Genomic DNA, 56009 nt, shown 5'->3' on the forward strand with positions numbered 1-56009 from the left:
CCACGCAAAACGCTCGGCTGGGAAACCCCAGCCGAGCGTCTCACCAAGCTCCTGGCACTCGCCAGTTGATCAATCAGTGTTGCGACGACCCCTTGACTTCACCCCGCCATGCGGGGCTTTTCCATGTCCCAGACCCCGCCGGGCGGCGCGTAAAGGACGGGGAAAGCGGCCGAGGCACGCTCGCGAGGGTCATCACGGCGACAAAGTGGACCCACTGCGGCGCGTCAACCAAGCGATGGTTGGGAAAGATTGAGAAAATCGCATCTGTGACGGCCATTCTCGACCAGTTGCGCACCGCCCCCAAGTCGGTGCTCGGCAAGCTCCCCGGCGTCTCGACCGACGACGACGAGACGAGGCGGCCGCTACCCGTGTCGGGCATGCTGGCCGCCGCCTGCACGCTCGGCGTCGGTCTGGCCGTGCTCACCACCCTCACCCTCGTGGGCTGGATCGCCGCGCCGCGCGGCACGCTCGGCGCGGGCCTGCCGGGCGTGTTCCGCGCGGCGGCGCAGCTCTGGCTGGCCGCGCACCACGCGGGGTTCGCCATGCCCGGCGGCCGGGTCGGGCTGCTGCCGCTCGGGCTGATGATCCTGCCCGCGTTCCTGCTCTACCGCGCCGGCCGGTGGATGGCCCGCGACGCCGACCTGCGGCTGCGGCTGCCCGCCCGGCTGCCCAAGAACAGCCCGCGCGAGCAGGCCAACGCCCGCCGCCGCGCGCAGCTCGTCCTGGTCGGCCAGGCCGGTGTTTCACTGGCGGCCCCCTACGCGCTGCTGGCCGGGCTGATCGCGCTGGTGGCCGGCAACGACCTCACCCAGCCGTTCATCGGCGAGGCGCTGCTCAGCCACTTCACGCTGGCCTTCCTGGCCGGCTCGCTGGCCACCGCGCGCATGATCGGCCCGTGGCGGATCATGCTCAAGCTGCTGCCCGAACGCCTGCGGGCCGTCACGGTCGGCACGGCCGTCGCCACGACGGGGCTGCTGGCGGCCGGGCTGGTGCTGGTGCTGGTCGCGGTCGTACTGAACTTCGGGGAGGTCAGGGAGCTGTCGAACGTGCTCGCGCCGGGGTTCGTCGGCGGCGTGCTGCTGTTGCTGCTCCAGCTCCTCTACCTGCTGAACGCCGTGATCTGGGCCTCCTCCTACATCGCCGGTCCCGGCTTCGCCATCGGCACGGACACGCTGGTCGCCCCGACCGGCGTCGAGCTCGGCACGGTGCCGAGCCTGCCGATGCTGGGCGCGCTGCCCGACAGCGGTCCCGTGCCCGCGTGGATGATGGCCGTGATCGCGTTGCCGTTCGCGGCGGGCGCGGTGGCGGGCGTCTTCGTGGCCCGGATCTCACCCTCTCCGTCGTACGAGGCCGCGCCCCTGTGGGGTTTCCTGACCGGTGTCTCCACCGGCCTGGTCGCGGGCCTGCTGGCCGCGCTGTCCGGCGGCCCGATCGGCGGCGGCCGGCTGTCGGCGATCGGCCCGTCCCCGTGGGAGGTGGCCCTGTCGGTGGCCCTGGAGGTGGGCGTGGCCGCCGGCATCTCGGCGGGCGTGGCCAACCTGCTGCTGCTCAACAAGAAGGCCCGCGCGCCGCTCGACAAGGCCGCCGTACCGGTGCGCAAGGCGGGCGCGGCCATCGCCAAGGCGGCCAGCAAGGTGGGTCTGGCGGAGTCGGACCCGCGCCCGCTGCCCGGCCACTGGATGGACGCCACCGAGGCCGACACCCAGGAGATCCCGGTCATCAGGGACGACTGGCAGGACGAGCACGCGTCGGCCGAGGCCGAGACGCTGGCCCAGGCCCGCCCGCGCCCCGCCGAACCCCCCGCCCCGGTACGCCCGCCGCGCAAGGACATCGTGGACGAGTCCGACGACCGCGGCGGCCACGTCATCTACGTCGACCCGTACGCCTGGGACCGCGACTAGCTAGGGCTGCATCGTCCCGAGCAGCCGGAGCACGTCGGGCGGCAGTTTGCGCTGGGCGGCGTCCCTGAACTGGGTGAAGCACTCGCCCTGGGCCGAGACCGTGCCGGCGCCCTTCATGCACTCCTGGTAGGCGGAGTACTCGTCCATGAGGTAGAGCTGCATCCCCGTGGCCATCGCCGACAGGGCGAGCGCGATCGAGGAGATGGTGATGCCGCCGATCGCAGTGCCCGTGGGCCGGTGGGCGCTCTTGAGCCGCGGCAGCGCGCGGATGCCCGCCATGAGCGCGAACAGGGCCATGACCAGGCCGGCGAGCGGCAACATGAACGTCATGGCCAGCGCGGCGATGGACAACCAGATCGCACGGCGACCCGCTGAATCGGCGGGCTGCTGGCCCGCCGGTGCCTGCACCGGTGTCGACACCTGACCTCCTCTGCGTCGCCGGGCGAGGAACAGATACCCTGTCAGCCCCACCCTGTTTCCATTCTTTGGAGTGTGCGTGTCAAAGGCTGGGCGGCTCGTCGTCCTCGTCTCCGGCTCTGGGACCAACCTACAGGCCCTTCTGGACGCTTCCGCCGACCCGTCGTACGGTGCGCGCGTGGTGGCGGTGGGCGCGGACCGGGACGGCATAGAAGGTCTGGCCAGGGCCGCCAAGGTAGATGTCCCGACATTTGTCGAAAAAGTGGGTGATCATGCGACTCGGGCGGACTGGGATGCCGCCCTCGCCGCCAAGATCGCATCGTACGAGCCCGACCTGGTCGTGTCGGCGGGCTTCATGAAAATTTTGGGTGCGCCCACGCTCGACGCGTTCCCCGTGCTCAACACCCATCCGGCGCTGCTGCCGTCCTTCCCCGGCGCCCACGGCGTGCGCGACGCGCTGGCGCACGGGGTGAAGGTGACCGGCTGCACCGTGATGCTGGCCGACGCGGGGATCGACACGGGGCCGATCGTCGCCCAGGAGGCGGTGCCCGTGCTGCCCGAGGACGACGAGGCGGTCCTGCACGAGCGCATCAAGACCGTCGAGCGCCGCCTGCTCGTCGACATCGTCGGCCGGATGGCCCGCGAGGGCTGGACGGTCAGCGGACGTACCGTCCGCATCGGCAACCAATCAGGAGGGGAAAGCACGTGACTCGCATCGCCATCCGGCGCGCGCTGATCGCTGTCTACGACAAGTCCGGGCTCGAAGAGCTGGCCAGGGCTCTCGACGGCGCCGGCGTGGAGATCGTGTCGACAGGCGGCACGGCCGCCGCGATCGCGTCCCACGGGATCCCGGTGACCAAGGTGGAGCAGCTCACCGGGTTCCCCGAGTGCCTCGACGGCCGGGTCAAGACGCTGCACCCGCGCGTGCACGCCGGGCTGCTGGCCGACCTCACCAAGCCCCACCACGTGGCGCAGCTCGACGAGCTGGAGATCGACCCGTTCCAGCTCGTGGTGGTCAACCTCTACCCGTTCCAGCAGACGGTGGCCTCCGGGGCCTCCGACGAGGAGTGCGTCGAGCAGATCGACATCGGCGGGCCCGCGATGATCAGGGGCGCGGCCAAGAACCACGCCACCTGCGCGGTCGTGGTCGACCCCGCCGCCTACGGCGACGTGCTCACCGCGCTGGACGAGGGCGGTTTCACGCTGCACGAGCGCCGCCGCCTGGCCGGCACCGCGTACGCGCACACCGCCGCGTACGACGTGGCCGTGGCGAGCTGGTTCGCCGGCCCGTACGCGGGCGGGGAGGAGTTCCCCGAGTTCACCGGCGCCACGTACGAGCGCAAGGCGACCCTGCGCTACGGCGAGAACCCGCACCAGCGCGCCGCCCTCTACACCGGTGGCTCGGGCGGCCTGGCCAACGCCGAGCAGCTCCACGGCAAGGAGATGTCCTACAACAACTACCTCGACTCCGACGCCGCCTGGCGGGCGGCCTGGGACTTCGCCGAGCCCTGCGTGGCCGTCATCAAGCACCAGAACCCGTGCGGCATCGCCGTCGGCGCCGACGTGGCCGAGGCCCACCGCAAGGCGCACGCCTGCGACCCCGTCTCGGCGTACGGCGGCGTGATCGCGGTCAACGGTGAGGTCACGGTGGAGCTGGCCCGGCAGATCGCCGAGGTGTTCACCGAGGTCGTCGTCGCCCCCGACTTCAGTGCCGAGGCGCTTGAGGTGCTGCGGGCCAAGAAGAGCCTGCGCCTGCTGCGCTGCCCGGAGCGGCCGTCCCAGCCGCTGGAGTTCCGCAGGATCGACGGCGGCCTGCTGCTGCAGTCGGTCGACAGGATCGACGCCGCCGGGGACGACCCGGCGACGTGGGAGCTCAAGACCGGCCCGGCCGCCTCGCCCGAGCTGCTGGCCGACCTGGCCTTCGCCTGGCGCGCCTCCCGTTCGGTGAAGTCGAACGCCATCCTGCTGGCCGCCGACGGCGCCACGGTGGGCGTGGGCATGGGCCAGGTCAACCGGGTCGACTCCTGCCGTCTCGCGGTCAGCAGGGCGGGGGAGCGGGCCGCCGGCTCGGTCGCCGCCTCCGATGCGTTCTTCCCGTTCCCCGACGGGCCGCAGGTGCTGATCGAGGCCGGGGTCAGGGCGATCGTCGAGCCGGGCGGCTCGATCAGGGACCAGGAAGTGATCGACGCCTGCGAGAAGGCCGGCGTCACCCTCTACTTCACCGGCACCCGCCACTTCTTCCACTGATCAACGATTGATCACCATAAAGGGCGACAAGAGATCACTTGTCGCCCTTTATCCGTTTTGGCGGCGAGCAGTGGCCGGGTCCGGTTACCCTGATTGCCGCCCTGCTGTGCTCATACCCCCGGAGTCCCCATGCTCGACACGACCCTGCACGCCTTCGTGACCATGAACGGCCTCGCGACCAGCCCCTTCGTCCTCCTGGTCCTCGCCTTCATCGGTGCGTACCTGGGCGGCCGCGTCGTGGAGGTCATCCCGTTCACACGCAGGATCATCGAGCGCCGCGAGGCCCGCTTCGCCGAGCGCGACTAGCCGATCGGGCCCGCCCCCACGACGGGAGGCGGGCCTTCGCCGGCCATGGCCGGGTCGGGCGGCGGCGGCGCTCCCGGGCCGGACAGGCGCCAGGCGAGCCGGGCGGCCCCGGCCAGCCCGGCGCGTACGCCCAGCGTGGTCGGCCGCACCCGGACCGCCCTGACGAACGCCAGCCCCGCCACGTCGTCGAGCGCGCGCTCCAGAGGGCCGAACAGCACCTCGCCGGCCGCCGACACACCGCCGCCGATGACCACGGTGTCGAGCTCGACCGCGGCCGCCGCGGAGGCGATCATGCCGGCCAACGCCCGCGCGCCCCGCTCGAAGGCCGCCACCGCCACCGGATGCCCGGCCGCCGCGTCGGCCGCCAGCGCCCTGGCGTCGCGCTCGCCGGCGGGGGCCCAGCCGTTCTCCAGCGCCCAGCGGGCCAGGTTGGGGCCACTGGAGTAACGCTCGACGCAGCCCCGGCCGCCGCACTCGCAGCGCTCGCCGCCGGGATCGACGCTCATGTGGCCCACGTGCCCGGCGTTGCCCGCCGGGCCCAGGACCGGCGCGCCGCCGATCACCAGGCCGCCGCCGATGCCGGTGGACACGACGACGCCGAGCAGCGAGGTGCTGCCCTGGCCGGCACCCAGCCAGTGTTCGCCGAGTGCCATGCACTGGGCGTCGCCGGCCAGCACCACGGGCAGGCCGGTCAGCCGTCGCAGCTCCTCCCGCAGGGGGAAACCGCGCCAGCTCGGCATGTTGACCGGGCTCACGGCGCCGGTGGTGAGGTCGAGGGGGCCCGCGCAGCCGACGCCGACGGCGTGCGGAGGCGGGCCGTCGGCGGTCACCTCGGCGACGAGGGCCGCCAGGGCGGACATCACGTCGGCGCGCGGCGTGGGCCGGGTGGCGGAACGCAGGAGGGCGCCGCCCTCGTCGACCAGGGCGGCGGCGAGCTTGGTGCCCCCGATGTCGACGGCGAGTACGCAGGTCATCCGAGTGCGGGCCGGCAGGACGTGACGCGGGACGGGGACGTCGCGAGGGAACGGGCGGGCAAGGGGAACCTCCGTCGGCATGGTGTCGGCGACGGTCACGATATGCCTTTCCGGGATCGATGACAACGATGTCATCGATCTCCTGTGGACAACCGGAGCCGCCTGCCTCCCATCTGTGGAAAAACTGTGGACGACTTCACACCCAAGACTGCGGTCGACGGGTGGCCGGTGACCGGGAACGGGGGAGTCGTGGAAGGATTGGCGGCATGAGCGCAGTGAAACTCGACGGCAAGGCGACCGCCGCCAGGATCAAGGCAGACCTCGCGACCCGGGTGGCCGCGCTCAAGGACCGCGGCATCACGCCCGGCCTGGGCACCGTCCTGGTCGGCGACGACCCCGGCAGCCAGATCTACGTCGCGGGCAAACACCGCGACTGCGCCGAGGTCGGCATCGCCTCCATCCGCGTCGACCTCCCGGCCACCGCCACCCAGAAGGACGTCGAGGCGGCCATCGACGAGCTCAACTCCTCCCCGGCCTGCACCGGCTACATCGTCCAGCTCCCGCTGCCCAAGCACCTCGACACGATGGCGCTGCTGGAGCAGATGGACCCGGCCAAGGACGCCGACGGCCTCCACCCGGTCAACCTCGGCCGCCTCGTCCACATGGTCGACGCCCCCCTCCCGTGCACGCCCCACGGCATCGTGCTGCTGCTCCAGGAGTACGACGTGCCGATCAAGGGCGCCGACGTGGTCGTGGTCGGCCGCGGCATCACCGTCGGCCGCTCGCTCGGCCTCCTGCTGACCCGCCGCAGCGAGAACGCCACGGTGACCCTCTGCCACACCGGCACCCAAGACCTGGCCGCCCACGTACGCCGCGCCGACATCGTCGTGGCCGCGGCGGGCGTGCCCGAGCTGATCACGCGCGACATGGTCAAGCCCGGCGCGGCCGTCCTCGACGTGGGCGTCTCCAGGATCAACGGCAAGATCGCCGGTGACGTGGCGCCCGACGTGGAGGAGGTCGCCGGCTTCCTCACCCCCAACCCGGGCGGGGTGGGCCCGATGACCCGCGCGCTGCTGCTGTCCAACGTGGTGGAGGCCGCCGAGCGTGCCTGAGGGGTGGGGATGAACCCCTGATGGGGGGAATGGGAAGAAGACCGAGCCCAACCCCCCTCACGGAAGGCCGATTCATGGACACCCCGCTCATCGCTGTCGAGGGCACCTACGAGGAGATGGGGGCCGAGGTCGGTCACCGTACCGCCGACCTGGTCGCGCGCAGCGTCGAGACCTACCTGCGGCGCTTCCGCGACAAGTCCGGCCTCTCCCCGGCGGACGTGCGGCGCTGGGGCCTGACCTTCCTCGACGTGGCCAGGACCTACGACGCCGGCATCGCCGCCATGCTGGAGGGGCTCGCGGCGGGCGCGGGCCAGCCGGTCGAGCACATCGCCGCGCTCAACGCCCGTACCGAGCTGCTCGACGGCACCGGCTACGACGAGGGTTGCACCTCGGTCGCCGTGCTGCCGAAGTACACCCGCGACGGCCACACCCTGCTCGCCCAGAACTGGGACTGGCATCCCGAGCAGGGCGCGGTCACGTTCCTGCTGGCCACCCGCGACACCGAGGGGTTCGCGGTGCTCACGCTGGCCGAGGCGGGCATGCTGGCCAAGTCGGGGCTCAACTCGGCGGGGCTCGGCGTGTGCGCCAACCGCCTGCAGTCCGACCGCGACCGGGCCGGGGCGGGGGTGCCGTACCACTTCCTGCTGCGCGGGGTGCTTCAGTCCGAACGGATGAGCCGCGCCCACCGCAAGGTGCTCGACGTGCCGCGCGTCTCCTCGGGCAACCTGCTCATCGCCGACGCCGGAGGCGAGGCGATCGACCTGGAGGTGGCTCCCGACGTCTTCGGCGCGCTGCTGCCGCGCGACGGCCTGCTCACCCACTCCAACCACTTCCAGGCCGAGCTGCCGCTGGAGGACCGGAAGGCGGCCAGCTCCGGCCTGACCCTGCTGCGCCATGAACGGCTGCGCCACCTGCTGGAGGACACCGCCGCCGACCGCGCCATCGGGCTGGAACACGTCGTCGCCGCCCTGCGCGACCACTACTCCTTCCCCGACGGCGTCTGCCGCCACCTCGACCCCGACGCCACGCCGGCCGAGGAGTGCCACACGGTCTACTCCGTGGTGATGGACCTCGACGCCCGCGAGCTGGCCATCGCCGGCGCGCCGCCGTGCGCCCGACCGTTCGAGCGGTGGGCCCTGGACGAGGTGTTCAAGCCGGACGCCGCCCCCGAGTTGTGCTTCGACCCCGACACCGACGGGGGCCGCCGCCGCCCGGCCTGGTGAGCCGGGCCCCCGGTCTCAGGGCTGGAAGTCGGGGTCCACGGTCACGGCGACGTCGAGCAGCAGGGGCTCCTCCCGGGCGGCCAGCGACGGGATCACCTCGTCGAACGCGGCGGCCAGCTCGGCGGGGCCGTCCACCCGCCGGGCGGGGCAGCCGAGCGACCTGGCCAGCGTGGTCATGTCCACCTCGGTGAACGGCGGCCACGGCGCCTTGCCGCCCTGCCGGTCGGCGAGCCGGTCCATGACCGCGTACCGGCCGTTGGCGAGCACGACGAACAGCGCGCCCACCCGGTAGTGGGCGGCGCTCCACAGGGCGTGCACGCCGTAGAGCGCCGAGCCGTCGCCCACGACCGCGACCACCGGGCGGGTGGGCAGCGCCATGCGTACGCCGACGGCGGCGGGCACGGCGAACCCGAGCCCGCCCATGGCCGCCGAGACGAAACCCAGCGGGTTCCTGGCCGGGACCAGCCGGTGCAGATCGGGACGGGACGACGGCGTCTCCTCCAGCAGCACGACGTCGCGCGGAAGCCGCCGGGCCAGCTCGCGCAGCACGTACGCGGCCCGCAACGGCCCACCCGCGGGCACGCCGGCGTCCAGGAGCCCCGGCGGACTCGGGACGGGACCCGGGGGACGGGCGGGCACCAGGGCCGCCAGGCGCTCGCAGACGGCCCCGGGCGGCGCCAGGACGGCCAGGGCCGCCGGGCTCCGGTGTGCCTCGGCCGGGTCGTCGGTGACCACGGCGACCGTCGTCCCCGGCTCGACGAGCGGCCCCGGCGCGTACGGGGACTGCCGGAACACCGGCGCCCCCACGGCCAGCACGACGTCGTACGGCGCCAGCGTCGTCCGCAACCGCCCGCGATCAGCCGGCAACACCCCCGCGTACTGCGGATGGTCCTGCGGGAACCCCGCCAGCGCTCCGAACGACTCCTGGAACACCGGGCACGCCAGCCGTTCGGCCAGCGCCACCAGCGGCCCCCACGACGCCCCGGCCCCCGCCACGATCGCCAGCGAGCGCGCCCCGGCCAGCAGCTCGACCAGCGGCGCGAGGCTGTCGTCGGGCACGGCGGCGGGCCGCAGCACGCGCGCGGGTGCGGCCGGGGTCTCGTCCTCGTAGGGCGCGGCCCAGTCGTCCATCGGCACCACGACCAGCGCAGGGCCGCGGCGCGTGACGGCCTCGTGGCAGGCGCGGGCCAGCGCGCCCGGCACGTCCTGCGCCCGTACCGGCTGGTGCGTCCACACCGGGTATTCGCCGGCCAGCCCGTCCAGCCGCCCGGCGAGGAACGGCTCCAGCGCCAGGTGCCGCCGGTCCTGCTGCCCCACCAGGACGACCAGGGGCACCCGGTTCACCCGGGCCGTGGCGATCGCGCCCACCGCGTTGCCCAGCCCGGCCGTGGTGTGCAGCACGGCCAGCGCGGGCGCCGCGTGCCCGATCGCCCAGCCGGTGGCCATGCCGACGACCGACCCCTCGTGCAGCGCGAGCACGAACCGCAGGTCGTCCGGCAGGTCGGTGAGCAGCGACACCTCGGTCGAGCCGGGATTGCAGAAGATCGTCGTCAGCCCGTGCCGCCGCAGCACCGCGAACGCCGCGTCCCTGACCGTGCTCATCGTGCCCCTCTCGCCTGCTGGATCCACCGGTAGACCTGCCCGCGCAGCTCGCCGAAGAGCGGCAGCGACCGGGTGGCGAGCTGGTCGCGGTCGCGCGGCAGGTCGATCTTGATGTCCGCCATCACGCCGGTCGGCGACGACGACAGGACGATCACCCGTTGTCCGAGGTAGACGGCCTCGTCGATGTCGTGGGTGACGAACAGCGCGGTCACCTCCAGGTCCCGCCAGAGCCGCAGGATCAGGTCTTCGAGGTCGGCCCTGGTCTGCGCGTCCACGGCGGCGAACGGCTCGTCCATGAGCAGGACCTCCGGTTCGTACGCCACGGCCCGCGCGATGGCGACACGCTGCTGCATGCCGCCGGAGAGCTGCCAGGGATGGGCGTCGGCCGCGTCGGACAGCCCGACCGCGGCCAGCGACCCGGCCACCAGCTCCGCCCGCCGCGCCCGCGGCAGCCGCTTCTCCTTCAGCGGCAGCTCGACGTTCTGCCGTACGGTCATCCACGGGAACAGGCTGCGGCCGTACTCCTGGAAGACCACGGCCATGCGCGGCGGCGGCCCGGTCACCGGCTCGCCGGCCACCCGCACCTCGCCCCCGCCGGCCGGCAGCAGCCCGGCCACGCAGCGCAGCAGCGTGGTCTTGCCGCAGCCGGACGGCCCCACGACGCACACCAGCTCGCCGGCCGCGACGTCGAACGTGACCGAGCCGATGGCCTCGACCAGGCGGCCGGAGCCCCGGTAGACCTTGTTCAGCTCGCGGATCTCAAGCACGGGCGGCTCCGCTGCCGTGGTACCAGGCCAGGACCCACCGCTCAAGGCGGCGGAAGAGCAGCGACAACCCGAGGCCGAGCAGCCCGAGCAGCAGGATCCCGCTCCACATCTCGGCGATCTGGAACTGCCGCTGGAACAGCAGGATCGTGAACCCGAGCCCGCTGGAACTGGCGAACATCTCGCTGATGACCATGAGGATGATCCCGATGGACAACGCCTGCCGCAGGCCGGTCATGATCTGCGGGCTGGCGCCGCGCAGGACGAACCGGCGCAACCTGGAGACGCCGCGCACGCCGTACATGCGGCAGGTGTCGGACAGCACCTCGTCCAGCGCCCGTACGCCCTCCACGGTGTTCAGCAGGACGGGCCACACACAGCCCGACACGATGACCAGCACCTTCATGGGTGTGTCGATCCCGGCCAGCAACATGATCAGCGGGACCAGCACCGGCGGCGGGACGGCCCTGAAGAACTCCAGCACCGGTTCGAGCGTGGCCCGCAGCCGCCGCGACAGGCCGATCGGCACGCCGAGCCCGACCCCGAGCAGCCCGGCCACCGCGTAGCCCGCGAGCAGCCGCCCGAGGCTCGGCAGCACGTCGTCGAGCAGCCGTTCGGAGAACCACGTCGCGGCGAAGGCCCGGCCCACCTCGACCGGGCCCGGCAGGTAGAACGTGCTCCCGCCGACCGCCCACCACACCAGTACGAGCGCCGCGGGCAGCGCGACCAGCCGCAGTGCCCTCACGCCGCGACCTCCGAGCGCACGGCCGGATGCCAGGCCAGCACCCGGCGTTCGAGCAGCCGTACGGCCGCGTTGACCGCGATGCCGACGGCCCCGGCGACCACGATCAGCGCGTACACGGTGGGCACGGCCCCGCTGCTCTGCGCCACCTGGATCTCCGCGCCGAGCCCCGGGCTGCCGATCACCAGCTCGGCCGTCACCGCCAGGATGAACGCCACCGCCGCCGCCAGCCTGAGCCCGGTCATCACGTACGGCAATGCCGTCGGCCACACCAGGTGCCTGATCCGCGACCAGGCCGACAACCCGTACGCGCGGGCGGTCTCGTGGGCGACGGGATCGACGGCGGCGACGCCGTACAGGACCTGGATGAGCACCTGCCAGAAGGAGGCGTACACCACGAGCAGCAGCGTCGAGCCCAGCGAGGCGCCGAACAGCAGCGTGGCCAGCGGCACCAGCGCGACCGACGGGATCGGCCGCAGGAACTCGACCGTCGAGCCGGTCAGCGCCCGCAGCCCCGGCACGGTCCCGATCACCACGCCCGCCACGACCGCCGCGCAGAACGCCAGCGCCAGCCCCAGCGCCCAGCCGCGCAGGGTCTCGGCGAGCGCGATCCACAACCGGGCGGTGCCGAGCTCGGCGGCGAGCGTGCCGAGTATGCGCGTGGCGGGCGGCAGGAAACGCTCGTCCACCAGGCCGAGCCGGGGCACGGCCTCCACCAGCGCGAGCAGGCCGGCCAGCCCGGCGAGCCCGTAGAGCGGGTCGCGCCTCACGGGACCAGCGTGGAGACGTCGATCCTGTCCTTGAGCACGCCGTCGGCCCGCGCCAGGTCGGCGATGGTCTGCACCGACGCCTTGTTGACCTCGACCGGCCACTTCGGCAGGTAGATCTTCGCGATCACCTCGGGCGAGATCTTCGTGTACGTCTTGAGGATCTCCCGCACCTCGTCGGGATGGCCGTCGGCGTACTCCAGCGACCGGCGCATCGCCGCGGTGAACCGCCTGGTCAGGTCAGGGTCCGTCCGGCTGGTGGTGAAGTACATGGCGACGGTGAGGTCGGGGGCGGCGTCGGCGAAGTTCCAGGCCACCGGCCGCGCCCCCTGACTGATCGCCTGGCTGACGAACGGCTCGACCACCCAGATGGCGTCCACCTGGCCGCTCTTCAGGGCCGCGGGCGCGTCGGGGAAGGGCAGCTCGACGAACTCGATGCCGCCGGGATCGCCGCCCGCCTTGCGCACCGAGGCCCGTACGGTCGTGTCGCCGATGTTCTTGAGCTGGTTCACCGAGATCTTCCGGCCGGCCAGGTCCTTGGGCGACCTGATCGGGCTGCCCGGTTCGACCAGCACCGCGCTGAAGTCCTTGCCCTGCTGCCCGGTCGAGGAGACGCCGTTGGCGACCACCTTGACGTCCAGGCCCTGTTGTCTGGCGGTCAGCAGCGAGGTGGTGTTGGCGAAGGCGAACTGGAACTGCCCGCCGACCGCCCCGGAGATGCTGGCCGCGCCGCCCTGCACCGGCGTGATCGTGAGGTCGATGCCCTGCTCGGTGAAGAAGCCCTTGGCCTTGCCGAGGTGGATGGGCGCGGTGTCGACGATCGCGATCACCCCGGCGTTGACCTTGTCCGTGCCCGCCGCCCGCGTACCGGGTTCCGTGCCGCCGCAGGCGGTCACGAGCAGGGCGGCGAGGATGATGAGAGCGCGACGCACGTCTGCTCCTAGGTGTTCGCTATGCGCACAGGTATTCTCTGTCCGAACAGCCCCGTATGGCGGAAACTACGCCCTTGTCGGCTCTTGTCAAGGGATCACCATGGTCGATCATGTGCAGTCGCTGGCCAGAGGGCTCGCGGTGATCCGCGCGTTCAGCGCCGCGGCGCCCGAGTTGACGCTCAGTCAGGTCGCGCGGGCGACCGGCCTCAGCCGCGCCGCGGCCAGACGGTTCCTGATCACGCTCGCCGACCTCGGCTACGTGCGCAGCGACGGCCGGCTGTTCGCGCTGACCCCGCGCGTCCTGGAGCTGGGGTACGCCTACCTGTCCGGCCTCTCGCTGCCCGAGGTGGCCGGCCCCCACCTGGAACGCCTGGCCGCCGAGGTACGCGAGTCCGCCTCGGTCGCGGTCCTCGACGGCGAGGACATCGTCTACGTCGCCCGCGTCGCCACCGCCCGGATCATGAGTGTGTCGATCAGCATCGGCACCCGCTTCCCGGCCTACTGCACGTCGATGGGCCGGGTGCTGCTGTCCGCGCTGCCGCCCGGCCCGCTGGAGGACTACCTGGGACGGGCCGCGTTACGCAGGCTGACCTCCAGGACCGTCGTGCTGCCCGCCGCGCTGCTGGCCGAGCTGGAGCAGGTGCGCCTGCGCGGCTGGGCGATGGTGGACCAGGAGCTGGAGGAGGGCCTGCGCTCCGTCGCCGTGCCCGTACGCGACCACGCCGGCCGTACGGTCGCCGCCGTGAACGTCTCCACGCACGCCGGCCGTACCAGCCTCCACCAGGTCAGGCGGGAGCTGCTGCCGCAGCTCCTGGCCACGGCGGCGCGCATCGAGGCCGACCTGGCGAAGGTGACCCGCGCCTGACGCCGTCACCGGTTGCGGTAGCGGTCGGTCGCGTCGCGGGTGGCGCGGATCGCCGCGTCGGCCCGGTCGTAGGTGCGCTGGGCCAGGCCGACGAAGATGCAGTCCACGATGAGGAGCTGGCTGATCCGGCTGGCCAGCGCCCCGGGCCGGAAGGCCGTCTCCCGGCCGGCCGACACCAGTGTGTGCCGGGCCAGGTCGGCCAGCGACGAGCGCGGGTTGTTGGTGATCGCCACGATCAGCGCCCCCGCCTCGGCCGCCGTACGGGCCGGGACCAGCACGTCCGGCGTCTCGCCGCTGCAGCTGATCGCCACCGCGACGTCGCCCTCCCGCAGCAGCGCGGCGCTGGTCAGGGCCAGGTGCGCGTCGCTGAAGGGATGGCTGGACAGGCCGATGCGCAACAACTTCTGCGACATGTCGGCGGCCACCAGGCCGGAGGCCGCGACGCCGTAGACGTCCACCCGCCGCGCCATCGCGATGGCCTGGACGACCTCGCCGAGCTGGTCGGGGTCGAGCTGCGCGGCCGTGTCCGCCAGCGCGTCCGACTCCGCCCGCGCCACCTTGGCGATCACGTCCGTCAGCGGGTCGTCGGGGGCCAGGTCGCCGGGCACCAGGCGTTCCGGCTCCTTGGCCACGGCGGCGGCCAGCGCGAAGCGCATCTGCGAGTACCCGGCGAAGCCGAGTGCCCGCGCGGTCCGTACGATCGTGGCCTCGCTCGTGCCCGACACCACGCTGAACTCGGTGATCGTGCTCCGTACGACCAGGCCGGGGTCGTCCATGATGATGCGGCCGATGGCCTGGGCCGCCGGGGTCAGCGACGGCAACACCGCGCGTACGGTGGCGACCGGGTTCGCGGGTTCGGTGCTCAACGTGTCAGCCATTCGGCCGCCGCCTGCGCGGAGACGCGGGAGATGCCGTGCGTGGCGAGGTGCGCGGCGCCGACGGGGGCGTCGCTGATGCCGGTGTCCACCACGATCGCGTCCGGCCGGGCGGCGAGCACCCGGGCCACCGCCTCGCGCACCCACGGGTGCCGCGCCGCGTCGTGCACGACGAGCACCACGGGCCGGTCGTCGAGGGCGGGCAGCTCGCCGTCGGGGTCCAGGCGCACCCTGGCCGTGGTCGGCAGCCGCGCGGTGAGGGCCGCCGCGATGCCGGTCGGCGTGGCGGGATCGACGGCCTGGTTGAGCCGGGTGTTGACCTCCACGACCAGTGGGCCGCGGTCGAGCACGGCGGCGCCGGTCGTGGTCAGCGCGGCCCTGGCGACCTCCAGCCCGACGCTTTCGTCCACGTCGGCGACGGCCTTCTCGCGCAGCGCGGCCCGGTCGGCGTACCAGGCGGACAGTGCCAGCACCCGTTCGGCCGCCTCGGCCAGCCGTTCCTCCTTCAGCGTGCCCGAGCGTACGGCGGCGACGATCGCGTCGCGCATCTCGCGCAGGCTGTGCTCGTCGGCCCGGCCCGCGCAGATCGTGTCGGCGCCGGCGGCCAGCGCGCGCACCGCGATCTCCCCGGGGCCGAACATGTCGGCCACCGCCTGCATCTCGATCGCGTCGGTGACGACCACGCCGTCGAAGCCGAGCTCGCCCCTGAGCAGGTCGGTCAGGGCGCTGTGGCTGAGCGTCGCCGGCATCGACGGGTCCAGCGCGGGCACCAGCAGGTGACCGGACATGATCGAGCGCACCCCGTACGCGATCGCGGCCCGGAACGGCGGCAGGTCGCGCTCGTCGAGTACCGCCCGCGAGGCGTGCACGGTGGGCAGCGCCAGGTGGGAGTCGGTGATCGTGTCGCCGTGCCCGGGGAAGTGCTTGGCGCAGGCGGCCACGCCGGCTCCCTGCACCCCGGCCACGTACGCGACGGTGTGGCGGGCGACGAGATCCGGATCGGGCCCGAACGAACGTACGCCGATCACCGGGTTCTCCGGGTTGGCGTTCACGTCGGCGGAGGGGGCGTAGTTGAGTGAGATGTCCAGCTCGGCGAGCATCCTGCCGATCTGACGACCCACCCGCTCGGTGAGATCGACGTCGTCGGCCACGCCCAGTGCCCGGTTGCCGGGGAAGGAGCTGCCGGCGAGCACTTCGAGCCGGGTGACCGCGCCGCCCTCCTCGTCGATCGCGACGATCGCGCCGGGATTCTCGGCGCGCACCGAACGGACGACCTGCTCGTCGATGGAGTTGCGGGCGAACAGGATGACCCCGCCGAGGCCCTCACCCAGCGCGCGGCGCAGCCAGTCGGGGGGCGACGTCCCCTCGAACCCCGGCTGGAGCACCGTCATCGCAAGTCGGACCAGCTCTGCGCTCATGCGGCATTTTCCTTCACGGTTGTTGATCTGAAGGTAATTTTCTGTCATCGTCGCCCTCGACACAACCATTGTCGAGAGGCCACCCCCCATGCCCAGCAGAAGGACTCTCCTGAAGGGTCTCGCTCTCGCCGCCGCCGCGTCCGCCGTGCCGCTGCCGGCCTTCGCCCAGGCCGACTATGTCCCCCCGCTGCGTCAGATGCGCGGCATGTGGATCGCTTCCGTGGTCAACATCAACTGGCCCTCGAAGCCGGGGCTGAGCGCCGACGAGCAGAAGGCCGAATACCTCGCCTGGCTCGACGTGGCCGTTCAGCGCAAGCTCAACTCGGTGTTCGTGCAGATCAGGCCCACCGCCGACGCGTTCTGGCCGTCGTCGTACGAGCCGTGGTCGCAGTACCTGACCGGCACCCAGGGGCAGGACCCCGGCTACGACCCGCTCGGGTTCGCCGTGGAGGAGACCCACAAGCGCGGCCTGGCCTTCCACGCCTGGTTCAACCCCTACCGCGTGTCCATGCAGCCCGACCCGAGCAAGCTGCACCCCGAACACCCCGGTCGCAAGAACCCCGACTGGATCCTGCCGTTCGGCGGCAAGCTCTACTACAACCCGGGCATGCCCGAGGTCCGCAAGTTCTGCCAGGACGCGATGATGGACGCGATCACCCGCTACGACATCGACGGCCTGCACTTCGACGATTATTTCTACCCGACCAACACCACAGCTTTCGACGACAGCGCGGCGTTCGCCAAGTACGGCGCCGGCTTCCCCGACCTGGCCGCCTGGCGGCGCAACAACGTCGACCTCATGGTCAGCGAGATGCAGCAGCGCGTCCTCCAGGCCAAGCCGGAGATCGCCTGGGGCATCAGCCCGTCGGGCATCTGGCGCAACAAGGGCACCGACCCGCTCGGCTCCGAGACCAACGGCGGCCAGTCCTACGACAACCTGCACGCCGACACCAGGGGCTGGGTCAAGAAGGGCTGGCTGGACTACATCGCGCCGCAGCTCTACTGGTACATCGGCCAGCCGCCGGCCGACTACTCCAAGCTCGTCCCGTGGTGGTCGGACGTGGCCTCGGGCACGAACACGCTGCTGTGGATCGGGCAGGCCGCGTACAAGGCGGGTGACCCGGCCCAGGCCGCCGAATGGCAGAACCCGGCCGAGCTGTCCAGGCACCTGACGCTCAACCGCGCCCACCCCGAGGTCGGCGGCGACATCTGGTACAACGCCAACGACGTCAAGGTGGACCGGCTCGCCTCCATCACGACCACCGTGAACGACCACTACCAGCGGCCCGCCCTGGCGCCCGTGCTGCCCCGCCTGGCGAACGGCGAACCGCCGCGCCGCCCGGTCGTGGCCTACGCGCTGCGCCGTACGGGCGGCGTCGAGGTACGCCTGGTCGCCACCGGCCGGAACGAGCCGTTCCAGTTCGCGATCTTCCGCTTCCCGGGCGAAGCCGGCCAGAACGCCTTCGCCGACGCGCGCAACCTCGTCGCGGTCGTGCCCGGTGACCGGCAGATCCGCTGGACGGACCCCGACGGCAAGCGCGGCGACCACTACTACGCGGTCGCCGTGGACCGGGCCAACAGGACCAGCAAGCCCAGCAACGGTTTTCGGGTGATCTGAAATACGCCGGTAAGGAAACGTTCATCTCCGGCGCCGCGCGCATGGCTGACCAGCGCGCGTCGCCGGGACGTTTCCCGACCGGCGACAAGCCCGGCACGCGCGCCGCGGGCCTTTCGGTCCGCGGTCACCCGCCCTCGCCTGTTCCGCGCCCAGCAGGGATGGGCACGGTGATCTGTCGATGGTTCCGACGCTGCCGGAACCCCTCGCCGAAGCCCCGGTCGCGATCCGGCTTCCTCTAGGAAGCCCTCCTACCGGCCGCCGACGGCTGTTCAGCCGCGGCGCCCGCCGACCGCTGCGGTGGCACCACAGGGGTCGGGCGCACCAGCCCGAGCGCGACGACCTCGTTGGCGAGGCGCGTGCGGCGGTTGGTGCCCTCAGGAATCCTGAACTTCTGGTAGAGCCGCAGCAGATGCTGCTTGACCGCGGCTTCGGTCACGACCAGGTCGTCGGCGATCTCGCGTGCCGTCGCCGGAGCGACGAACGCCTCGTCGGACAGCGCCGGCCTGCAGAGCGAGGTCAGTACGTCGACCTCGCGCCTGGTCAGCTCGGGCGCCGCCGCCCTGCGCAGCTCGACCTCGGGGGTGAAGTCCTCACGGGGGACTCCACCGATGCGACCCCGCGCCGCGCCGAACGAGACGACGTCGCCGTCGTCGAGCACCCTCCGGGCGATCGGCCTGCCGTTCACCCGTGTGCCGTTGCGGGACAGGCCCAGGTCAACGACGTACAGGTAGGGTCCTCGTCTGACGAACTCGGCATGGAGTCGAGACACACTGGGGTCGGTGAGCCGGATGTCTACACCCCGGCCCCTCCCGACCGTCGTGATCTCGGGGCGCAACGGGACCACGTCGCCGGTGTCCTCGATGCGTATGAACGGCCCCTCCACGGCAGTTCCTCCCCAGGTAGCCCGCCGTAACTATTACTACAGCTCCGGCTTACCCAACCGAGGGGATGCGGAATCTCCTTTGCCGAAAGGAGAATCCGGCGTGAAATTGGTCTGGACCTCTGCGGACGGTTTTACCTGCTCACGGGTAGACTTCGGAGGAAGATAAGCGGAGGAATCACTCATGGCGGACAAGCCCACGAAAGGCCTGGCCGATGTCGTAGCGGCGTCCACAGCGCTGAGCGACATCGACGGAAAGGCCGGTCGCCTCTTCTACCGTGGATACGACATCCACGATCTGGCCGGCCGAGCGACGTTCGAGGAGACCGCGCACCTGCTGCAGCACGGCAAGCTGCCCACCCGCGCCGAGCTGGAGGCGTACGGCGCCGAGCTGGCGCAGGGCAGGGAGCTCGGCGGGCTGGTCGCGGCGAACGTCGCGGAGATCGCCGAGAAGCAGAAGCCCATGGAGGCGCTCCGCTCACTCGTCTCCCTCGCCGGCGCCGACGACCCCGACAAGGACTCCAGCGCACCCGAGGCCAACCTGCGCAAGGCGGCGCGCCTGACCGCGCAGCAGCCCGTGCTGGTCGCCCGCTACCACGCCGAGCGCACCGGCGGCACGGTCCCCGAGGCCGACCCCGCGCTCAGCATCGCCGGCAACTTCCTGCTCCAGGTCACCGGCCGCGCCCCCGAGGCGCGCGAGGTCGAGATCTTCGACGAGTGCCTGGTCCTGCACGCCGACCACACCATGAACGCCTCCACCTTCGCCGCCCGCGTGTGCGCGGCGACCCTGTCGGACATGCACTCTGCGATCGTCGCGGCCATCGGCACGCTCAAGGGCCCGCTGCACGGCGGCGCGAACGAGCAGGTCATGAAGACGCTGGAGTCGATCCCGCCGGGCGGGGTGGCCCAGGCCGTACGCGACAAGCTGGCCGCGGGCGAGAAGATCATGGGCTTCGGGCACCGCGTCTACAAGACCGAGGACCCGCGCGCCACCCACCTGCGCCGGATGTCGGCCGAGCTGGCCGAGTCCACCGGCGACGACACCTATTACCGGATGTCGAAGGAGATGGAGGAGGTCGTCTTCGAGACGAAGGGCCTCTATCCGAACGTCGATTTCTATGCGGCGTCGGTCTACCACTACCTTGGCATCCCGACGGACCTGTTCACCCCCGTCTTCTCGATCAGCCGCATGTCCGGCTGGACCGCGCACGTGATCGAGCAGCACGCCGACAACAGGCTGATCCGGCCCGACAGTGAATACATTGGCGAGCGCGATCAGAAGTGGAAGCCAATAGAAGAGCGTTGAGCCGAGAGAACGAACGCGAACGCTGGGGACCGTTCCCGCTGGTTGTGGCGGGAGCGGTAGCCACCGTGCTCGTGATCCTGTTGGTGGACCCGCGCTGGGGCGGGTTCGCGCTGGGCGGCGTGCTGATGATCGCCGCCGCGCTCCGGTTCGCCGGGTACGACGGGCAACTGGCCGTCCGCAGCAAGAAGATGGACGTCATCACGCTGACCGCGTTCGGATTCCTGCTGGCCCTGACCTCGCTCGCGCTGTACAACAACGCGTTCAAGGCTTGGCTTCTGTCCCTTTTGGCCGGTTGACGGGACGGTCCGATAGCCTCAACGCATCCATTCATTGAAGGGGAACCATTCGCATGCCCAAGATCAAGGTGGAGGGTCCCGTCGTCGAGCTCGACGGCGACGAGATGACCCGGATCATCTGGCAGTTCATCAAGGACCAGCTGATCCTTCCCTACCTCGACGTCGACCTGAAGTACTACGACCTGGGGATCGAGTACCGTGACTCGACGGACGACCAGGTCACCATCGACGCCGCCAACGCCATCAAGAAGTACGGCGTCGGTGTGAAGTGCGCCACCATCACCCCGGACGAGGCGCGGGTCGAGGAGTTCGGGCTCAAGAAGATGTGGAAGTCCCCCAACGGGACCATCCGCAACATCCTCGGCGGCGTGATCTTCCGTGAGCCGATCATCATGTCGAACGTGCCGCGGCTCGTACCCGGCTGGACCAAGCCGATCGTCGTCGGCCGTCACGCCTTCGGCGACCAGTACCGCGCCACCGACCTGGTCATCCCCGGCGAGGGCACCCTGACCCTCACGTACACGCCGAAGGACGGCTCCGAGCCGATCGAGCTCGACGTGTACGACTTCCCGGGCGGCGGCGTCGCCATGGCGATGTACAACCTCGACGAGTCGATCCGCGACTTCGCCCGCGCCTCCATGCGCTACGGCCTGGCCCGCAACTACCCGGTCTACCTCTCGACGAAGAACACCATCCTCAAGGCGTACGACGGCCGTTTCAAGGACATCTTCGCCGAGATCTTCGAGACCGAGTTCAAGGCCGACTTCGAGAAGGCCGGGCTCACCTACGAGCACCGCCTGATCGACGACATGGTCGCCGCGGCCCTCAAGTGGGAGGGCGGCTACGTCTGGGCCGCCAAGAACTACGACGGCGACGTGCAGTCCGACACCGTCGCGCAGGGCTTCGGCTCGCTCGGCCTGATGACCTCCGTCCTCATGACCCCCGACGGCCAGACCGTCGAGGCCGAGGCCGCCCACGGCACCGTGACGCGCCACTACCGTGAGCACCAGAAGGGCAACCCCACCTCCACGAACCCGATCGCCTCGATCTTCGCGTGGACCCGTGGCCTGGCCCACCGCGGCAAGCTCGACAACACCCCCGCCGTGACGGAGTTCGCTGCCAAGCTGGAGCAGGTCTGCATCGAGACGGTCGAGAGCGGCCAGATGACCAAGGACCTCGCGCTGCTGGTCGGCGGCGACGCCAAGTGGCTCACCACCCAGGACTTCCTGGCCGCCCTGGACGAGAACCTCAAGAAGAAGATGTCTGCTTGAGAGAAAACGGCCTCTACCTGCGGCGATGCCGCGAGGTAGGGGCCGTTTCGCATGTCCGGGCCGTCTCCGGGCCTTCTCCGGGCCGTCTCCGGGCCGTTGTTGTCGTGTCCGGTTCTGGGTGATCGGTACGCCGGGTGGCGGGAGGGGTTGACGGCGCGGTTCTTTTAGGAAAGTTTCCTAAGAGAATCCCTTCGGTCTCAGGAGGCGTACCCGTGCGAACCAGAAAGTGGGCCCTGCCCGCCGCGACCATGCTCACCACCGCGCTGCTCGCGGGCTTCGCCCCGGCCGCGTACGCCGTCCCCGACGGCTGCACCACCAGCGTGAACGGCTCGACGGCCGAGAGCCGCTGCACCGGTGGTACGGGCCAGCACCAGGTCGCGATCACCGTCCTGCACGTCAACCCCAGCGTCGGGTACGTCTACAACATCGGCCCATGGGTCTCTCCCGGGCAGGTCTCCTCCGCCTCCATCCCGCCCGGCACGATCATCTCCATCCGCGTCAACAAGCGCTGAGCCTCGGGGAGGCGCACCCGGGCGGTCAGGCGACCAGGCCGAGCCAGGCGGCGGCCAGGGCGGCGTGGCCGGCGAGGGTCGGGTGCACGCCGTCCTCGGCCCAGTACTCCGGCCCGGTCGTCGCGGAGAGCCCGGCGAACAGGCCGTCGGCGGCGAGCAGGTGGGCGCCGTACTTGTGGGCGAGTTCGCGTACGGCCTGGATCTTCGGGTCCAGGTCGGCACGCCACTTCCGGCGTTCCTCCACACCGAGGCGGCTGTGGACGACCTGGACGAGGCCGCTGACCGGCAGCAGGAACGGTTCGACGAGGATCAGGTCGGCGCCGGCCTCGGCGAGGGGCGCGAGCAGGCGGTCGTAGCCCGCCGCGTAGTCCTCGGCGGGGATCACATGGCCGTCGGGGTCGTAGGAGTGCCAGCCGACGTCGTTGATGCCGACGAGGATCGACACCACGTCCGGGCGCGCGTCGAGGACGTCCGTCTGCCAGCGGGGTTCGAGGTCCATCACCTTGTGGCCGGCGACCGCGGAGTTCAGCCAGGTCACGGGCCGGTCCGGGTGCCGCAGTCCCCACTCGCCCGCCACGAGCAGCGGGTAGCCGAACCCGAGGCCGTGCTCGCTGTCCAGCCTCTGGCTGTCGGTGATCGAGTCGCCGGTGAACATCACGGTGCTGCCCGGCCGGAGGTTGATCGTCATACGAGCTCCTGTGACTTCGAGGATGAGGGGAGGCCGAACCAGCGGCCGGCGGCGCGTTCGAACGCCTCGCGATCAGGGACGCCATCGGCGGCCCAGGCGACGACGCCGTCGGGCCGGACGAGCACGGCGCCCAGCCCGAGGTCGTCGCGGGCCGGGCCGGACGCGTACCGGATCCGGCTCGCCCAGCCCGTCGCCGTGCGGCGCAGGGGCCGGTCGGCGCTCAGGTCGAGGGCGACGCCGCGTCCGTCCCGCAGCAGGTCGCCGAGGCGGGTGCCGTCCTCAAGGCGGAGGCCGGGGGCGTTGCGGCCGATCAGCGGGTGCTCGCCGCCGAGGTCGTGGCGGGCCGAGGCTCCTGAGAGCCTGCCGAAGACGTACGTCGTCCCGTCGCGGGTCGCGAGCAGGTCGCGGACCACCGCCTGGATCGCCTGGGCGTGCGGGTCGGGTTTCATGACGGCCGTCTGGGCGCGCGTCCAGTCGAGCACGGACGCGCCGATCGGTCGGCGTTCGCGGGTGTAGGTGTCGAGCAGGCCGTCCGGCGCGTGTCCGTGGACGGTCGCCGCGAGTTTCCAGCCCAGGTTCAGCGCGTCGCCGAGGCCGAGGTTGAGCCCCTGCGCGCCGAGGGGGGAGTGGACGTGGGCGGCGTCCCCCGCGAGCAGGACGCGCCCCCGCCGGTACGTCGTCGCCTGCCTCGCCCGGTCGGTGAAGCTGGCGGCGAAACGTACCTCGTCCAAGGTCACGTCGGTGCCGGACACCCGGCGCAGAACCGCCTGGAGGTGTTCGCGGTCCGGCCGCCGCGAGCGGTCGAACGCGCCCTCGTCGAACTCCATCACGCCGAGGTGCCCCGCCGCGGGCATCCGGAGGTACATGCCGGTCGGCGTCAGGTTGAACCCGGGACGCAGCTTCCCGGGATCGGCGACGTCGGCGAGCATGACGTACCCGGTGAACTGCGGCTCGGTGCCGGCGAACTCGAAGCCCGCCAGGCCGCGTACCGTGCTGCGGCCGCCGTCGCAGCCGACGACCCAGCGCGCGGCGTACTCGTGCTCGCCGTCGCCCAGGAGGGCGCGGTCGTCGTCCTGGGTGAGGGTTGTGACCGCGACGCCGCGCCTGATCTCCACGCCCAGCTCGTACGCGCGCTCCGACAACACCGTCTCGACCGCTTCGAGGGTCGTCAGCACGCCCTCCGCCGCCGGGCCGGGCAGCCGGAAGGGCAGGGCGGCGACGTCGACCATGGCCGGATCGAGCGTCATACCGGCGAAGTGGCCCGCGCTGCGAGGACGCGACGGCTTGTCGCCCGGAGGGGGTGAGGTGGCGTCGTCGCCGGAGCGGGCGGGCACGCCCGATGCCGTCAGCAGCGGCGGCAACATCCCGCGGCGGTCGAACGCCTCGACGGACGCGGCGGACAGGCCGCGCATCCCGAGCGGGTGCGCCTTCCAGGGGGAGCGGGGCTCCGGCTCGCGTTCGAGCACCAGGACGGAGCAGCCCGCGAGGGCGAGCTCGCAGGCGAGGAACAGACCGACCGGGCCGGCGCCCACGATCACCACGTCATGCATGAGCTTCCCTCCTGCCACCATTCACCGGGACGCCGCCTGCCGGGGTGCCGTCCAGGGGTGTTCGCGTGGGGTTCATGAGGTCTCCTCGTCATCGCTGGTCTCTCGGGTACGCCAGAGACTGGCGTGGGCCGCTCACACGGCGCGCACATGCCGCTGACGCCGCCGTACCGTGCCGCGTGAGCGCGGTGCCCGCCGGAGCACCACGGTCGTTCGGGGGCATCAGGAGGTGTGCGGGAAAATCAGGACATGGATGGGGATGCGGGGCTTCGCGTCACGCTGCTCGGCGCCTTGCGGGTGTCGCGCGGTGACACCGTCCTGGCCGTTCCCGGCGCGCGGTCGCAGGCGTTGTTCGTACGGCTGGCGCTCGCCGGGGGGCGTCCGGTCGAGCAGGGTGTCCTCGTGGACGCGATCTGGGCCGAGGATCCGCCGGCCGGTCCCGGCCACGCGCTACAGGCCCTCGTCTCGCGGTTACGCCGGACGCTCGGCTCGGCCGGGGACGTCACGCAGGCCGCGGGCGGCTACCGGCTGGCCGTGGATCCGTCCGATGTGGACGTGCTGCGGTTCGGGCAACTCGCCGCCGCGGGGCGTGACCGTCTGCGCGCCGGTGACGTGGAGGCCGCGGCGGGCGTGCTCGGGGAGGCCGTGGCACTGTGGGGTGATCGTCCCGGGGACGAGCCCGCGGTTGTCGCCGGGGTCGCGCCCGCCACCGCGACCTGGCTGGCCCACGCCTCGGTCGAGGCCGTCGCCGACCTCGCCGACGCCGAGTTGTCGCTGGGGCGTGCGGACGCGGCCGCCGTACGCCTGACCGCGCTGCTCGCCGGTCGGCCCGTCCATGAACGGGCGGCCGCGCTGCTCATGGACGCGCTCGCCGCCCAGGGACGCCAGGCCGACGCCCTGGCCCTGTACGAGCACGTCCGTGAGACGTTGGCCGACGTCCTCGGCACCGACCCCGGCGCCGCCCTGCGCGACCGCCACCTGCACCTCCTCCGCGCCGCGCCCCCCGCTCCCTCCACCGCCGTACGGACCGAGGGCGGGAACGTGCCGGTGCCGTTGACCAGCTTCGTCGGGCGGGACGACGACCTTGCCCGGGTCGGTGCGCTGCTGGCCGCCGGACGTCTGGTGACCGTGCTCGGCCCGGGAGGCGCCGGCAAGACGCGCCTCGCCGTCGAGGCCGCCCGCCGTCACCGCCACCAGTACCGCGACGGCGCCTGGATGATCGACCTCGCCTCGGTCACCGAACCGGCCAAGGTCGGCGCGGCCGTGCTCGCCGGGATCGGCCTGCGCGGGGGCGCGGTCTTCGAGGCCCGCACGCGGACCCAGTACGACGCCCGCACGCGGACCCCAGACGAGGTCCGCACGCGCAGCGAGGGTGACGAGCTGGACGTGCTGGTGGAGCGGCTCGGCGGGCGGGAGAGCCTGCTGCTGGTCGACAACTGCGAGCACCTGATCGACGCCGTGGCCCACCTGGTCGCGGCATTGTTGCCCCGATGCGCCGGCCTGCGAGTCCTGGCCACCAGCCGCGAACCCCTCGCGGTGGACGGCGAGGCGCTGGTGCCGCTCGGCCCGCTCGCGCTGCCCGGCCCGGACGACGGCGTCGAGCAGGCCGGGCGGGCGGCGTCGGTGCGCCTGTTCACCGAGCGGGCCGCGGCCGTACGGCCGGGCTTCGAGCTGGACGACACCACGTTGCCCGAGGTCCGGCGGGTGGTCCGCGGCCTGGACGGGATGCCGCTGGCGCTGGAGCTGGCCGCGGCCCGGCTGCGTACGCTGTCGTTGCCCGAGCTGGCCGACGGGCTGTCCGACCGGTTCCGGCTGCTGACCACCGGCAACCGTACGGCCCTGCCCCGGCACCGTACGCTGCGCGCGGTCATCGCCTGGAGCTGGGAACCGCTGGGCGAGCACGAGCGCATCCTCGCGGAACGCATCTCCGTGCTGCCGGGCGGCGTCACGCCCGCCTCGGCCACCGCCGTCCGCGCGGGCACCGCCGTGCCCGCCGCCGACGTCCCCGACCTGCTCGCGGCCCTGGTCGACCGGTCGTTGTTGCAGCTCGCGCCCGACCCGGGCCGCTACCGCATGCTGGAGACGCTGCGCGAGTACGGCACCGGTCGCCTGGCCGAGCGGGGCGAGCTCGGCGCCGTACGTGACCTGGCCGCGGGGTACTTCGCCGAGCTGACGGCCCGGCAGGACCCGGAGCTGCGCGGACCCGGCCAGCTCAGGGCGATGCGGATCATCGGCGCCGAGTACGACAACGCGCTGGCCGCCCTGCGCCGCCGGTGCGAGACCGGCGACGCCTCCGGCGCGGTCGCCCTGGCGCTGAACCTGACCTGGTACTGGCAGATGTTCGGCCGGGACGACGACGCGGCCCACTGGCTGGGCGAGGCGCTGGCGGTGCCCGGCGGCGAGCCGACTCCGGCCCGCGACTGCGCCCTCGCGATCCACCTGTTCAGCGGGCCCGGCAGCGAGGCGGAGACGCGCGAGCCGGCCGCCAGGCTGCGCGCGTACGCGGAGCTGCCCGGCCCGTACGGCGTGCTCGCCGCGCTCGTGCAGGAGGAGGCGACCAGGGCGGCGATGCTCGACGAGCTGGCGGGCGGGGACGACGTGTGGATGTCCGGGCTGGCCCACATGTTCCGGGCCCGGTTCGCCGAGAACGCGGGCGAGCTGGACGGCATGCGCGCCGACGTCGAGGCGGCCCTGGCCCGCTTCCGGCAGGCCGGCGACCGCTGGGGCCAGGCCGGCGCGCTGCCGATGCGCGCCCAGCTCCGGCAGTACGACGGCGACCTCGACGGCGCGCTGGCCGACCTGCGCGAGGCCCGTACGCTGGCCGGCGAGTTCGGCTCGCTCAGCCTGCGCGACGAGGTGTACCGGGATCTGCGCCGGATCGACCTGCACCTGCTGCGCGGCGACACCGACCGGGCGGTCGTGTTGCTCGGCGAGACCCGCGACCGGGCCGGGCGCGCGGGTTCGGCGGACATGCTGATCCTGGTCGACGCGCGGGAGGCGGGCTTCTGGGCCCGGCACGGCGACCTGGACCGGGCGCGGCGGCTGCTCGACGACGCCGAACGCGGCCTGCGCGAGGGCGGCACGTTCCTCCGCGACCACGTGTGGACGCTGGTCGGCTGCGTACGGGCCGCGCTCTGCCTGGGGCTGGGCGACCTGGCCGGTGCGGAGAGGGCGTTGACCGGGGCGTACGCGGCGGCGCTGGAGACCGGGGACCTGCCGATCCTGTCGCTGGTGGCGGTGAACGTGGCCGCGCTGGCCGAGGCGTACGGGCGGCGGCGGGAGTCGGCCGTGCTGCTCGGTGTCGCCGCCCGGTTGCGTGGTGCCCACGACCGTACCGACCGGCAGGTCCGCGAGCTCACCGGACGGGGGCGGGCCGCGCTCGGTGAGGAGTCCTTCGCCGCGGCGTACGGCGAGGGCTGGGCACTGGACGGAAAAGCGGCCGCGAGCGCCACCGACCCGGCCCGCCTGCACCGGAAACCCGACCCGGCCCGCCTGCACTGTCCGTAGGGCCGGCTCGGCGCAGTGCTTGCGGGCTCGTACCCTTGGTCCCGTGTTGAGTAGTAACCGGCTGCGTGTCCTGCTTGAGGTGTTCAGGACGGGCAGCATCGCCGGTGCGGCCAGGGAGCTGAAGTTGTCGCCGTCCGCCGTGTCCCACCAGCTCTCCCGGCTGGAGCAGGAGGCGGGGGTCGGGCTGGTCGAGCGCAACGCCCAGAGCCTTCGGCTGACCGAGGCGGGACGCCGCCTGGCCATCCGGGCCCAGGAGGTCGTCGACATCATCGAGGCGGCCGAGAAGGACCTGCTCGCCCAGGCCCGGGTGGACGCCGGCGAACTGCGCATCGGCTTCTTCGCCTCCGCCGGCTACCGGCTGCTGCCGCTGGCGTTGTCGCGCTTCGCCTCCAGGTACCCGAACGTGGCGCTCGACCTGGTGGAGGGCCAGCCGTACGAGCTGCTGCCCGATCTGGAGCGCGGGGCGCTGGACGTGCTGGTGGTGTTCGAGCACGCCCTCGACCCGTGGAAGTGCCCCGAAGGGGTGGAGGTGGTGCACCTGTTCGACGAGCCCCAGCTCCTGGTCCTGCCGACCGGCCACCCCGCCGCCCAGCGGCCCAAGGTACGGCTGGCCGACCTGGCCGACGAGCCCTGGATCACCACGTTCGGCGCCGAGCACCCGGTGTCGATCCTTGAGCGGGCCAGCACGCTGGAGGGTTTCTCGCCGCAGATCCGCTGCCGCAGCGACCACTACGAGGTGACGATCGGCCTGGTACGGGCCGGGCTCGGCGTCGCGCTGGTGCCGAGCCTCGGCCTGCAGGGCGCGACCGGGCTGCACACCTGCCGCCTGGCCACGCCCAACCTGTTCCGCAGGATCGGCGTGGCCAGGCGGCCGACCAATCCCAACCCGGCCGCCCGGTTCTTCCTGGCCTACCTGCGTACGGCCTCGGCCCAGCTCAGGAACTCGATGGAGCCTTCGCTGCGCTGAGGCGGGCGGCGACGTCCAGACCGGCCCGCCGTACGGCGGAGGTCAGGTCGTGCTCGCTGCCCGCGGGCCCGTGGGCGAGGACGGCGTAGGCGATCCGGCCGTCCATGATGCCGACGTCGGACCGTACGCCCTCGTCGGTGCCGGTCTTGTTGGCCAGCCAGTCGCCCTCGGGATCGTGCCTGACCAGGGCGGGGACGAGCCCGTGGTCGGTGTTCTGCCGCATCCAGCCGCGCATGATCGACTGCCAGCCGCCCGTCCCGGCGACGAGCGCGGCCAGGCCGGAGAGCTCGGCCGCGGTGCCGATCGCGAACGTCGGCGGGTCCTGCGGGCCGCGCGGCTCCCTGATGCGGTCGAGCAGCCGGGTACGCGACAACCCGAGCGCCGCGGCCGCCGCGTTGACGCGGTCCACGCCGATCGTGCGCAGCAGGGCGTTCGTGGCGGTGTTGTCGCTGATCGCGGCGGTCAGCAGGGCGAGGTCGCCGATCGTCCAGCTCCGCCCGGACAGCGACAGCAGCAGCCCCGAGCCGCCGCAGTAGTCGTCGTCGTGCAGCGTCACGGGCGTTTCGGGGTCCAGGATGCCGCCCTCGACGCTCATCGCCACCTCGGCCAGCAGCAGCAGCTTGCCGACGCTGGCCAGCGGCAGCTCGGCGTCCTCGTTGACGCCGTGGAAGTCGCCCGTCACCAGATCCCGCGTCGCGACGGCGAGCGTGATGTCGTTCACCGGCCGATGATCCTTCCTGGTCTGTCCTCGGTGAGCTTGTTGTCCTCGACGGCGATCCGGCCGGCCACGACGACGGCCCGGATGCCGACGGGAGGCAGCAGCGGATCGGCGTACGTGGCGCCGTCGGCCACCGTGGCGGGGTCGAGGAGCACCAGGTCGGCGTGCGCGCCGTCGCGTACGACGCCCCTGCCGGCCAGGCCGAACCGGTCGGCCGCCATGCCGGTCATCTTGTGGACCGCGACCTCCAGCGGGAACAGGCCCTGGTCGCGGGAGTAGCGGCCGAGCACCCTGGGGAAGGTGCCGGCCAGGCGGGGGTGCGGATGGCCGGGCTTGGGCACGCCGTCCGAGCCGATCATCGTGAACTCGCCGGTCAGGACCCGCTGGACGTCGTCCTCGCGCATCGAGTGGCTGATGATCGTCACCTCGCCCTCCTCGGCGAGGAGCAGTTCGGCGGCGGTGTCCACGGGGTCGCCGCCCAGTTCGGCGATCGTGCGGCCCTCGGCCTCGGGGTGGCGGGTGGCGCAGGCGACCGAGATGCGGTCCCAGCCGCCGTTGCCGACCGTGTTCTCCCAGCCGGGCACGCCGACCTCGATCGCCTCGCGCATCCTGGCCCGCTGGCCGGGGTCGCGCAGCCGGTCGAGCAGCGCCTCGGTGCCGCCGTCGTTGGCCCACGGGGGGAACATCGCCGACAGCGACGTGCTGCCCTCGGTGTAGGGGTAGACGTCGCAGGTGAGGTCCATGCCCTGGGCACGCAGTTCGGCCATGCGGGGGAGCGTGCGCAGGGTCTTGCCCCAGGCGTGCCGTCCCGCGGTCTTGTGGTGGCTGACGTGCAGCGCGGCCCCGCTCCTGCGGGCGATCTCGACGGCCTCCTCCAGCGCCTCCTCGACGCGGGACATCTCGTCGCGCAGGTGGGTGACGTACGGCTTGCCGTGCCGGGCCGCGACGCGGGCCAGCGCGACCACCTCGGCGGTGTCGCCGTACGTGCCGGGGGTGTAGATGAGACCGGTGGACAGGCCGGCGGCGCCGGCGGCCAGGGCGTCGTCCAGCAGCGCGCACATGGTGTCGAGCTCGGAGGGGGTGGCCGGGCGGTCCTCGTAGCCGAGCACGCCGGCCCGCAGGGTGCCGTGGCCGACGAGGGAGGTCAGGTGGTTCGACCGGGGGGCGTGCTCATGCGCCTCCACAAACCCGTCGTAGTCCTGAAATATCGGGATATCACCGCCGAAACCGGCGCGGCTTGACCGGCGCAGCGCCGGCACCCGCTCGGGCAGCGCGGGGAACAGGCTCGACCCGCAGTTGCCGCAGATCTCCACGGTGACGCCCATGAGCACGGGCGCGGCGGCCAGGTCGCGACCGGCCTCGCCGAGCAGGGTGACCGCGTCGGAATGGGTGTGGACGTCGATGAACCCGGGCGCGACCACCAGCCCGGCGGCGTCGATCACCCGCCCCCCGCCCCCGTCGGACGGCCCGCCCTCGGGCAGCAGGACGAGGCGGTCACCGCGGACGCCGACGTCGGCACGGCGCAACGGCGCGCCCGTCCCGTCGGCGACGAGACCACCGCTGATCAGTACGTCGAGGCTCACGCGGCCGGACCCTTCACGAGTAGCGAGCCGTTCACAGCACCTGCCCGAGGAAGGCGCGGGTACGTTCGTGACGCGGCGAGGACAGCACCTCGCGGGGCGGTCCCTCCTCCACGATCACGCCGTCGTCGATGAACACCAGGTGGTCGCCCGCCTCTCTGGCGAAGCCCATCTCATGGGTCACCACGATCATCGTCATCCCGCTCGCCGCCAGGTCGCGCATGACCTGAAGCACCTCCTGCACCAGCTCGGGGTCGAGCGCGCTGGTCGGCTCGTCGAACAGCATGAGTTTGGGGTCCATGGCCAGGCTGCGGGCGATCGCGACCCGCTGCTGCTGGCCGCCCGAGAGCTGCCGGGGGTAGTAGCCGGCCCGGTCGGCCAGCCCCACCCGTTCGAGCAGCGTCATCGCCCGCTCGGCCGCAGCCGCCTTCGACAGGCGCTTGACCGTGCACGGGCCCTCCATGACGTTCTCCAGCGCCGTCATGTGCGGGAACAGGTGGAAACGCTGGAAGACCATGCCGATCTCCTGGCGCTGGCGGCACAGGTCGCCGGGGCGCAGCAGGTGGAGCTTGCCGCCCTGCTCGCTGAAGCCCATGAGCTCACCGTCCACCCAGACCCGGCCCGCGTCGATCGTCTCCAGCCGGTTGACGCAACGCAGCAGCGTCGACTTGCCGGACCCGGACGGGCCCACCACGCACACCACCGCGCCGGCCGGCACGTCGAGGCTCACGCCCTTCAGCACCTCAAGCTGGCCGAAGCGCTTCCTGACCGATTCGATCTTCACCATGCTAGTGGCCACGGCTGAACCTCCTCTCCAGGGAGCGCTGGCCGACGGTGGCCACGCTGGTGAGCAGCAGGTACCACGTCGAGGCGACCACCAGCAGCGCGATCACCTCGAAGTTGTCCAGGTAGATGCGCTGTGACACGGTCAGCAACTCCGCGCCGGAGATGACCGAGACCATCGAGGTGGTCTTCAGCATCGAGATGAACTGGTTGCCGGTCGGCGGGATGATCACCCGCATCGCCTGGGGCAGCACGACCCTGCGCAGGATCTGCCGGTGCGTCATGCCCAGCGACTCGGCCGCCTCCCGCTGCCCCGGATCGACCGAACGGATGCCCGCGCGGACGATCTCGGCCATGTACGCGCCCTCGTTGATCGTCAGCCCGAGCAGCGCCGCCGTGAACGGCGTGATCAGCTCGTTGGCCGGCCACTGGAGGAACATCGGCCCGCCGAACGGCACGCCGAGCCCGATCTCGGGGAAGACCAGGCCGATGTTGAACCAGAAGATGAGCTGCACCAGCAGCGGCGTGCCGCGGAAGAACCAGGTGTAGAGGCCGGCCGCGCCGCGCAGCACCGGGCTGTCCGAGAGCTGCATGACGGCGGCGAACACACCGAGCGCGACGCCGATGACCATGGACAGCGCGGTGAGCGCGATCGTGATCCACAGGCCGCCGAGCACCCGGCCGTCCAGCAGGAACTCGGCGATCACGTCCCAGTGGAGGTTGGGGTTGACGATGACCGTGTAGGCCAGCCACGCCATCACGAGGGCCGCGACCACAGCCGCGACGAGCCGCCCTGGCCTGGGCGGCTTCACCGCCTCGATCGGGAGCTCGGTCATGCGCCGGTGTTGATCGTGACCTTGGGCACGGCGTTGGCCGTCGTGCCGTACCTCTCCAGGATCTTGCCGTACTCGCCGCTGTCGATCAGCTCCTGGAGCGCCTTGGCGACGGCGTCGCGCAGGCCGGTCTGCTTCTTGTCGATCGCGATGCCCCACGGTCCGGCGTCGTACTGCTCGGACAGGACCTCGTACTTGCCGGTCTCCTTGGCGTACATGGCGGCGACGGGGGAGTCGACGATCGTGGCGACCGTACGGCCGGAGTCGATGGTGAGCAGGCCGGTGGGGGCGTCCTCACTCTGCATGATCTCCATCTTCTGGGCGCACTTCTCGTTCTGGCGCTTGCCGATCTCCAGGTTGGAGCTGCCCTTGGCCAGGACGACCTTCTTGCCGCACAGGTCTTCGAGGGTCTTGATGCCCTCGGGGTTGCCCTTCTTGACCATGATCGAGCCGCCGGCGTTGAAGTAGTCGACGAAGTCGACGGCCTTGCGGCGCTGTTCGAGGTCGCTGAGCGCGGCCATGGCGATGTCCCACCTGCCGCCCTGCAGTCCCGGGATGAGACCGTCGAAGGAGGCGTTGATGATCCGGGTCTTCAGCCCGAGCCGCTCGCCGACGGCCACGGCCAGGTCGGCGTCGACGCCGGTCATCTCCTGGGTGCCCGGCTTGTACATCTCCATCGGGGGATAGCCTTCCGACGTCGCCATGCGCAGCTCGCCCGACTTCCGTACGGAATCGGGGACGAGGTCCTTGGCGTTCTTGCCGGTCGAGGAGGGCGGCGTGGGGGTCGCCGCATCCGTGGTGGACCGCCCGCATCCAGCGCCGAGCGCGCAGGCCGCCACCAGGGCGATGACCAGGTGTGTTCGCATGGCATGTCATCGTGGCCAGGCAGTCAGGCGCCACCAAGCCTCGTGAAGGCATGCGACCCTCAGCCTCGAATCCTTCGATGCTCGACCCTGCCAGGCGTCGTGGTTGCTTACGCTCGCGCCTCATGAGCTTGGACATCTGGCCCCGGACCGCCGCCTGGCACGACGGGGAGCTGCATCTCGGCGGTGTCGGCGCGGTCGAACTGGCCCGGGTGCACGGCACGCCCACGTACGTGCTGGACGAGGCCGACTTCACCGCCCGCGCCAGGTCGTGGCTGGACGCGCTGCCCGACGGCGACGTGCACTACGGGGGCAAGGCGTTCCTCTGTCCCGAGGTGGTGCGCTGGCTCGACCGGCTGGGCCTGTCCCTCGACGTCTGCACGGGCGGTGAGCTCGCCGTGGCCATGGCCGGTGGGATGCCGCCCGAGCGGGTCGTCTTCCACGGCAACAACAAGTCCGCCGACGAGCTGCGCCGGGCCGTCGCGTGGGGCATCGGCTGCGTGGTCGTCGACTCCTTCACCGAGATCGCCAGGCTCGCCGGGATCGCCGCCTCCCTGGGCGTACGGCAGCGGGTGATGATCAGGGTGACGCCCGGCGTCGACCCGCACACCCACGCCTTCATCGCCACCGGCGGCGAGGACTCCAAGTTCGGCTTCTCGCTGAGCGCCGGCGCCGCCGCGCTCGCGGTGACGCGGGTGACCGCCGAGCCCTCGCTGGAGCTGTACGGCCTGCACTCCCACATCGGCTCGCAGATCTTCGAGCTGGACGCCTTCGGCACCGCCGCCGCCAGGATGGCCGACTTCGCCGCCGAGACCGGCGTGACGCGGCTCGACCTGGGCGGCGGGCTCGGCATCGGCTACACGCCGGACGACCCCACCCCGCCGACGCCCGCCGAACTGCTCGCGGTGCTCAGGAAGGAGACGGCGGGCCTGCGCCTGGCCGTCGAGCCGGGCAGGTCCATCGCGGGACCGTCCACGGTGGCCCTCTACGAGATCGGCACGATCAAGGGCCGGTACGTCAGCGTGAACGGCGGCATGAGCGACAACCCCCGCCCCGGCATGTACGGCGCCGCCTACACCGCCTCGCTGGCCAACCGCGCCTCCGACGCCCCGGCCGGTGTGTACACCGTGGTCGGCAAGCACTGCGAGAGCGGCGACGTGCTGGTCAGGGACCTCGCGCTGCCCGAGGACGTCCGGCCGGGCGACCTGCTCGCCGTACCGGTGTCGGGCGCCTACCAGCGCTCGATGGCCGGCAACTACAACCACGTGCCGCGGCCCCCGGTCGTGGCGGTGCGGGACGGCGAGGCCCGGGTCATCGTCCGCCGCGAGAGCGAGGAGGACCTGCTGCGGCTCTACCTGTAGCGGCCGTTCGGGGCCTCACACCCCGAGCTTGGCGGGATCGGGGGCGTAGACGGTCATCCAGTGCGGGCGCAGCCGGTAGTAGACCACGTCGCGGTCCCAGTCGAAGGCGTCCGCGCCGTAGAAGTCCTTGAAGTAGGCGAGCAGGTCCGGCCAGTCGGCGGCCGGCTCGCCCCGCTCGGGGTTGAGGATCTCCACCCTGCCGTGCGTGAACACGCCGAGGTCCTCCCCGCGCATGTGCGCGACGCTGGCGGCGGGACGCGCGGCGAGGTGGCGGGCCTTGGCGGCCCCGCGCGCCGTGCCGAACAACCACGTCCCGTGCAGGAAGTGGCCGTCCGCGCCGCTGATCCGCGGCTCGCCCTTCGCCGTCACGGTGGACAGGGCCAGCGTGCACATGCCCGTCAGGATCCGGGTGAGCCGCCGCGCGTCCATGGTGTTCGCCGCGACGATCGAGCGCAGGTGCGAGGTGGAGCGGGAGAGCGAGGCGTCGAGCAGGGCCTGGAGCTCGTCGAGCTCTTCCGGGGTTTCGCGCATGGAGATCCTTGTCGTTCGTACGTGCCGGTCCGCGCCGGCCGGTGGGACCATGCTCGGCCGGAAAGCCGACATCCTGTGTCATGTTTCGGTGATGATCAGTCCATGGCTCTGACGCGGGCCGCCTGCTCCTCCTGAACCCTGCGGGCCGTACGGAGGAAGTCGAGAATGACGGCCAGTTGGTCCGGCTCGTACTCCTGGAGCGCCCGCGCGCCCGCCTGGCCGACGGGCACGAAGATCTCGGCCTCGGCCGCGCGGGCGGCGTCGGTGGCGGCGACCAGGACACGGCGGCGGTTGTCCGGGTCGGGCGAGCGGGCCACCATCCCGGCGCGTTCCAGCCGGTCGATGACGGTGGTGACGGCCGCCGGGCTGAGCTTCAGCGCGAGGCTGAGTCCGCCCGCGGCGACCGGGCCCGAGGCCAGGACCACGTCGAGGCAGCGCAGGTCGGTGCGGTTGAGGCGGAGCCGGGCGGCGGCGGCCTCGTCGAAGGCGTCGAAGCTCTGCTGCAACTGCCGGAGCTCCGTGGCGATCTCTCCCATGACGGAACGTTTCGACATTCGAATCTTTCTGATATCGTACTTTTCGTAAGTCGAAACGACGATATCACCTCCGGAGGCACCCCCATGCGTACGGCCACCCTGCCCGCCGACACCGCCCAGATCGAGCAGCTCTTCGCCGACCTCCTCGCGACCTGGACGGCGGGAGACGCCCAGGCGTTCGGCGCGCTGTTCACCGACGACTCCGACTACGTCTCCTACGACGGCACCGTCGCCCGTGGCCGCCGCGAGCACCAGCACAACCACGACCAGCTCTTCCGTGGCGTCCTGGCCGGTTCGGCGCTGGTCGGCGACCTGGAGTCGGTCCGCTACCTCACCCCCGACGTGGCGGTCGTGCACGGCACGGGCTCCGTCCTGATGCCCTGGCGGTCCGTGCTGCCCAAGCGGCGGCTGTCGCGGCAGACCGTCGTCGTGGTGCGCACCGGCGAGGGCTGGAGGATCGGCGCGATCCACAACGGCCGGGTGCGTCCGGTCACGGTTCCGGAGCCCGGCGCGTTCCCGTCCAGGATGTCGCAGCTGATGGCGCGGGTCGCCCGCCGCTTGGGCCTCGGCCGGCGCTGACCGCGACCGGCTCCCGCGCGCCCTCCTGGACGCCCCTTTTCGTATTCCCTGACGCTTCTTTGACGAGGTCGCGGCGTGGCGCAGTTGATCACCTGGGTAAGGCCCAACCTGTAACAGTCGTACGCGTCTCGGGGGGTTCGGATGCGACTGGGTATTTTGACAGGAGCGGGGCTGCTCGCGGCCGCCGTCGTCCTGACCGGGTGCGACTCGCCGCCCGACACCGCCAAGATCACCGACAGCAAGGCCGAGGCCGCGGCCAAGCTGAAGCAGAGCAAGACGGCCAAGATCGCGCTGGCCCGCAAGGTCAAGGCGAACGAACTGGGCCAGATCCCGGTGCTGATGTTCCACCGGGTCATCAAGAACCCGGCCACCACCGACGACAGGACGCCCCAGCAGTTCCGCGCCGACCTCGAACGCCTGGTCAGGGACAACTACGTCCCGATCAGCGCCTCGGAGATGGTCACCGGGAAGATCAACATCCCGGCGGGCAAGCATCCCGTGGTCCTGACCTTCGACGACTCCTCGCCCTCGCAGCTCACCCTGAACGAGATGGGCGTCCCGCAGCCGGACACGGCCGTGGCGATCCTGCGCGAGGTGGCCGCCAAGCACCCGGGCTTCCGCCCGGCCGCCACCTTCTACGTCACCCGCGACATGTTCGGCAAGACCGTGCGCGAGGAGCAGGCCCAGACGCTGGGCTGGCTCAAGGACAACGGCTTCGACATCGGCAACCACACCCGCGACCACGTCAACCTGCGCGGACGTTCGGAGAAGGAGGTCGAGGACCAGATCGGCGGCATCGCCAAGCAGATCGACGATCTGACCAAGGTCAAGCCGAACTCCATCGCCCTGCCGTACGGCAACCAGCCGACCAAGAAGGAGTGGGCGCTGCACGGCAAGCTCTACAACCACGCCGGCGCGTTCCTGGCCGGGTACACGCCGGCGCCGTCGCCGTTCAGCAAGGCGTTCGACCCGGGCGGCATCCCGCGCATCCGGGTCATGGAGAAGAAGGGCGACTGCGCCCAGTTCTGCTCGGAGGCGTGGCTCGACTGGCTCAAGAACAACCCGGACATGCGGTACACCTCTGACGGCGACGTCAGCACGGTCGCGTACCCGAAGTTCAAGAACCCGTACCTGCGCAAGTCCTTCACCACGTGGAGCCTGCCCTACTGACGTGTCCGCGAGCCGCCGTGGGCGAGGTCTGCGGGAAAACCGGTGAGTCACGAACGGTTAACGGATCCCTGAGAAGTTGCTGAACGTCGTAAAGTTTGCGGGGTTGGGGTTCAGTGAACGTGGGGATAGACGAATGCCGCAGATCTCGCCGCTGGTGGCGGGCGATCCAGCGCTGCTGGGATCGTTCCGGCTGTCCGGACGGGTCGGGGAAGGTGGCCAGGGGATCGTCTACCTGGGCGTCAACGAGCAGGGGGAACGGGCCGCGATCAAGCTCCTGCACGTGAAGTTCAGTGGGGACACGATCGCCAGGTCACGTTTCGCCAGGGAGTTGAAGGCGGCGCAGCGGGTGGCCTCCTTCTGCACCGCCCGGGTGATGGAGGCCGACCTCGACGGCGACACGCCGTACATCGCGAGCGAGTACATCGACGGGCGGGCGCTGCGCGACATCGTCGAGACCGACGGGCCGCTCAGCGGCACCGTGCTCGACCGGCTGGCGATCGGCACGGCCACCGCGCTCACCGCCATCCACCACGCCTCGATCGTCCACCGGGACTTCAAGCCCGACAACGTGCTCATCGCCGCCGACGGGCCGCGCGTGGTCGACTTCGGCATCGCCCGCATCATCGACTCGACCGGCACGATCACCAGCCGCGCGATCGGCACGCCCGCCTACATGGCGCCCGAGCAGATCGCCGGCGACGACATCGGGCCCTTCACGGACGTGTTCGCCTGGGGGGCCACCATGGCCTTCGCGGCCACCGGGAAGGCGGCCTTCGAGGGCAAGTCGATCGCGGTGGTGCTCAACCGCATCCTGAACCACGAGGTCGACGTCGAGGTGATGCACGAGCCGCTGCGCAGCGTGGTGCGCTCGGCGCTGGCCAAGTCGCCCGCCGACCGGCCCTCGGCCGACCAGCTCCTGCTGCGCCTGCTCGGGCAGACCGGCACGGCCGCCGGGGCCTCGACGGCGATGCTCACCAGGGGCGTGCAGGTGGCCGGCGACGACACCACGCCGTTCACCCGGGTGTCGGCCACGTCCATCACCGACCGGCCCGCCACGCAGCCCGGCCACACCGGCCACACCGGCCAGACCGCCAACACTGCCCACACCGGTCATCCCGGCCGCCCGCCGTCCGCCACGGCCCCGGGCCAGGAGCGGGTGACGGGACAGCAGACGGGGCAGCAGACGGGGCAGGAGCGCACGACCGGGCAGCAGAGCGCCCCGGTGACCGTGCCGCCCGGCCCCGGGCGGCTGGACACGCTCCCGCCGGAGCAGGGGCCGGTGCCGCCGGCCGCCGGGGAGCCCGTGCCGTCCGGCCGGCGGCGGCTCAAGGTGTGGCTCGCGCTGGCCGCCGCGCTCGTCATGCTGGTGATCGCCGGCCTCGCGGCGATGTCGAACGGCTGGTCGCCGCTGGCGTTCAAGAGTGAGGTCGTGCCGACCCCGACGGACAGGAAGTCGCCGCGGCCCGCCACGTTCGCCTCGGTGATCGACAAGGTCGCCCAGACCGGGAAGATCGTGATCGGCGTGAAGGGCGACCTGCCGGGCGTCGGCCTGCAGAACGGCGACGAGTTCGCCGGCTTCGACATCGAGGTGGCCAAGCTCCTGGCCGCCGCGCTCGGGGCCGAGGAGACCTCGTTCACCCGGGTCAGCCGGGACGACCGGGCCGGCGCGCTGGCCGACGGCAGGGTCGATCTGGTGGTCGCCACGTACTCGGTGGACAAGAGCGAGGTCGAGTTCGCCGGCCCGTACTACGTGGCCCACAACGACGTGCTGGTCCGCGCGGGCACGGACATCGACTCCCTGGAGGACCTGAAGGGCCGCAAGATCTGCGCGCCCGACTCCCCGTCGGTCGGCGCGGTGCAGGACAAGGTGAAGGTGGAGCCGGTGATGGCCGGAAACTACGCCATCTGCATGGACCTGCTCAGGCAGGGCAAGGTGGACGCGGTGCCCGGCGACGACCTGATCCTGGCCGGGTTCGCCAGCCGGGAGAACATGCGCTACAAGATCCTCGGCGCCAAGCTGAACAACGAGCGGTACGCGGTCGGCATCAGGAACGGCGACGCCAAGACCTGCACGGCGGTCAAGGGCGTCATCGGCGACCTCTACCGCAAGGGCGCCATCAAGCAGCTCCTGACCAGGCACTTCGCCAGGGTCGACTTCGAGCCCGAGCTGAAGGTGCCCGCGATGGAGCCCTGCGGATGACGAGCGGTAACATCCGAAAGTCCAACGAATTCATCCCGCGAGTTAGGGGAAGGCCATGGCCACGCCCGTCAAGGTAACCGTCACCGGGGCCGCCGGTCAGATCGGCTACGCACTGCTGTTCCGCATCGCGTCGGGACAGCTGCTCGGCGCTGACGTCCCGGTCAAGCTGAGCCTGCTGGAGATCCCGCAGGCGGTGAAGGCGGCCGAGGGCACCGCCATGGAGCTCGACGACTGCGCGTTCCCGCTGCTGTCCGGCATCGAGATCACCGACGACGCCAATGTCGCCTTCTCCGGCGCCAACGTCGCCCTGCTGGTCGGCGCCATGCCGCGCAAGGCCGGCATGGAGCGCGGCGACCTGCTCGGCGCCAACGGCGGCATCTTCGGCCCCCAAGGCAAGGCGATCAACGAGCACGCCGCCGACGACATCCGGGTCCTGGTCGTGGGCAACCCGGCCAACACCAACGCGCTCATCGCCCAGCAGAACGCGCCCGACGTCCCGGCCGAGCGTTTCACCGCGATGACCCGCCTCGACCACAACCGCGCGCTGTCCCAGCTCGCCGCCAAGCTCCAGGTCCCGGTCACCGAGATCAAGAAGATGACGATCTGGGGCAACCACTCCGCCACCCAGTACCCCGACCTGTTCCACGCCGAGGTCGGCGGCAAGGTCGCGGCCGACCAGGTCGACGGCGAGTGGCTGCGCGAGACGTTCATCCCGACGGTCGCCAAGCGCGGCGCCGCCATCATCGAGGCCCGTGGCGCCTCCTCGGCCGCCTCGGCCGCCAACGCCGCGATCGACCACGTCCACGACTGGGTCAACGGCACCGACTGGACCTCGGCCGCCGTCGTCTCCGACGGCTCGTACGGCGTGCCCGAGGGGCTCATCTCCTCCTTCCCGGTGCGTTCCGTCGACGGCCGGTACGAGATCATCCAGGGCCTGGAGATCGACGCCTTCTCCCGCGAGCGCATCGACGCCAGCGTGGGCGAGCTGGCCGAGGAGCGCGACGCGGTGCGCGAGCTCGGCCTGATCTGACCGCGGGTCCGGACGCGCGTCCCCGGCTCAGCGGGGGCGCGCGCCGGCCGTGCCGAGCGGGCGTACGGCGACGCGGGTGCGCTCGGCCCAGCGGGTCACCGGCGGCACGGCGAGCCCGGCCGCCAGGAACAGCACGCCGAACAACAACCAGCCCGGCAGCCCCCAGCCGACGATGACCATGGTCATGACGGCGGGCACGACGATGTTGGCCACCTGCTGGCCCATCCCGTACAGGCCCTGGTACTGGCCGATGGCGTGCTGCGGGGCCGGCTCGTACGACAGCCCCCACGAACCGGCGGCCTGGAGCAGCTCACCGAAGACGTGCAGCAGCGCACCGCCGAGCAGCGCGACCACCGCCACCCAGACCGGCTGCCCGGCGGCCAGGGCCAGCAGCACGCACGCCAGCAGCAGGAACACGCCCGAGCGGCGCTGGGCGCGGGCCGCGCCCAGCGCGTCGTCGGTGCCGCGGCTGAGCCGCACCTGCAACAGCGTGACGGTGACGGTGTTGACCATGGCGAGCGCCGCGACCATCCAGGTGGGCGCCGACGTACGGCCGGCCACCCAGAGCGGGATCGCGATGGTGAGCAGCCCGTTCTGCATTTACTGTTTGTCCACCCCTGGGCACGGGGGAGAGGGCTGGGCGGCCGGCGCGGGCTGGGAGGTGGCGAAGATCACCCCGGCCGCCGCCGTGAGGCTGCCCAGCAGGATGAGGGCACCCAAGACCAGCTTCGTGACCCTTGGTGAAAAGCTCCTCACATTTCGGTATCACAGCACATAATCGCCGTCCGCATTAGGCATTCCCGGAAAGTGCCGTCCACGCGTCCGAGACGATGTCCCGCAGTTCCGCCCGCTCGGCCTTCCAGCCGAGGTCCCGCTGGATCCGGGTGGAGGAGGCCACCAGGACGGCCGGATCGCCGGCCCGCCGCTCCCCGACGACGACCGGGATCTCGTGGCCGGTGACCTCGCGGCAGACCGAGATCACCTCCTGCACGCTGAACCCGGCCCCGCTGCCCAGGTTGTAGACCTTGTGCTCGCCCTCGGCGATCGCCTCCAGGGCCAGCAGGTGTGCCCGCGCCAGGTCGCCGACGTGCACGTAGTCGCGCACGCAGGTGCCGTCCTGGGTGGGGTAGTCGGTGCCGAACACGCTCACCGAGTCGCGCTCGCCGGTGGCGACCTTGAGCACGTTGGGGATGAGGTGGGTCTCGACGGCGTGCCGCTCGCGGAAGCGGCCGTAGGCGCCGGCCACGTTGAAGTAGCGCAGGCTGACCGCGCCGAGCCCGCGCACGCCCGCGTAGGCGCTGAGGGCGGTGTCCACGGCCAGCTTGGAGGCGCCGTAGGGGTTGGTCGGGCGCGTCGGGTCGTCCTCCTCGATCGGGGAGCGCTCGGGCTCGCCGTACGTGGCCGCCGTGGAGGAGAAGACGATCCGGCGCACACCCTTGTCGCGCATGGCGTCGAGCAGGGCCAGGGTGCCGCCCAGGTTGTGGGCCCAGTAGAGGCCCGGCTTCTGCACCGACTCGCCGACCAGCGACTTGGCCGCGAAGTGCAGCACGGCGTCCATGCCGTCGAGCGCGTCGTGGGCCCGCGTGATCGACTCGCGGACGAACCGCGCGCCCTCGGGCACCGCGTCCTCGTGGCCCGTGGACAGGTCGTCGAGCACGGTCACCTCGTGCCCGGCCTCGATGAGCTGCGCCGCGACGACGCTGCCGACGTACCCGGCGCCTCCGGTGACCAACAGCCTCATGTGTACTCCTGTTTACATATGTTTGATTTTGTACGGCTTGCCGTTCAGCATACGCGGGAAACCCGCCGAGTACGCTGCCAACCACCATGTTTGACACCCTCGGGGCGAACATCGCCCTGGTCCTGCTCTTCATCCTGGTCGGCGGGTTCTTCGCCGGCGCCGAGATGGCGATGGTCTCGCTGCGGGAGAGCCAGGTCCGCAAGCTCGAAGGGCGCGGCCGCAGGGGCGAGCGGGTGGCCAAGCTCGCCCGCGACCCCAACCGCTTCCTGTCGGCCGTGCAGATCGGCGTGACCGTCGCCACGATGCTCTCGGCCGCCTTCGGCGCCGACCGGCTGGGCATGGAGCTCGTCCCGCTGCTCGAACGCTGGGGAGTGCCCCACTCCGTCGCGCCCGTGCTCGCGCTCGTGCTGGTGACGCTGGCCATCTCGTACGTCTCGCTGGTGCTCGGCGAGCTGGCCCCCAAGCGGCTGGCCCTGCAGCGGTCGGAGGGCCTGTCGCTGTTCGTCGCCCCCTTCCTGGACCGGATCGCCGCCCTGTCGCGCCCGATCATCTGGATGTTGTCGAAGTCGACCGACCTGGTGGTCCGGCTGCTCGGCGGCAACCCGGAGGCCGACCGCGAGGAGGTCACCACCGAGGAACTGCGGGACATGGTCGTCGGGCACGCCGAGCTGACCGCCGACGAGCGCAAGCTCATCGCCGAGGTGTTCGCCGCCGGCAAGCGCCAGCTCCGCGAGGTCATGCTGCCCCGCACCGAGGTCGAGTTCATGGACGCCGAGACGCCGCTGGCCGAGGCCGCGAGCCTGGCCGCCGCGCTCCCGCACTCCCGCTTCCCCGTGTACCGCGAGTCATACGATGAGATCACCGGTTTCGTCCACGTACGCGACCTGCTCGATCCCGAGTTGATCGGGCGTACCGAGCCCATCAGCGCGGTCGTGCCGATCCGGCCGGCCAAGTTCGTGCCCGCCTCCAAGCGCCTGCTGACCACCCTGAACGAGATGCGCGCCGAGGGCCAGCACCTGGCCATCGTGGTCGACGAGTACGGCGGCACCGCCGGCATCGTCACCATGGAGGACCTGGTCGAGGAGCTGATCGGCGACATCAGGGACGAGTACGACGTCGAGGAGGACGTCGTCGTCCTGCCCGCCGGCGAGATCGAGATCGACGGCCTGACCAACCTCAACGACTTCGCCGCCGAGACCGGCGTACGCCTGCCGGACGGCCCCTACGAGACGCTGGCCGGGTTCGTGATGGCCATGCTGGGCCACGTTCCGGGCGCCGGCGAGCGGGTGGAGATCCCCGGCTTCGAGCTCACGATCACCGAGCTGGACGGGCGCCGGATCGCGCGGGTGAGGGTGAAACGCCGGGGGGTCGCCGAGTCGCCGCCCGACCAGGATTCCTGACACAATTGCCTGCTATGGCCAGACCTCGTGTTCTCTCCGGCATCCAGCCCACCGCGGACTCCTTCCACCTGGGCAACTACCTGGGTGCGGTCCGTCAGTGGGTCACCATGCAGGAGACCCACGACGCCTTCTACTGCGTGGTCGATCTTCACGCGATCACCGTGCCGACCGAGCCCGCCGCCCTGCGCAGGCGCAGCCGGGTGGCCGCCGCGCAGCTCTTCGCCGCCGGGCTCGACGCCGAGCGCTCGACCGTCTTCGTGCAGTCGCACGTGCGCGAGCACACCGAGCTCGCCTGGATCCTGATCTGCCTCACGGGCATGGGCGAGGCCGCCCGGATGACGCAGTTCAAGGACAAGTCGGCCAAGTTCGGCGAGAGCGCGGCCAGCGTCGGGCTGTTCACGTACCCGATCCTCCAGGCCGCGGACATCCTGCTCTACCAGGCCAACGCCGTGCCGGTCGGGGCCGACCAGAAGCAGCACCTGGAGCTCACCCGCGACCTGGGCCAGCGCTTCAACCACCGCTTCGGCGACACCTTCACGCTGCCCGACCCGTACATCCTCAAGGAGGTCGAGAAGATCACCGACCTCCAGGACCCGACGGCGAAGATGTCGAAGTCGTCCTCCAGTCCGGCGGGCATCCTCGACGTGCTGGAGCAGCCGGGGCCGCTGCGCAAGAAGGTCATGCGCGCGGTGACCGACACGGGCTCCGAGGTCCTGTTCGACGAGGAGAACAAGCCGGGCATCTCCAACCTGCTGCGCATCCAGTCGGCGCTGACCGGCACTCCCATCCCCGACCTGGTCGCCCGTTACGAGGGCCAGGGCTACGGCACGTTCAAGAAGGACGTGGCCGAGGCGGTCGTGGAGGCGTTCACGCCGATCCGGGAGCGCACGGAGAAGCTGCTGGCCGACGAGGCCGAGCTCGACCGCCTGCTGGCCGTCGGCGCCGAGCGCGCCGCTGCCGTGGCCCGGCGGACGATGGCCGAGGTCCGCGACCGCGTGGGCTTCCTGCCCAAGCTCTGACCGCTGAGGACGGCGGGTTGCCGTCCCTCAGCGGCCCGGCTGCGCCGGTGACCGGTCGAGGGGCCGGACGCGCAGGCGGGCGCGCAGCGCGGCCAGGCTCCGGCCGGTGAGCCGGACGTCGCCGGACACGGCGGTCCAGCCCGATCGTCCCCGGCTGAACGCCCAGCCGGGGAACTCCCGGACCGCCTCCTCCAGCAGGCGTTCCATGACGACGTCGGCACTTGGAGTTCTGGTCATGGACGCACAGTGCCACTCCGGCGGCTCACAGTGACGAACCGCGGCGACAGATCTCCCCGTTCGGAATCGGCGAACTGAGAGTTCGCCTACACGTCGATGTTGTGGCGTTCGGCCAGGAAGCGCACCTCCGGCGCCCACGACGGCCTGGCGCGGCGGACCAGCGAGCGGACCATCTCCCGCAGCAGCAGCTTGTGGTCGAGCTCCTCGGGGCTCTCGCGCTCGATCCGCAGCAGGTAGACCAGGCTCGCGGCGTCGTCCCCCAGGTCCTCGCAGGCGCGGGCGACGTGGCACAGGTGGGTGGTGCGCCGCTCGATGGAGGGGGTCCTGCGGATGTCGATGTCGTCGGCGAGCCGCAGTACGTCCTCGGGACGGCCGGTGTCGTTCTCGATGCTGGCCATGTGGATGGCCACGTTGGTGGGGCCGAAGAAGGCCAGGTCGTAGGCGCCTGAGTGGTCGTCCGCGCGGTCGGCGAGCTTGGCCGCGGTGCCGCGTACGGTCTCCCTGGCCTGGTCGTCGTCTCCGCCGCGGGCCGCGCTGATGGCGGCCAGCAGGTGCAGCGCGCCGAGCGCCTTGATGTGCCGTACGTCGCCGTCGGCCACATGGGGTTCGAGGAGCTCGATGCCGCGCCTGGCCACGTCGTGGGCGATCTGGTGCATGTCGTCGGAGAGCATCGACTGGCCGAGGTTCCAGTGGGCCCAGGCGAGCATCAGCGGGTCGGCGGACTCCTCGGCGTACCGCATGGCCCGGTCGGCGGCCAGGTGGGCGAGATCGACCCGCTGCAGGTGCTTGAGCACGCCCCTCGCCAGCATGTACGCGTCCGTCGCCACGCTGTAGGCCGAGGCCGTGCGCTCGGCCACCAGGCTCTCGGCATCGGAGACCAGCGAGGGCAGCGCGGCCATTAGGATCGAGTACCGCCGGGCCGAGGTGAACCAGGCGTTGCGCGCCGCCGCCACCCGTTCCGACAGTTGCCCGGCGTCGGGCGGTTCGAGGTCGGGCTCGCGGGTGCGGCAGGCGAACAGGGCCCGCTCGATGTCGCGGATCTGCGGCCTGCTGGGCTCGTGGGAGTCGCGGGGGGTCTCGCCGAGGAGCACGGCGGTCCGTACGCCGAGGACCTTGGCGATCTCGCGGAGAAGGGGCAGCGAGGGGGTGCGTTTGCCATGTTCGATCAGTTCGATGTGGCGGGTGGTGCAGCCGGACTGGGTCGCCAGCGCGGTGGTGCTCATGCCCCTTCGTTCGCGCTGGAGCCTGACCATCTGCCCGGTGCTGATTTCGGTCATGGGGGTGGCGCCTCCTGGCTCGGTCCCAACCCCCCACAGGCTAGGGTGCCCGGACCGGCCCTGCCATGCGTTCCCCCCTGGTCAGGAGGTACGTCGGCAACCTCCCACGCCTAGGCTTTTACGGTTCTTTGCCCACTATTGGGACGGTCGGGTGTGATGATCGCGCAGCCGTGCGAGCAGGCCGACGAGCTGGTCGCGCTCGGCCTCGCTCAGGGGCGCCAGCACCTCGTCCTGGACGGCGTCGACCAGGCCGTCGAGCCGGGTGAGCCGGTCGCGGCCGCGTTCGGTCATGGAGATCACGTTGCGACGGCGGTCGGCGGGGTCGGGCGCGCGCTCGACGAGGTCTCGCTCGGCCAGCTCGTTGAGCAGCGCGACCATGTCGCTGCGGTAGATGCCGGTGCGCCGGCTCAGCTCGGCCTGGCTGGCGGGGCCGGACTCGCGCAGCGCGACCAGCACCGCGTAGTGCCACTTGCGCGCGTCGGCGCGCGCGAGCCGGTCGCTGACCAGCCGGTCGGCCTGCATCGCGACGTGCGCGAGCAACCGGCTCGGCAGGCCGCGCAGGCGGGCGGGGGCGGCCTGGTCGCCGGCGTCGGTCATGTCGTGGCTCATGCCGGCGATCCTACCCCGTTGCGTTAGTCGCACTAACGATGTAATTTCATTAGTGCCACGAACGTTAGTAAGGCGAACGAAAGAGGCCGTCATGCCTGTTGTCGATGCTGGACTCGACCATCCATTACGAGGACCGGGGCGAGGGCGCCCCGATCGTCTTCCTGCACGGCAATCCCAACTCCTCCCACTTGTGGCGCAACGTGCTTCCCGCCGTGGGCGGCCCCGGCCGGTTGCTGGCTCCCGACCTGATCGGCATGGGACGTTCGGGGAAGCCCGACATCGACTACCGGTTCACCGACCATGCCCGCTACCTGGATGCCTGGTTCGACCGGCTCGGGCTGGAGGACGTGGTGCTGGTCGGGCACGACTGGGGTGGCGCGCTGGCCTTCGACTGGGCGGCGCGGCATCCGGAGCGGGTGCGCGGGGTGGCCTTCTTCGAGACCATCGTGCGGCCGATGAGCTGGAGCGAGCTGGGCGAGGGGCCGCGCGCCCGCAGCGAGCTGATCAGGAGCGAGGAGGGGGAGCGGCTGGTGCTCGACGACGACTTCCTGGTGCGGACGGCGTACACGGGCGGGGTGTTGAACCCGCTCGGCGAGGAGGAGTTGCGGCCGTACCTGGAGGCGTACGCGACCAGGGAGAGCCGCAGGCCGCTGCTGCAGTGGGCGCGTTCGATCCCGCTCGACGGCGACCCGGCCGACGTGGCCGAGGCGGTCGAGCGCTACGACAAGTGGCTGGCGGCCAGCGACGACGTGCCCAAGCTGCTGCTCACCTTCGACTCCTCGCCGACCCTGCTCATCCAGGGTGAGGTGCTCGACTGGTGCGCGCGCAACATCGCGGCCCTGGAGATCGAGCACCTGGGCCCGGCCGGTCACCACGCGCCGGAGGACCAGCCGGAGGCCATCGCGGCGGCGATCAGCTCATGGGCCGGCCGCCACGCGCTGCGCCCGAGCTAGCGGAACCGGCGGCGGCCGACGAGCCCCAGCACCTCGCGCAGCGCGTCGGCCGCCGCCCGGACGTCCGCCTCGGGCACCCCGGCCAGCACCTCCTCGTGCGCCCGTGACGAGGCGTCGAGCGCCGCCAGCGCCACCCGGTGGCCCTCGGCCGTGAGCTGCACCCAGCGGCTGCGCGCGTCGCCCGCGTTGGCCTCCCGCTCGACGTAGCCCGCCGCCGTCAGGCGCTGGAGCACGTTGCTGGTGCCCCCGGAGGTCAGCAGCAGCGCCTTGGTCAGCTCGCTCGGCTTCATCCGGTGGGGCGCCGGTGTACGGGCGAGCGCGGCCAGTACGTCGAACTCCGCGTAGGTCAGCCCCAGCTCGGTCAGCTCGGCCTTGATCGCCTGCTCGAAGACCAGGTGCAGCCGGGACAGGCGCTTGCTCAGCTCCAAACCGGCGATGAGCGACGACGACAACCCCGACTCCGTCCAGCGGGGCACCATCGCGTCGATCTCGTCCGGTCTCACGTCATCGAGGATACCCATCGCCAGATTGCTTTTTAAAAAGCTTCTCGTTAAGCTTTTTGCCATGACAACTCTCCTGATCAAGAACGGCACCGTGATCGACACCGAGCCGGAGCCCGTGGTGCTCGGCCAGGTGGACGTGCGCGTCGAGGACGGCCTGATCGCCGAGGTGGGCCCCGGCCTGCCCGACGACCCGGACGCCGAGGTGATCGACGCCACCGGCCGGATCGTGTTGCCCGGGTTCGTCGACACCCACCGGCACACCTGGCAGACCGGCATCAGGGCGGTCGCCGCCGACCTCACCTTCGACGGCTACCTGCGCCGCATACTCAACGAGCTGGCCCCCGCCTACCGCCCCGAGGACGTCTACGCGGGCAACCTGGCCGGCGCGCTGGAATGCCTCGACACCGGCGTCACCACGCTGCTCGACTGGTCCCACATCCAGCTCTCGCCCGGCCACACCGAGGCCACCGTGCGGGCGCTGCGCGACTCCGGGATCAGGGCCGTGCTCGGCTACTGCCACGGCGGCGACCCGGGCGCGCTCGTCCGCGAGGGCCGCCGGGTGCACGACGAGCACTTCGGCGCGGGCGGCGGCCTGGTCACCATGGTCGTCGCCGCGCTCGGGCCGGAGATCGTGGACGAGGCGCACGCCCTGGCGGAGTGGCGTCTGGCGAGCGAGCTCGACCTGCCGGTCACCGTTCACATGGGCGGCCAGGGCCCGGACAGCGCCGCGCGCGGGCTGGCGTTCCTGGAGGCGAACGGGCTGCTGCGCCCCCGTACGACGTTCGTGCACGCCAACCACTACACCGACGAGGAGTTCAAGCGCATCGCGGGCAGCGGGGGCAGCGTGTCGGTCTCGCCGGTCGACGAGATGACGCTCGGCATCGGCTACCCCGTCAGCGGACGGGCCAGGGCGGCGGGCGTCCCGACCGGTCTCGGCATCGACACGGTGACCTGCGCGCCGGGTGACATGTTCAGCCTGATGCGGGCGGCGTACCTGCTGGAGCGCGGCCGTCCGGACGGCGCGGGCGCCGGCTTCACCACCCGGGACGTGCTGCGCATGGCCACCGTCGAGGGCGCCGAGGTGGTCGGGCTGGGCGACGTCGTGGGCTCGCTGCGGCCGGGCAAGCAGGCCGACGTGCTGCTGCTGCGTACGGACACGCTCGGCATGGCGGCGGCGCACGACCCGATCGCCGCGGTGGTGCTCAACGCCGACCCGGGCGCGGTGGAAACAGTGCTGGTGGGCGGGCGTGTGGTCAAGCGGGATGGGCAGATGCTCCACCAGGACCTGGCGGAGGTCCACGCGGCGCTGGCAGAATCGGCCGGCACTGTGACGAGGTGATCAATCGCCTCCGGCGGGAGGTGTGAGGACGTGTTGGCGAGTCTGACCGAGCGGATCGAGTCGGTACGGGCCTGGGGGCGCAGGACGCTCGACCACTGGCGCGTCCGCAGGTTGTGGATCGACCACCTGGTCAGGGCCGTACGCCGCTACCAGATCCAGAGGGGCGACCGGCTGGCCGGCTCGGTCACCTACTTCTGCTTCCTGTCCTTCTTCCCGCTGCTCGCGCTCGGCTACGCGGTGCTCGGCTACACCCTCGACGCCAGCAGCGCGACCAGGAAGGCGCTGGAGACCGCCATCATCGAACGGCTGCCCGGCATCGCGGCCGACCTCAGACTGGACCAGATCGCCAGCGCCAGGACGACCGCCGGCATCATCGGCCTCCTCGGCCTCCTGTACGCCGGCCTCGGCGCGATGGACGCCCTGCGCGCGGCCCTGCGCGAGATGTCGATGACCACCGTGCCGCCCCCGAACTTCTTCCTGGGCAAGCTGCGCGACCTGATCTCGGTCGTCCTGCTCGGGACGACGCTGGTCGCCTCCGCGCTGGTGTCGGGGGCCGCGACCACGGTCACGGACAAGGTGCTCGACGCCGTCTTCGGCGACAACTCGCTGCTCAGCACCCAGGGGTTCCGGATCTTCGTCGTGGTGGCGAGCGTCGTGGCCGACTGGGTGCTGTTCGTGATCCTGCTCGGCTGGGTGGCCAAGCCCGCCGAGCCGTTCAAGGTCATCATCCGGGGGGCGCTGCTCGGCGCGATCGGGTTCGGGCTGCTCAAGCAGGCGGCGAGCCTGCTGCTCAGCACCACGCTGAGCAACCCGATCTACGGCGCGTTCGCCGCCACCGTGGGACTGCTGCTGTGGATGAACTTCTCCGCCAGGCTCGTGCTGTTCGCCGCCTCGTGGACGTCCACCACCGGGTTGTGCCCGCCGCCGTCGCCGTCGCCGATCCCGTCGATCGGCGACCCGCTGGGGGTCCCGGTCGCCGACCCACGACCGCTGCGCGGCCCGGGCCCCGAGTGCAAGGGCGCGACCCCGCGCCCGACCTCGGAGCCGTGACCCGTACGGGAGTCAGAGGCGGGACCGGTTGCGCTTGCGGCGGATGCCGAAACCGAGCCAGACCAGCCCGAACAGCAGGCCGCCGCCGATCACGGCCGACCCGACCGTACGGGTGGAGTCGGTCTGCTTCGAGGCGGCGGCGTCGAGCAGCGGCGGCTGGGCGGCCGGCGTCACCCGCGAGACCGGGGCCGACGCCTGCGGGGCGGCCCGTACCTGGTCGGGCACGGGATCGACGAGCTGTCCGACCGGGGTCACCTTGCCCCTGACCGAGAAGCCCCAGTCGAGCAGCTTGGCCACCTCGTCCCAGAAGTAGCCCTCGTGCCGCATGATCGTGACGAGGACCGTGTGGCCGCCGCGGGTGGCCGCACCGACGAAGCTGCCCTGCGCCTTCGAGGTCCAGCCGTTCTTGACGCCGATCATGCCCTGGTAGCGCCAGAGCAGCTTGTTGTGGTTGCTGATCTCGTAGTAGTCCTTGGGTGCCGGAAACTTCGCGGTCTTTGTGCTGATATATCGGCGGAAATCGGGGTTCGCGAGGCCGGCGCGGGCGATCAGCGCCAGGTCGTACGCCGAGCTGCTCTGACCGGGCTTGTCCAGGCCGCTCGGCGTCTTCGCCACCGTGTCGTACGCCTGGAGCCGCTTGGCCTCGGCGTTCATGTCGCGCATGGTCTGCGGGACGCCGCCGTTCGTCTCGGCCAGCGCCATGGCCGCGTCGTTGCCCGACGACATCATCAGCGCGCGGAACAGGTCGTCCACCTTGTACGTCATCTTGGGCGTCAGCCCGACCGCCGTGCCCTCCTGGTTGCAGGCGTTCTGGCTGGGCCGGACCTTGCGGTTCTTGTCGAGCTTCGGCAGGAGCGTCAGGGCGGTGAGCGTCTTGAGCGTGCTCGCGGGCAGGTAGCGCCCGTGGGCGTCCTTCGCGGCGAGTACCTGGCCCGTCTCCACGTCCGCGATGACGTAGGAAGTAGCCTTGCTCTTGGGTGGCGCCTTGACGCCTTCCGGGTGCACCAGCCCACGGCTTCCCAGTGCGTCACCTCCGACCGGTGTCGTCGGGGCGGCGGTCGCGGTCCCGCTCGTGAGCGTGACCGCGGCGAGAAGTGCCGTAACCGGCACAAATTTCGTCCACATGGCGGTCTCAGCGTAGCTCCGTGTGAATGCCCATGTGGCGACACATTCCCCGGATGATCCGCCTTCGATACTGGAGAGATGACCATGTCACCAAAGATCGCCGGATTCCTCGTCATCCTCGGCGTGTTCATGATCGTCGAGTGGATCAACCTGGGGTTTAACTTGGCCGATGGGCACCCCACCGGCTTCTACGTCGTGCACGGGATCCTGATCGGGGTGAACGTGATCCTCGGTGCGGTGCTGGCGGTGATCGGATGGCGCGGTCTGCGCGAGGCCGGGATCAGGCGTCGCAAAGAAGGCGCCGGGTGAGCGCGTGCAGCTCGTCGGCCTCCTCGCGTGAGTCGCCGATGGTGGTGAAACCCAGTTTCCCGTACTCGGGGAGGGCGCCGAGCAGGTGGAAGACGTTGCCGGTACGCCGGTCGGCGTCGAAGCCGATGCCGAGCCGCCCGGCGGTGCGCATGACCTCGCCCGGCGCGCGGCCGCGCAGGCAGGGCGCGGAGCAGTTGTCGGTCGCGGTGTAGAACTTCGGCTGGTTCCCGGCCATGAGGAGACCGGTGGCCGCGTCGTACCTCGCCCCGGTCGTCAGCACCGCGGCCCCGTACGGGTGCGTCGTGCCGCCGATCCTGAGGTTGATCTCGCACAGCAGCGCGGCGTACCCGGCGTCGGCCTTTAGGGCGAAGAAGTCCATGCCGAACAGGCCGACCACGCCGCGCTCGGCCAGGATTCCGGCGATCCGCTCGGCCGACTCGCCCACCTCGTGCCGGTACTCGGGGGCGGCGGGGAACGTGCAACCCTGGTAGACGTCGTTGTTGGGGCCCCCGAGCACCTGGTCGTGGGTGGCCAGCACCGCGGCATGGCCCCCGGGCGTGATTCGGGCCAGGGCGCTCGGGTAGTAGAGCGGGCGATGTTCGATGAACTCCTCCACCACCGCCCCGCGATCCCTGATCTTCGTCGTGAAGCTCGTCCAGGTCTCCCCGGCCGCCGAAAATCGGGTCATCGACCGGTCGGCCTTGCTGACGATGGCGTTGCCGAGGCCCGAGTAGCCGTCGTTGAGCTTGACGATCACCCGTTCGCCCGGCAGGGAGTCGATGGCCTCGTCGATCGCGATGATGCTGTGCACGTCGCCGAAGCCGCGGGCCATGGGCACCCCGGCCTCGTGCCCGACCTCGCGGGCGCCGCTCTTGGAGCCGTAGTAGGCCAGTGAGGTGGCGGGGCCGTAGATGGGGACGTTGAGTAACGCGGCCAGCTCCTCCTCGGTCTCGCTGAGGACGAACGGCACCAGCCAGGCGTCGGAGTCGATCGCCGACCGTAGCCGGTCGAGGACGTCGGGTCGGCGCAGCAGCGTCCGGGTGAGGGGTTGCGACCAGGGCTCGTCGAGGCTGATGAGCCGCAGGCGCTCGGCGGCGTCGTCCGGGTCGGGAAGGAAGCCGAGGTAGTAGTCGATGATGTCGGGGTCGATCGGCGCGGAGGAGAGGTAGATCACCTTGACCCCGGGGGCCCGGAGCGTCAGGAGGAGGAAGAGCAGGCGCTCCTCGTACGATCTGGCTGCCGTGATGCGGCGGAGCTCGTCCTGCGGGAGGGAGAGCGAGGGTACGACCACCAGGGTCCCCTCACTCGGCTCGAAGATGCTCAACCCGGCATACTTCTCCCCGAACGGGATATTAGTGATCATATTGCGAGTGAAACACGCATTCTTCACAAATGCAGCAAGCGCTAAAGTGTCATGACCATGACAGAAGGTGACAGGATTCGAAATCGGTGAACACGTTTGGAAGTGGCGACATCGGGTCACGATCAACTGATCCCTTGTGACTATTTCCGGATCAGGTAGACCTGTGCGGAACGTGACCACCTGCGGTTACGGGCATGCTGTCAGCCAACTTTTGGTGTATCTGTCGGCGCGAAGCCGCACGGTAGCGATAAAGTCGAGGCATCGCCATCGGGCTCACGGCCAACCGCTGTGCACCCGGGCTGCTGCGACCGATGAACGCTAAGCCCGTGCTGACGACCTCGCACCGATACCTCCGGGTGTGGCTTTCGATTCGCCGAGCGGCCGCCTCAACCAGGTGGCAACCGCGGGATGGACGAATATTGAGAGCGTTATGAGCCGCCGTCGGGGTTGTGGACGCGCGGCCACGACGGGATGGATGGTGACATATGCGGGGACGTGAGCTGCGGGGGGAACTGGACGCGTTCCTGGCGGAGACCGAGCAGGAGCTGGTGGCGTTCCGTCGCGACCTGCACATGCATCCTGAGCTGGCCTTCGCCGAATACCGTACGACCCAGCGCATCGCCGACCGGTTGACCGCCGCGGGGCTGACCCCGTCGGTGTTGCCGCGCGGCACCGGCCTCATCTGCGACGTGGGCAACGGCGACGGGCCCACGGTCGCGCTGCGGGCCGACATCGACGCGCTGCCGCTCCAGGACGAGAAGGACGTGCCCTACCGTTCCACCGTCCCCGGCGCCTGCCACGCCTGCGGGCACGACGTGCACACCACCGTCCTGCTCGGGACCTCGATCTTCCTGGCCCAGCAGGCCGCGGCGGGGTTGCTGCCGGGCCGGGTCAGGCTGATCTTCCAGCCCGCCGAGGAGCTGCCCGGCGGCGCCCTGGAGGTCATGGCCCACGGCGGCATCAGCGGCGTCGACCGCATCTTCGGCCTCCACTGCGACCCGCGCGTCGACGTCGGCCAGCTCGGCCTGCGGAGCGGCCCGATCACCTCGGCCTGCGACAAGCTCGTCGTCAGGGTCTCCGGCCCCGGCGGCCACACCGCCCGTCCTCACCTGACGGCCGACCTGGTCTTCGCCCTCGCCAAGATCCTCACCGAGCTGCCCGCCGCGCTCTCCCGCCGGGTCGACCCGCGTTCCTCGCTCAGCCTCGTCTGGGGCCGGGTCGAGGCGGGCTCGGCGGCCAACGCGATCCCCGACGACGGCATCGCCGAGGGCACGATCCGCTGCCTCGACGAGAACGCCTGGCACGCCGCGCCCGACCTGATCAAGGCCCTGCTGGAGTCCGTCGCCGGCGCCTACGGCGTCGAGGCCGTCATGGACTACACCCGCGGGGTGCCGCCGGTCGTCAATGACGAGGTCAGCGTCGAGATGCTGGCCGAGGCGGCCGAACGGGCCCTCGGCGCCGGCGCGGTGGTGCCGACCCAGCAGTCGCTCGGCGGCGAGGACTTCGCCTGGTACCTGGAGTCGATCCCCGGCGCCTTCGCTCGGCTCGGCACGCGCTCGCCCGACGGCGTCACGTACGACATCCACCAGGGCACCTTCGACGTCGACGAGAAGGCGATCGCGATGGGCGTGCGGGTGATGGCGACCACGGCGCTGACCGCGCTGTGGGACGTCGGCCCGCTCGACTCGATCAGCACCGCCATGGCCTGAGCCCCGGTCCGACGGCCCGCCGCGCGACGCGGCGGGCCGTCGGCGTGTCAGGCGAGCCTGCCGAACACCACCGGCAGGCGCAGGGACGAGTGCCCCGGCGAGACGGTGACCCGGGTGCCGGCCGGGTAGCGCAGGGTGTAGTCGCGGTCGGTCGAGATGATCACCAGGCCCAGCCGGTGGCCCTTCTTGAACAGGTAGTCCTTGGGCTGGAAGTCCCAGGTGAAGGTGTACTCCTTGCCGGGGCGCAGCGGTTCCGTGCGATCGGCGCGGTGGCGGTTGCGCACGTCGAGCCAGCCCCGGGAGACGATCTTGTACGGGGTCGTCGCCGTGCCGAGCCGTCTGAGCGTCGTGCACCCGGTGTCACCGGGGACGCCCTCGCCGTAGCAGTAGGTCTGGCCGGTCGACAGCAGTGTGCCGTCCGGGCGCACGTCGGTGCCGTAGTCCACCAGCAACG

Annotated in this window: 54 protein-coding genes (1 of these 54 running past the window's edge); 26 read left to right on the top strand and 28 right to left on the bottom strand. The window is 71.4% G+C overall.

The features are described 5' to 3' along the window. Positions 1–266: 266 nt before the first annotated feature. Positions 267–1901, top strand: coding sequence for a cell division protein PerM (locus IEZ27_RS34030; protein ID WP_189651011.1), 1635 nt, complete (start codon positions 267–269; stop codon positions 1899–1901). Here IEZ27_RS34030 and IEZ27_RS34035 read toward each other — a convergent pair whose 3' ends face one another. After that, positions 1902–2321, bottom strand: a complete 420-nt coding sequence (locus IEZ27_RS34035) for a hypothetical protein (protein WP_229824597.1) — start codon at positions 2319–2321, stop codon at positions 1902–1904. Positions 2322–2397: 76 nt separating this feature from the next. Here IEZ27_RS34035 and purN point away from each other — a divergent pair, with 76 nt between their 5' ends. From purN to IEZ27_RS34050, 3 genes are all read left to right on the top strand, one after another. Then, positions 2398–3027 (top strand): phosphoribosylglycinamide formyltransferase, encoded by a 630-nt coding sequence (purN, locus tag IEZ27_RS34040; protein ID WP_221762574.1) that lies wholly within the window; start codon positions 2398–2400, stop codon positions 3025–3027. Further along, the gene (gene purH, locus IEZ27_RS34045) at positions 3024–4565 is read left to right on the top strand and encodes a bifunctional phosphoribosylaminoimidazolecarboxamide formyltransferase/IMP cyclohydrolase (protein ID WP_125644463.1); all 1542 of its coding nucleotides are present in this window, start codon (positions 3024–3026) and stop codon (positions 4563–4565) included. Before purN ends, purH begins: the two co-directional genes overlap by 4 nt. A gap of 129 nt (positions 4566–4694) precedes the next feature. Beyond that, positions 4695–4871, top strand: coding sequence for a hypothetical protein (locus IEZ27_RS34050; RefSeq protein WP_185845127.1), 177 nt, complete (start codon positions 4695–4697; stop codon positions 4869–4871). Here the strand turns inward: IEZ27_RS34050 and IEZ27_RS34055 are convergent. Continuing rightward, the gene (locus tag IEZ27_RS34055; RefSeq protein ID WP_308427322.1) at positions 4868–5944 is read right to left on the bottom strand and encodes an ROK family protein; all 1077 of its coding nucleotides are present in this window, start codon (positions 5942–5944) and stop codon (positions 4868–4870) included. The genes IEZ27_RS34050 and IEZ27_RS34055 overlap by 4 nt on opposite strands. A gap of 167 nt (positions 5945–6111) precedes the next feature. Here IEZ27_RS34055 and IEZ27_RS34060 point away from each other — a divergent pair, with 167 nt between their 5' ends. Next, positions 6112–6957 carry a bifunctional methylenetetrahydrofolate dehydrogenase/methenyltetrahydrofolate cyclohydrolase gene (locus IEZ27_RS34060; RefSeq protein WP_189651012.1) on the top strand — a complete coding sequence of 282 codons (846 nt, stop codon included), beginning with the start codon at positions 6112–6114 and terminating at the stop codon, positions 6955–6957. Positions 6958–7031: 74 nt separating this feature from the next. Further along, positions 7032–8180 carry a C45 family autoproteolytic acyltransferase/hydolase gene (locus tag IEZ27_RS34065; protein ID WP_189651013.1) on the top strand — a complete coding sequence of 383 codons (1149 nt, stop codon included), beginning with the start codon at positions 7032–7034 and terminating at the stop codon, positions 8178–8180. 15 nt (positions 8181–8195) lie between these two features. Here the strand turns inward: IEZ27_RS34065 and IEZ27_RS34070 are convergent, their stop codons facing one another. The 5 genes from IEZ27_RS34070 to IEZ27_RS34090 are packed head-to-tail and all read right to left on the bottom strand — an operon-like array spanning position 8196 to position 12987. After that, entirely contained in the window at positions 8196–9782 is a 1587-nt protein-coding gene (locus tag IEZ27_RS34070) for a thiamine pyrophosphate-dependent enzyme (RefSeq protein WP_189651014.1), read from the bottom strand. Beyond that, positions 9779–10549 (bottom strand): ABC transporter ATP-binding protein, encoded by a 771-nt coding sequence (locus tag IEZ27_RS34075; protein WP_189651015.1) that lies wholly within the window; start codon positions 10547–10549, stop codon positions 9779–9781. Before IEZ27_RS34075 ends, IEZ27_RS34070 begins: the two co-directional genes overlap by 4 nt. Beyond that, positions 10542–11291, bottom strand: coding sequence for an ABC transporter permease (locus IEZ27_RS34080; RefSeq protein WP_308427323.1), 750 nt, complete (start codon positions 11289–11291; stop codon positions 10542–10544). Before IEZ27_RS34080 ends, IEZ27_RS34075 begins: the two co-directional genes overlap by 8 nt. Beyond that, complete coding sequence (locus IEZ27_RS34085) at positions 11288–12058, bottom strand: ABC transporter permease (RefSeq protein ID WP_189651016.1); 771 nt, start codon at positions 12056–12058, stop codon at positions 11288–11290. Before IEZ27_RS34085 ends, IEZ27_RS34080 begins: the two co-directional genes overlap by 4 nt. Beyond that, positions 12055–12987 carry an ABC transporter substrate-binding protein gene (locus IEZ27_RS34090; RefSeq protein ID WP_189651017.1) on the bottom strand — a complete coding sequence of 311 codons (933 nt, stop codon included), beginning with the start codon at positions 12985–12987 and terminating at the stop codon, positions 12055–12057. The genes IEZ27_RS34085 and IEZ27_RS34090 overlap by 4 nt, the downstream gene beginning before the upstream one ends. A 100-nt stretch (positions 12988–13087) precedes the next feature. Here IEZ27_RS34090 and IEZ27_RS34095 point away from each other — a divergent pair, with 100 nt between their 5' ends. Beyond that, positions 13088–13852 (top strand): IclR family transcriptional regulator domain-containing protein, encoded by a 765-nt coding sequence (locus IEZ27_RS34095; protein ID WP_189651018.1) that lies wholly within the window; start codon positions 13088–13090, stop codon positions 13850–13852. Positions 13853–13857: 5 nt separating this feature from the next. Here the strand turns inward: IEZ27_RS34095 and IEZ27_RS34100 are convergent, their stop codons facing one another. Both IEZ27_RS34100 and IEZ27_RS34105 read right to left on the bottom strand, forming a co-directional pair. Then, complete coding sequence (locus IEZ27_RS34100; RefSeq protein WP_189651019.1) at positions 13858–14730, bottom strand: MurR/RpiR family transcriptional regulator; 873 nt, start codon at positions 14728–14730, stop codon at positions 13858–13860. Then, on the bottom strand, positions 14715–16145 hold the full coding sequence (locus IEZ27_RS34105; protein ID WP_189651020.1) for a glycoside hydrolase family 3 protein: 1431 nt from the start codon (positions 16143–16145) through the stop codon (positions 14715–14717). The genes IEZ27_RS34100 and IEZ27_RS34105 overlap by 16 nt, the downstream gene beginning before the upstream one ends. Before the next feature lie 88 nt (positions 16146–16233). Here IEZ27_RS34105 and IEZ27_RS34110 point away from each other — a divergent pair, with 88 nt between their 5' ends. Continuing rightward, positions 16234–17763 carry a glycoside hydrolase family 10 protein gene (locus tag IEZ27_RS34110; protein WP_189651021.1) on the top strand — a complete coding sequence of 510 codons (1530 nt, stop codon included), beginning with the start codon at positions 16234–16236 and terminating at the stop codon, positions 17761–17763. A 235-nt stretch (positions 17764–17998) separates the two neighbouring features. Here IEZ27_RS34110 and IEZ27_RS34115 read toward each other — a convergent pair whose 3' ends face one another. Beyond that, entirely contained in the window at positions 17999–18646 is a 648-nt protein-coding gene (locus IEZ27_RS34115; protein ID WP_125644444.1) for an FHA domain-containing protein, read from the bottom strand. Between the two features lie 181 nt (positions 18647–18827). Between IEZ27_RS34115 and IEZ27_RS34120 the strand changes: the two genes are divergently transcribed. From IEZ27_RS34120 to IEZ27_RS34135, 4 genes are all read left to right on the top strand, one after another. Next, positions 18828–19949 carry a citrate/2-methylcitrate synthase gene (locus tag IEZ27_RS34120; protein ID WP_125644442.1) on the top strand — a complete coding sequence of 374 codons (1122 nt, stop codon included), beginning with the start codon at positions 18828–18830 and terminating at the stop codon, positions 19947–19949. Between the two features lie 44 nt (positions 19950–19993). Then, a complete protein-coding gene (locus IEZ27_RS34125) occupies positions 19994–20245 on the top strand; it encodes a DUF3017 domain-containing protein (protein WP_260478246.1) in 252 nt (83 codons plus the stop codon). A 53-nt stretch (positions 20246–20298) separates the two neighbouring features. Continuing rightward, positions 20299–21516, top strand: coding sequence for an NADP-dependent isocitrate dehydrogenase (locus IEZ27_RS34130; RefSeq protein ID WP_189651022.1), 1218 nt, complete (start codon positions 20299–20301; stop codon positions 21514–21516). 212 nt (positions 21517–21728) lie between these two features. Continuing rightward, complete coding sequence (locus tag IEZ27_RS34135) at positions 21729–22028, top strand: hypothetical protein (protein ID WP_125644438.1); 300 nt, start codon at positions 21729–21731, stop codon at positions 22026–22028. A gap of 25 nt (positions 22029–22053) precedes the next feature. Here the strand turns inward: IEZ27_RS34135 and IEZ27_RS34140 are convergent, their stop codons facing one another. After that, on the bottom strand, positions 22054–22716 hold the full coding sequence (locus IEZ27_RS34140) for a GDSL-type esterase/lipase family protein (protein WP_189651023.1): 663 nt from the start codon (positions 22714–22716) through the stop codon (positions 22054–22056). Next, positions 22713–24266: an FAD-dependent oxidoreductase gene (locus IEZ27_RS34145; protein WP_189651024.1), complete on the bottom strand. Its 1554-nt coding sequence runs from the start codon at positions 24264–24266 to the stop codon at positions 22713–22715. The genes IEZ27_RS34140 and IEZ27_RS34145 overlap by 4 nt, the downstream gene beginning before the upstream one ends. 246 nt (positions 24267–24512) lie before the next feature. Between IEZ27_RS34145 and IEZ27_RS34150 the strand changes: the two genes are divergently transcribed. Both IEZ27_RS34150 and IEZ27_RS34155 read left to right on the top strand, forming a co-directional pair. After that, positions 24513–27770, top strand: a complete 3258-nt coding sequence (locus IEZ27_RS34150) for a BTAD domain-containing putative transcriptional regulator (RefSeq protein ID WP_189651025.1) — start codon at positions 24513–24515, stop codon at positions 27768–27770. A 43-nt stretch (positions 27771–27813) separates the two neighbouring features. Next, positions 27814–28737 (top strand): LysR family transcriptional regulator, encoded by a 924-nt coding sequence (locus IEZ27_RS34155; protein ID WP_189651026.1) that lies wholly within the window; start codon positions 27814–27816, stop codon positions 28735–28737. Here the strand turns inward: IEZ27_RS34155 and IEZ27_RS34160 are convergent. From IEZ27_RS34160 to IEZ27_RS34180, 5 genes are read right to left on the bottom strand one after another with little or no spacing between them, the layout of a single operon-like run. After that, on the bottom strand, positions 28706–29458 hold the full coding sequence (locus IEZ27_RS34160; RefSeq protein WP_125644428.1) for a serine hydrolase: 753 nt from the start codon (positions 29456–29458) through the stop codon (positions 28706–28708). The two genes, IEZ27_RS34155 and IEZ27_RS34160, sit on opposite strands and share 32 nt — an antisense overlap. Continuing rightward, complete coding sequence (locus IEZ27_RS34165; protein ID WP_189651027.1) at positions 29455–31038, bottom strand: N-acyl-D-amino-acid deacylase family protein; 1584 nt, start codon at positions 31036–31038, stop codon at positions 29455–29457. Before IEZ27_RS34165 ends, IEZ27_RS34160 begins: the two co-directional genes overlap by 4 nt. A gap of 31 nt (positions 31039–31069) precedes the next feature. Further along, positions 31070–31822, bottom strand: a complete 753-nt coding sequence (locus IEZ27_RS34170; protein ID WP_189651159.1) for an amino acid ABC transporter ATP-binding protein — start codon at positions 31820–31822, stop codon at positions 31070–31072. Between the two features lies 1 nt (position 31823). Next, positions 31824–32654: an amino acid ABC transporter permease gene (locus tag IEZ27_RS34175; RefSeq protein ID WP_189651028.1), complete on the bottom strand. Its 831-nt coding sequence runs from the start codon at positions 32652–32654 to the stop codon at positions 31824–31826. Continuing rightward, positions 32651–33517 (bottom strand): ABC transporter substrate-binding protein, encoded by an 867-nt coding sequence (locus tag IEZ27_RS34180; RefSeq protein ID WP_189651029.1) that lies wholly within the window; start codon positions 33515–33517, stop codon positions 32651–32653. Before IEZ27_RS34180 ends, IEZ27_RS34175 begins: the two co-directional genes overlap by 4 nt. Positions 33518–33639: 122 nt before the next feature. Here IEZ27_RS34180 and lysA point away from each other — a divergent pair, with 122 nt between their 5' ends. Beyond that, positions 33640–34875: a diaminopimelate decarboxylase gene (lysA, locus tag IEZ27_RS34185; RefSeq protein ID WP_229824598.1), complete on the top strand. Its 1236-nt coding sequence runs from the start codon at positions 33640–33642 to the stop codon at positions 34873–34875. Between the two features lie 15 nt (positions 34876–34890). Here lysA and IEZ27_RS34190 read toward each other — a convergent pair whose 3' ends face one another. Together IEZ27_RS34190 and IEZ27_RS34195 are read right to left on the bottom strand one after the other, a co-directional pair. Continuing rightward, positions 34891–35406, bottom strand: coding sequence for a pyridoxamine 5'-phosphate oxidase family protein (locus IEZ27_RS34190; RefSeq protein WP_189651031.1), 516 nt, complete (start codon positions 35404–35406; stop codon positions 34891–34893). 95 nt (positions 35407–35501) lie between these two features. Next, entirely contained in the window at positions 35502–35960 is a 459-nt protein-coding gene (locus IEZ27_RS34195) for a MarR family winged helix-turn-helix transcriptional regulator (protein ID WP_189651032.1), read from the bottom strand. Between the two features lie 66 nt (positions 35961–36026). On the opposite strand from IEZ27_RS34195, the gene IEZ27_RS34200 reads away from it, so the two are divergent. From IEZ27_RS34200 to IEZ27_RS34215, 4 genes are all read left to right on the top strand, one after another. After that, a complete protein-coding gene (locus IEZ27_RS34200; protein WP_189651033.1) occupies positions 36027–36521 on the top strand; it encodes an SgcJ/EcaC family oxidoreductase in 495 nt (164 codons plus the stop codon). 141 nt (positions 36522–36662) lie between these two features. After that, positions 36663–37691, top strand: a complete 1029-nt coding sequence (locus IEZ27_RS34205) for a polysaccharide deacetylase family protein (protein ID WP_189651034.1) — start codon at positions 36663–36665, stop codon at positions 37689–37691. 133 nt (positions 37692–37824) lie between these two features. Continuing rightward, on the top strand, positions 37825–39891 hold the full coding sequence (locus tag IEZ27_RS34210; RefSeq protein ID WP_189651035.1) for a protein kinase domain-containing protein: 2067 nt from the start codon (positions 37825–37827) through the stop codon (positions 39889–39891). Positions 39892–39946: 55 nt separating this feature from the next. Next, the gene (locus tag IEZ27_RS34215; protein ID WP_125644414.1) at positions 39947–40921 is read left to right on the top strand and encodes a malate dehydrogenase; all 975 of its coding nucleotides are present in this window, start codon (positions 39947–39949) and stop codon (positions 40919–40921) included. Between the two features lie 27 nt (positions 40922–40948). On the opposite strand, the gene IEZ27_RS34220 is transcribed toward IEZ27_RS34215, so the two are convergent. Next, positions 40949–41521, bottom strand: a complete 573-nt coding sequence (locus IEZ27_RS34220; RefSeq protein ID WP_189651036.1) for an MFS transporter — start codon at positions 41519–41521, stop codon at positions 40949–40951. Positions 41522–41711: 190 nt separating this feature from the next. Beyond that, positions 41712–42662 (bottom strand): UDP-glucose 4-epimerase GalE, encoded by a 951-nt coding sequence (gene galE / locus IEZ27_RS34225; protein ID WP_189651037.1) that lies wholly within the window; start codon positions 42660–42662, stop codon positions 41712–41714. Between the two features lie 86 nt (positions 42663–42748). Here galE and IEZ27_RS34230 point away from each other — a divergent pair, with 86 nt between their 5' ends. Next, the gene (locus tag IEZ27_RS34230; RefSeq protein ID WP_189651038.1) at positions 42749–44062 is read left to right on the top strand and encodes a hemolysin family protein; all 1314 of its coding nucleotides are present in this window, start codon (positions 42749–42751) and stop codon (positions 44060–44062) included. A gap of 14 nt (positions 44063–44076) precedes the next feature. Next, the gene (gene trpS, locus IEZ27_RS34235) at positions 44077–45081 is read left to right on the top strand and encodes a tryptophan--tRNA ligase (RefSeq protein ID WP_189651039.1); all 1005 of its coding nucleotides are present in this window, start codon (positions 44077–44079) and stop codon (positions 45079–45081) included. A 27-nt stretch (positions 45082–45108) separates the two neighbouring features. Here trpS and IEZ27_RS34240 read toward each other — a convergent pair whose 3' ends face one another. From IEZ27_RS34240 to IEZ27_RS34250, 3 genes are all read right to left on the bottom strand, one after another. Then, on the bottom strand, positions 45109–45318 hold the full coding sequence (locus tag IEZ27_RS34240) for a hypothetical protein (protein ID WP_189651040.1): 210 nt from the start codon (positions 45316–45318) through the stop codon (positions 45109–45111). Positions 45319–45404: 86 nt separating this feature from the next. Beyond that, complete coding sequence (locus tag IEZ27_RS34245) at positions 45405–46595, bottom strand: helix-turn-helix domain-containing protein (protein ID WP_189651041.1); 1191 nt, start codon at positions 46593–46595, stop codon at positions 45405–45407. Positions 46596–46730: 135 nt separating this feature from the next. Continuing rightward, a complete protein-coding gene (locus IEZ27_RS34250) occupies positions 46731–47204 on the bottom strand; it encodes a MarR family winged helix-turn-helix transcriptional regulator (RefSeq protein WP_189651042.1) in 474 nt (157 codons plus the stop codon). Positions 47205–47308: 104 nt separating this feature from the next. Here IEZ27_RS34250 and IEZ27_RS34255 point away from each other — a divergent pair, with 104 nt between their 5' ends. Then, complete coding sequence (locus IEZ27_RS34255) at positions 47309–48157, top strand: haloalkane dehalogenase (RefSeq protein ID WP_189651043.1); 849 nt, start codon at positions 47309–47311, stop codon at positions 48155–48157. Here IEZ27_RS34255 and IEZ27_RS34260 read toward each other — a convergent pair. Then, positions 48154–48660, bottom strand: coding sequence for a MarR family winged helix-turn-helix transcriptional regulator (locus IEZ27_RS34260; RefSeq protein WP_189651044.1), 507 nt, complete (start codon positions 48658–48660; stop codon positions 48154–48156). The genes IEZ27_RS34255 and IEZ27_RS34260 overlap by 4 nt on opposite strands. A 61-nt stretch (positions 48661–48721) precedes the next feature. On the opposite strand from IEZ27_RS34260, the gene IEZ27_RS34265 reads away from it, so the two are divergent. Next, positions 48722–49999, top strand: coding sequence for an amidohydrolase family protein (locus IEZ27_RS34265; RefSeq protein ID WP_189651045.1), 1278 nt, complete (start codon positions 48722–48724; stop codon positions 49997–49999). A gap of 30 nt (positions 50000–50029) precedes the next feature. Continuing rightward, positions 50030–51049 carry a YihY/virulence factor BrkB family protein gene (locus tag IEZ27_RS34270; RefSeq protein ID WP_229824599.1) on the top strand — a complete coding sequence of 340 codons (1020 nt, stop codon included), beginning with the start codon at positions 50030–50032 and terminating at the stop codon, positions 51047–51049. A gap of 12 nt (positions 51050–51061) precedes the next feature. Here IEZ27_RS34270 and IEZ27_RS34275 read toward each other — a convergent pair whose 3' ends face one another. Beyond that, positions 51062–51991 (bottom strand): D-alanyl-D-alanine carboxypeptidase family protein, encoded by a 930-nt coding sequence (locus tag IEZ27_RS34275; RefSeq protein WP_229824600.1) that lies wholly within the window; start codon positions 51989–51991, stop codon positions 51062–51064. 267 nt (positions 51992–52258) lie between these two features. Between IEZ27_RS34275 and IEZ27_RS34280 the strand changes: the two genes are divergently transcribed. Beyond that, positions 52259–52483, top strand: coding sequence for an SCO4848 family membrane protein (locus IEZ27_RS34280; RefSeq protein ID WP_229824601.1), 225 nt, complete (start codon positions 52259–52261; stop codon positions 52481–52483). Here IEZ27_RS34280 and IEZ27_RS34285 read toward each other — a convergent pair. Continuing rightward, positions 52455–53846 (bottom strand): peptide ligase PGM1-related protein, encoded by a 1392-nt coding sequence (locus tag IEZ27_RS34285; RefSeq protein WP_189651048.1) that lies wholly within the window; start codon positions 53844–53846, stop codon positions 52455–52457. The two genes, IEZ27_RS34280 and IEZ27_RS34285, sit on opposite strands and share 29 nt — an antisense overlap. A 485-nt stretch (positions 53847–54331) precedes the next feature. On the opposite strand from IEZ27_RS34285, the gene IEZ27_RS34290 reads away from it, so the two are divergent. After that, positions 54332–55555, top strand: a complete 1224-nt coding sequence (locus tag IEZ27_RS34290; protein ID WP_189651049.1) for a M20 family metallopeptidase — start codon at positions 54332–54334, stop codon at positions 55553–55555. Between the two features lie 47 nt (positions 55556–55602). Here IEZ27_RS34290 and IEZ27_RS34295 read toward each other — a convergent pair whose 3' ends face one another. After that, positions 55603–56009: the 3' end of a Xaa-Pro dipeptidyl-peptidase gene (locus IEZ27_RS34295; protein WP_189651050.1), read on the bottom strand. 1474 nt of this gene lie beyond the right edge of the window; only the last 407 of its 1881 coding nucleotides appear in the window; the start codon falls outside the window, past its right edge; the stop codon is at positions 55603–55605.

This window comes from Nonomuraea spiralis, assembly GCF_014648435.1.
Classification (GTDB): domain Bacteria; phylum Actinomycetota; class Actinomycetes; order Streptosporangiales; family Streptosporangiaceae; genus Nonomuraea; species Nonomuraea spiralis.

What these genes read in the sequence shown, in the direction of transcription:
- IEZ27_RS34180 (WP_189651029.1), bottom strand. Translation starts at nt 33,517, where the DNA reads ATGCGAACACACCTGGTCATCGCCCTGGTGGCGGCCTGCGCGCTCGGC.
- IEZ27_RS34130 (WP_189651022.1), top strand. Translation starts at nt 20,299, where the DNA reads ATGCCCAAGATCAAGGTGGAGGGTCCCGTCGTCGAGCTCGACGGCGAC.
- IEZ27_RS34210 (WP_189651035.1), top strand. Translation starts at nt 37,825, where the DNA reads ATGCCGCAGATCTCGCCGCTGGTGGCGGGCGATCCAGCGCTGCTGGGA.
- IEZ27_RS34220 (WP_189651036.1), bottom strand. Translation starts at nt 41,521, where the DNA reads ATGCAGAACGGGCTGCTCACCATCGCGATCCCGCTCTGGGTGGCCGGC.
- IEZ27_RS34190 (WP_189651031.1), bottom strand. Translation starts at nt 35,406, where the DNA reads ATGCGCGAAACCCCGGAAGAGCTCGACGAGCTCCAGGCCCTGCTCGAC.
- IEZ27_RS34175 (WP_189651028.1), bottom strand. Translation starts at nt 32,654, where the DNA reads ATGACCGAGCTCCCGATCGAGGCGGTGAAGCCGCCCAGGCCAGGGCGG.
- IEZ27_RS34145 (WP_189651024.1), bottom strand. Translation starts at nt 24,266, where the DNA reads ATGCATGACGTGGTGATCGTGGGCGCCGGCCCGGTCGGTCTGTTCCTC.
- IEZ27_RS34250 (WP_189651042.1), bottom strand. Translation starts at nt 47,204, where the DNA reads ATGAGCCACGACATGACCGACGCCGGCGACCAGGCCGCCCCCGCCCGC.
- IEZ27_RS34290 (WP_189651049.1), top strand. Translation starts at nt 54,332, where the DNA reads ATGCGGGGACGTGAGCTGCGGGGGGAACTGGACGCGTTCCTGGCGGAG.
- IEZ27_RS34215 (WP_125644414.1), top strand. Translation starts at nt 39,947, where the DNA reads ATGGCCACGCCCGTCAAGGTAACCGTCACCGGGGCCGCCGGTCAGATC.
- IEZ27_RS34120 (WP_125644442.1), top strand. Translation starts at nt 18,828, where the DNA reads ATGGCGGACAAGCCCACGAAAGGCCTGGCCGATGTCGTAGCGGCGTCC.
- IEZ27_RS34255 (WP_189651043.1), top strand. Translation starts at nt 47,309, where the DNA reads ATGCTGGACTCGACCATCCATTACGAGGACCGGGGCGAGGGCGCCCCG.
- IEZ27_RS34065 (WP_189651013.1), top strand. Translation starts at nt 7,032, where the DNA reads ATGGACACCCCGCTCATCGCTGTCGAGGGCACCTACGAGGAGATGGGG.
- IEZ27_RS34280 (WP_229824601.1), top strand. Translation starts at nt 52,259, where the DNA reads ATGTCACCAAAGATCGCCGGATTCCTCGTCATCCTCGGCGTGTTCATG.
- IEZ27_RS34150 (WP_189651025.1), top strand. Translation starts at nt 24,513, where the DNA reads ATGGATGGGGATGCGGGGCTTCGCGTCACGCTGCTCGGCGCCTTGCGG.
- IEZ27_RS34195 (WP_189651032.1), bottom strand. Translation starts at nt 35,960, where the DNA reads ATGTCGAAACGTTCCGTCATGGGAGAGATCGCCACGGAGCTCCGGCAG.
- lysA (WP_229824598.1), top strand. Translation starts at nt 33,640, where the DNA reads ATGAGCTTGGACATCTGGCCCCGGACCGCCGCCTGGCACGACGGGGAG.
- IEZ27_RS34240 (WP_189651040.1), bottom strand. Translation starts at nt 45,318, where the DNA reads ATGACCAGAACTCCAAGTGCCGACGTCGTCATGGAACGCCTGCTGGAG.
- IEZ27_RS34070 (WP_189651014.1), bottom strand. Translation starts at nt 9,782, where the DNA reads ATGAGCACGGTCAGGGACGCGGCGTTCGCGGTGCTGCGGCGGCACGGG.
- IEZ27_RS34245 (WP_189651041.1), bottom strand. Translation starts at nt 46,595, where the DNA reads ATGACCGAAATCAGCACCGGGCAGATGGTCAGGCTCCAGCGCGAACGA.
- IEZ27_RS34060 (WP_189651012.1), top strand. Translation starts at nt 6,112, where the DNA reads ATGAGCGCAGTGAAACTCGACGGCAAGGCGACCGCCGCCAGGATCAAG.
- IEZ27_RS34205 (WP_189651034.1), top strand. Translation starts at nt 36,663, where the DNA reads ATGCGACTGGGTATTTTGACAGGAGCGGGGCTGCTCGCGGCCGCCGTC.
- IEZ27_RS34265 (WP_189651045.1), top strand. Translation starts at nt 48,722, where the DNA reads ATGACAACTCTCCTGATCAAGAACGGCACCGTGATCGACACCGAGCCG.
- trpS (WP_189651039.1), top strand. Translation starts at nt 44,077, where the DNA reads ATGGCCAGACCTCGTGTTCTCTCCGGCATCCAGCCCACCGCGGACTCC.
- galE (WP_189651037.1), bottom strand. Translation starts at nt 42,662, where the DNA reads ATGAGGCTGTTGGTCACCGGAGGCGCCGGGTACGTCGGCAGCGTCGTC.
- IEZ27_RS34100 (WP_189651019.1), bottom strand. Translation starts at nt 14,730, where the DNA reads ATGGCTGACACGTTGAGCACCGAACCCGCGAACCCGGTCGCCACCGTA.
- IEZ27_RS34105 (WP_189651020.1), bottom strand. Translation starts at nt 16,145, where the DNA reads ATGAGCGCAGAGCTGGTCCGACTTGCGATGACGGTGCTCCAGCCGGGG.
- IEZ27_RS34050 (WP_185845127.1), top strand. Translation starts at nt 4,695, where the DNA reads ATGCTCGACACGACCCTGCACGCCTTCGTGACCATGAACGGCCTCGCG.
- IEZ27_RS34170 (WP_189651159.1), bottom strand. Translation starts at nt 31,822, where the DNA reads ATGGTGAAGATCGAATCGGTCAGGAAGCGCTTCGGCCAGCTTGAGGTG.
- IEZ27_RS34110 (WP_189651021.1), top strand. Translation starts at nt 16,234, where the DNA reads ATGCCCAGCAGAAGGACTCTCCTGAAGGGTCTCGCTCTCGCCGCCGCC.
- IEZ27_RS34095 (WP_189651018.1), top strand. Translation starts at nt 13,088, where the DNA reads ATGGTCGATCATGTGCAGTCGCTGGCCAGAGGGCTCGCGGTGATCCGC.
- IEZ27_RS34140 (WP_189651023.1), bottom strand. Translation starts at nt 22,716, where the DNA reads ATGACGATCAACCTCCGGCCGGGCAGCACCGTGATGTTCACCGGCGAC.
- IEZ27_RS34285 (WP_189651048.1), bottom strand. Translation starts at nt 53,846, where the DNA reads ATGATCACTAATATCCCGTTCGGGGAGAAGTATGCCGGGTTGAGCATC.
- IEZ27_RS34200 (WP_189651033.1), top strand. Translation starts at nt 36,027, where the DNA reads ATGCGTACGGCCACCCTGCCCGCCGACACCGCCCAGATCGAGCAGCTC.
- IEZ27_RS34230 (WP_189651038.1), top strand. Translation starts at nt 42,749, where the DNA reads ATGTTTGACACCCTCGGGGCGAACATCGCCCTGGTCCTGCTCTTCATC.